The sequence below is a fragment of the Kitasatospora sp. NPDC004531 genome, assembly GCF_053602195.1.
This window is the reverse complement of the sequence record NZ_JBSGDD010000068.1, coordinates 1-42,403: the sequence shown is the minus strand read 5'-3', so window position 1 is coordinate 42,403 and position 42,403 is coordinate 1. Positions and strand designations below refer to the sequence as shown.

At 72.0% G+C, this 42,403-nt stretch carries 38 protein-coding genes and 1 tRNA gene; 33 read left to right on the top strand and 6 right to left on the bottom strand.

The annotated features are described in order from the left end of the window. Positions 1-97: 97 nt before the first annotated feature. Positions 98-169, top strand: a tRNA-Val gene (locus tag ACWEMJ_RS24480). A gap of 59 nt (positions 170-228) precedes the next feature. Here ACWEMJ_RS24480 and ACWEMJ_RS24475 read toward each other — a convergent pair. After that, complete coding sequence (locus ACWEMJ_RS24475) at positions 229-1,002, bottom strand: exonuclease domain-containing protein (protein WP_452139255.1); 774 nt, start codon at positions 1,000-1,002, stop codon at positions 229-231. Between the two features lie 256 nt (positions 1,003-1,258). On the opposite strand from ACWEMJ_RS24475, the gene thrS reads away from it, so the two are divergent. Next, complete coding sequence (gene thrS, locus ACWEMJ_RS24470) at positions 1,259-3,238, top strand: threonine--tRNA ligase (RefSeq protein ID WP_452139254.1); 1,980 nt, start codon at positions 1,259-1,261, stop codon at positions 3,236-3,238. Positions 3,239-3,378: 140 nt separating this feature from the next. Continuing rightward, on the top strand, positions 3,379-3,936 hold the full coding sequence (locus tag ACWEMJ_RS24465) for an HIT family protein (RefSeq protein WP_043908607.1): 558 nt from the start codon (positions 3,379-3,381) through the stop codon (positions 3,934-3,936). A 76-nt stretch (positions 3,937-4,012) separates the two neighbouring features. Here the strand turns inward: ACWEMJ_RS24465 and ACWEMJ_RS24460 are convergent, their stop codons facing one another. Beyond that, on the bottom strand, positions 4,013-5,656 hold the full coding sequence (locus ACWEMJ_RS24460) for a hypothetical protein (RefSeq protein WP_452139253.1): 1,644 nt from the start codon (positions 5,654-5,656) through the stop codon (positions 4,013-4,015). A gap of 193 nt (positions 5,657-5,849) precedes the next feature. Between ACWEMJ_RS24460 and ACWEMJ_RS24455 the strand changes: the two genes are divergently transcribed. After that, the gene (locus ACWEMJ_RS24455) at positions 5,850-6,272 is read left to right on the top strand and encodes a thiol-disulfide oxidoreductase DCC family protein (RefSeq protein WP_452139252.1); all 423 of its coding nucleotides are present in this window, start codon (positions 5,850-5,852) and stop codon (positions 6,270-6,272) included. Positions 6,273-6,277: 5 nt separating this feature from the next. On the opposite strand, the gene ACWEMJ_RS24450 is transcribed toward ACWEMJ_RS24455, so the two are convergent. Then, positions 6,278-8,293, bottom strand: coding sequence for an elongation factor G (locus ACWEMJ_RS24450; protein ID WP_452139251.1), 2,016 nt, complete (start codon positions 8,291-8,293; stop codon positions 6,278-6,280). A gap of 127 nt (positions 8,294-8,420) precedes the next feature. On the opposite strand from ACWEMJ_RS24450, the gene pgsA reads away from it, so the two are divergent. The 17 genes from pgsA to ACWEMJ_RS24365 all read left to right on the top strand — a co-directional run bounded on the left by pgsA (position 8,421) and on the right by ACWEMJ_RS24365 (position 24,902). Continuing rightward, complete coding sequence (gene pgsA / locus ACWEMJ_RS24445; protein ID WP_452139250.1) at positions 8,421-9,077, top strand: phosphatidylinositol phosphate synthase; 657 nt, start codon at positions 8,421-8,423, stop codon at positions 9,075-9,077. Further along, positions 9,074-9,979 (top strand): phosphatidylinositol mannoside acyltransferase, encoded by a 906-nt coding sequence (locus ACWEMJ_RS24440; RefSeq protein ID WP_452139249.1) that lies wholly within the window; start codon positions 9,074-9,076, stop codon positions 9,977-9,979. The genes pgsA and ACWEMJ_RS24440 overlap by 4 nt, the downstream gene beginning before the upstream one ends. Next, positions 9,976-11,148: a glycosyltransferase family 4 protein gene (locus tag ACWEMJ_RS24435; protein WP_452139248.1), complete on the top strand. Its 1,173-nt coding sequence runs from the start codon at positions 9,976-9,978 to the stop codon at positions 11,146-11,148. The genes ACWEMJ_RS24440 and ACWEMJ_RS24435 overlap by 4 nt, the downstream gene beginning before the upstream one ends. Positions 11,149-11,175: 27 nt before the next feature. Beyond that, positions 11,176-11,538 carry a hypothetical protein gene (locus tag ACWEMJ_RS24430; protein ID WP_452139247.1) on the top strand — a complete coding sequence of 121 codons (363 nt, stop codon included), beginning with the start codon at positions 11,176-11,178 and terminating at the stop codon, positions 11,536-11,538. A gap of 20 nt (positions 11,539-11,558) precedes the next feature. Then, positions 11,559-12,104, top strand: coding sequence for a hypothetical protein (locus ACWEMJ_RS24425; RefSeq protein ID WP_452139246.1), 546 nt, complete (start codon positions 11,559-11,561; stop codon positions 12,102-12,104). Positions 12,105-12,261: 157 nt separating this feature from the next. Beyond that, a complete protein-coding gene (pdxS, locus tag ACWEMJ_RS24420; RefSeq protein ID WP_452139245.1) occupies positions 12,262-13,173 on the top strand; it encodes a pyridoxal 5'-phosphate synthase lyase subunit PdxS in 912 nt (303 codons plus the stop codon). A 124-nt stretch (positions 13,174-13,297) separates the two neighbouring features. Beyond that, positions 13,298-13,906 carry a pyridoxal 5'-phosphate synthase glutaminase subunit PdxT gene (pdxT, locus tag ACWEMJ_RS24415; RefSeq protein ID WP_452139244.1) on the top strand — a complete coding sequence of 203 codons (609 nt, stop codon included), beginning with the start codon at positions 13,298-13,300 and terminating at the stop codon, positions 13,904-13,906. Positions 13,907-13,997: 91 nt separating this feature from the next. Continuing rightward, complete coding sequence (locus ACWEMJ_RS24410) at positions 13,998-14,753, top strand: YebC/PmpR family DNA-binding transcriptional regulator (RefSeq protein WP_452139243.1); 756 nt, start codon at positions 13,998-14,000, stop codon at positions 14,751-14,753. Positions 14,754-14,873: 120 nt separating this feature from the next. After that, positions 14,874-15,533: a crossover junction endodeoxyribonuclease RuvC gene (gene ruvC, locus ACWEMJ_RS24405; RefSeq protein WP_452139242.1), complete on the top strand. Its 660-nt coding sequence runs from the start codon at positions 14,874-14,876 to the stop codon at positions 15,531-15,533. Between the two features lie 59 nt (positions 15,534-15,592). Continuing rightward, on the top strand, positions 15,593-16,204 hold the full coding sequence (ruvA, locus tag ACWEMJ_RS24400) for a Holliday junction branch migration protein RuvA (RefSeq protein ID WP_452139241.1): 612 nt from the start codon (positions 15,593-15,595) through the stop codon (positions 16,202-16,204). A 58-nt stretch (positions 16,205-16,262) separates the two neighbouring features. Continuing rightward, positions 16,263-17,336, top strand: a complete 1,074-nt coding sequence (gene ruvB, locus ACWEMJ_RS24395) for a Holliday junction branch migration DNA helicase RuvB (protein WP_452139240.1) — start codon at positions 16,263-16,265, stop codon at positions 17,334-17,336. A gap of 184 nt (positions 17,337-17,520) precedes the next feature. Next, entirely contained in the window at positions 17,521-17,925 is a 405-nt protein-coding gene (gene yajC, locus ACWEMJ_RS24390; RefSeq protein ID WP_452139239.1) for a preprotein translocase subunit YajC, read from the top strand. Between the two features lie 155 nt (positions 17,926-18,080). After that, entirely contained in the window at positions 18,081-19,874 is a 1,794-nt protein-coding gene (gene secD / locus ACWEMJ_RS24385; RefSeq protein WP_452139238.1) for a protein translocase subunit SecD, read from the top strand. A 3-nt stretch (positions 19,875-19,877) separates the two neighbouring features. Beyond that, positions 19,878-20,978, top strand: coding sequence for a protein translocase subunit SecF (gene secF / locus ACWEMJ_RS24380; RefSeq protein ID WP_452139237.1), 1,101 nt, complete (start codon positions 19,878-19,880; stop codon positions 20,976-20,978). Between the two features lie 24 nt (positions 20,979-21,002). Further along, positions 21,003-21,557 carry an adenine phosphoribosyltransferase gene (locus ACWEMJ_RS24375; protein WP_452139236.1) on the top strand — a complete coding sequence of 185 codons (555 nt, stop codon included), beginning with the start codon at positions 21,003-21,005 and terminating at the stop codon, positions 21,555-21,557. 198 nt (positions 21,558-21,755) lie between these two features. Then, positions 21,756-24,047: a RelA/SpoT family protein gene (locus ACWEMJ_RS24370; protein ID WP_452139235.1), complete on the top strand. Its 2,292-nt coding sequence runs from the start codon at positions 21,756-21,758 to the stop codon at positions 24,045-24,047. 75 nt (positions 24,048-24,122) lie between these two features. After that, positions 24,123-24,902 carry a hypothetical protein gene (locus tag ACWEMJ_RS24365; RefSeq protein ID WP_452139234.1) on the top strand — a complete coding sequence of 260 codons (780 nt, stop codon included), beginning with the start codon at positions 24,123-24,125 and terminating at the stop codon, positions 24,900-24,902. A 54-nt stretch (positions 24,903-24,956) separates the two neighbouring features. On the opposite strand, the gene ACWEMJ_RS24360 is transcribed toward ACWEMJ_RS24365, so the two are convergent. Beyond that, positions 24,957-26,186, bottom strand: coding sequence for a DUF349 domain-containing protein (locus ACWEMJ_RS24360; RefSeq protein WP_452139233.1), 1,230 nt, complete (start codon positions 26,184-26,186; stop codon positions 24,957-24,959). A gap of 205 nt (positions 26,187-26,391) precedes the next feature. Then, entirely contained in the window at positions 26,392-27,144 is a 753-nt protein-coding gene (locus ACWEMJ_RS24355; RefSeq protein WP_452139232.1) for a peptidylprolyl isomerase, read from the bottom strand. 225 nt (positions 27,145-27,369) lie between these two features. On the opposite strand from ACWEMJ_RS24355, the gene ACWEMJ_RS24350 reads away from it, so the two are divergent. The 8 genes from ACWEMJ_RS24350 to rpsD all read left to right on the top strand — a co-directional run bounded on the left by ACWEMJ_RS24350 (position 27,370) and on the right by rpsD (position 35,873). Next, on the top strand, positions 27,370-28,086 hold the full coding sequence (locus ACWEMJ_RS24350; protein WP_452139231.1) for an MBL fold metallo-hydrolase: 717 nt from the start codon (positions 27,370-27,372) through the stop codon (positions 28,084-28,086). Positions 28,087-28,097: 11 nt separating this feature from the next. Beyond that, entirely contained in the window at positions 28,098-29,360 is a 1,263-nt protein-coding gene (gene hisS, locus ACWEMJ_RS24345; RefSeq protein ID WP_452139230.1) for a histidine--tRNA ligase, read from the top strand. Continuing rightward, positions 29,357-31,147 (top strand): aspartate--tRNA ligase, encoded by a 1,791-nt coding sequence (aspS, locus tag ACWEMJ_RS24340; RefSeq protein ID WP_452139229.1) that lies wholly within the window; start codon positions 29,357-29,359, stop codon positions 31,145-31,147. The genes hisS and aspS overlap by 4 nt, the downstream gene beginning before the upstream one ends. A 133-nt stretch (positions 31,148-31,280) precedes the next feature. Beyond that, on the top strand, positions 31,281-31,787 hold the full coding sequence (locus ACWEMJ_RS24335) for a GNAT family N-acetyltransferase (protein WP_452139228.1): 507 nt from the start codon (positions 31,281-31,283) through the stop codon (positions 31,785-31,787). A gap of 141 nt (positions 31,788-31,928) precedes the next feature. Continuing rightward, complete coding sequence (ppk2, locus tag ACWEMJ_RS24330) at positions 31,929-32,717, top strand: polyphosphate kinase 2 (protein WP_452139256.1); 789 nt, start codon at positions 31,929-31,931, stop codon at positions 32,715-32,717. A gap of 72 nt (positions 32,718-32,789) precedes the next feature. Continuing rightward, a complete protein-coding gene (locus ACWEMJ_RS24325; protein WP_452139227.1) occupies positions 32,790-33,395 on the top strand; it encodes a hypothetical protein in 606 nt (201 codons plus the stop codon). Positions 33,396-33,602: 207 nt separating this feature from the next. Continuing rightward, positions 33,603-34,952, top strand: a complete 1,350-nt coding sequence (locus tag ACWEMJ_RS24320) for a replication-associated recombination protein A (RefSeq protein WP_452139226.1) — start codon at positions 33,603-33,605, stop codon at positions 34,950-34,952. Between the two features lie 306 nt (positions 34,953-35,258). After that, entirely contained in the window at positions 35,259-35,873 is a 615-nt protein-coding gene (rpsD, locus tag ACWEMJ_RS24315) for a 30S ribosomal protein S4 (RefSeq protein ID WP_035860039.1), read from the top strand. Positions 35,874-35,936: 63 nt separating this feature from the next. Here the strand turns inward: rpsD and ACWEMJ_RS24310 are convergent, their stop codons facing one another. Further along, positions 35,937-37,976, bottom strand: a complete 2,040-nt coding sequence (locus ACWEMJ_RS24310; RefSeq protein ID WP_452139225.1) for an ATP-binding protein — start codon at positions 37,974-37,976, stop codon at positions 35,937-35,939. Between the two features lie 227 nt (positions 37,977-38,203). On the opposite strand from ACWEMJ_RS24310, the gene ACWEMJ_RS24305 reads away from it, so the two are divergent. The 4 genes from ACWEMJ_RS24305 to ruvX are packed head-to-tail and all read left to right on the top strand — an operon-like array spanning position 38,204 to position 42,268. After that, complete coding sequence (locus ACWEMJ_RS24305; RefSeq protein ID WP_452139224.1) at positions 38,204-38,680, top strand: DUF948 domain-containing protein; 477 nt, start codon at positions 38,204-38,206, stop codon at positions 38,678-38,680. Between the two features lie 5 nt (positions 38,681-38,685). Next, positions 38,686-39,117: a DUF6167 family protein gene (locus ACWEMJ_RS24300; protein ID WP_452139223.1), complete on the top strand. Its 432-nt coding sequence runs from the start codon at positions 38,686-38,688 to the stop codon at positions 39,115-39,117. Continuing rightward, positions 39,117-41,783 (top strand): alanine--tRNA ligase, encoded by a 2,667-nt coding sequence (gene alaS / locus ACWEMJ_RS24295; RefSeq protein WP_452139222.1) that lies wholly within the window; start codon positions 39,117-39,119, stop codon positions 41,781-41,783. The genes ACWEMJ_RS24300 and alaS overlap by 1 nt, the downstream gene beginning before the upstream one ends. Continuing rightward, positions 41,780-42,268: a Holliday junction resolvase RuvX gene (ruvX, locus tag ACWEMJ_RS24290; RefSeq protein ID WP_452139221.1), complete on the top strand. Its 489-nt coding sequence runs from the start codon at positions 41,780-41,782 to the stop codon at positions 42,266-42,268. Before alaS ends, ruvX begins: the two co-directional genes overlap by 4 nt. Positions 42,269-42,403 lie beyond the last annotated feature (135 nt).

Genomic DNA, 42,403 nt, shown 5'->3' with positions numbered 1-42,403 from the left:
CCCGTTCCAACACCCAGGCGAGGCGAGCGCGTTCAGCGAACTCGTGACCGCCGCCTGGCGGGCCACCGCCTGCACCGTCGACCCGCAGGTGCTGCCCGGGCGATTAGCTCAGCGGGAGAGCACTTCGTTCACACCGAAGGGGTCACTGGTTCGATCCCAGTATCGCCCACCGAGCACAACAGTGAAGGCCCCGACCACCAGGTCGGGGCCTTCACTGCTGTCGGGCCGTCAGGCCGCCAACTCGCAGGCGTGGCCCGGCTCCAGACGCTCACCACAGCGGCAGCGGGCCGGCCGCAGCGGCCACGCCGTGTCCACCCGCTCCGGTGCGCCCGCCCGTTCGAACCAGCGCTCCAGGCCGCGCGCCTGCGCCGCGTGCCACACCGCCTGCCGCAGGTGCAGCTCCGCCGGCGACAGCCCGCCGAGGCGCCCCGCGTGCCGGGACGCCACCGCCCGCACCAACTCCAGCGCCGCCAACGCGTCCGCCGCCGCGTCGTGCGCGCCCACCAGCGAGACCCCGTAGTGCGCGCACAGGTCGGTCAGGGTGCGTCGGCCCTTGCGGTAGCGGTCCAGCTGCTTGTCCAACACCCGCGGATCCAGCACCAGCAGCTCCGCGCCGCCCAGCACCTCCGTCAGCGAACCCGCCCCGTGCCGGCGCAACTCCCGGTCCAGCAGCGTCAGGTCGTACGGGGCGTTCATCACCACCAGCGGCACCCCCGCCCGGGACTGCTCGGCCAGCGCGAGCGCCACCTCCACCGCCACCGCCCGCGGCGAACGGCCGTGCGCCCGCACCCGTTCGTCCGAGATGCCGTGCACCGCGCGGGCCTGCTCGGGGATCGGCACGCCCGGATTCGCCAGCCAACTGCGCACGGCCGCCGCCCCGCCCGGCGCGGACTGCACCACCAGGGCGGCCGAGACGATCCGGTCGTGCTCGACGTCCACCCCCGTGGTCTCGGTGTCGAAGGACGCCAACGGGCCGTGGAACCAGGAACGGAGCTGCTGCATGACGCCTCCTCGGACGCCGCGCGAACCCTTGCCGGACGGCGCTCCCACCGAGGACCGGTGGAGCGCCGCACCGTGCCGAAGTGATACCGCAGTTGACGCCCGGTCAACCCCCGACCGCGACGATTTGTGGCAGAAAGTGACCGAACGATCACCGCGGCCGCCAAGGGCCGTGGCGACAGGGACCTGGCCCGGCTCGGTACCATGCACAACGCAGCGGTTGTGCTGCACCCCAAAGCCAGAACGTCAGGAGAGACCGGTGACGGACGTCCGGATCATCATCAACCGCGAACCCGATCGGGAAGAGCGCGTGGTGACCACGGGCACTACGGCCGCCGAGCTCTTCGCCGACGACCGCGCCGTGATCGCCGCCCGGGTCGGCGGCCAGCTCAAGGACCTCGCCTACGCCGTCCAGGACGGCGACGAGGTCGAGCCCGTCGAGATCTCCAGCCCCGACGGCCTCGACATCCTGCGGCACTCCACCGCGCACGTGATGGCCCAGGCCGTCCAGCAGGTCTTCCCGGAGGCCAAGCTCGGCATCGGCCCGCCCGTCCGCGACGGCTTCTACTACGACTTCGACGTCGAGAAGCCGTTCCACCCGGACGACCTCAAGACCATCGAGAAGCGCATGCAGGAGATCATCAAGCGCGGGCAGAAGTTCTCCCGCCGCGTGGTCACCGACGAGGCCGCCCGGGAGGAGCTCGCCAAGGAGCCCTACAAGCTGGAGCTGATCGGCCTCAAGGGCTCCGCCGCCACCGCCGGCGAGGGCGCCGACGTCGAGGTCGGCGCCGGCGAACTCACCATCTACGACAACGTCGACCCGAAGACCGGCGACGTCTGCTGGGGCGACCTCTGCCGCGGCCCGCACCTGCCCAGCACCCGGCACATCCCGGCGTTCAAGCTGATGCGCTCCGCCGCCGCGTACTGGCGCGGCAGCGAGAAAAATCCCATGCTGCAGCGCCTCTACGGGACCGCGTGGCCCACCAAGGAAGAGCTGAAGGCCCACCTCGACTTCCTGGAGGAGGCCGCCAAGCGCGACCACCGCAAGCTCGGCACCGAGCTCGACCTGTTCTCCATCCCCGAGCAGATCGGCTCCGGCCTCGCCGTCTTCCACCCCAAGGGCGGCATCATCCGCCGCACCATGGAGGACTACTCGCGCAAGCGGCACGAGGAAGAGGGCTACGAGTTCGTTTACACCCCGCACGCCACCAAGGGGAAGCTGTTCGAGACCAGCGGCCACCTCGACTGGTACGCCGACGGCATGTACCCCCCCATGCAGCTCGACGAGGGCACGGACTACTACCTCAAGCCCATGAACTGCCCGATGCACAACCTGATCTTCGACGCGCGCGGCCGCTCGTACCGTGAACTGCCGCTGCGCCTGTTCGAGTTCGGCACCGTGTACCGGTACGAGAAGTCCGGCGTGGTGCACGGCCTGACCCGCGCCCGCGGCTTCACCCAGGACGACGCGCACATCTACTGCACCCGCGAGCAGATGGCCGACGAGCTGGACCGCACGCTGACCTTCGTGCTGGACCTGCTGCGCGACTACGGTCTGAACGACTTCTACCTGGAGCTCTCCACCAAGGACGAGACCAAGTTTGTCGGCAGCGACGACGCGTGGGAGGAAGCCACCGCGGTTCTGGCGAGTGTGGCCGAGAAGCAGGGCCTGCCGTTGGTGCCGGACCCGGGCGGCGCGGCCTTCTACGGCCCGAAGATCTCGGTGCAGGCGCGGGACGCGATCGGCCGCACCTGGCAGATGAGCACCATCCAGCTGGACTTCAACCTGCCGGAACGTTTCGAACTCGAGTACACCTCGGCGGACGGCTCGCGGCAGCGGCCGGTGATGATCCACCGTGCGCTGTTCGGCTCGATCGAGCGCTTCTTCGCGGTGCTGCTGGAGCACTACGCGGGCGCGATGCCGCCGTGGCTGGCCCCGGTCACCGTCACCGGCATTCCGATCACCGACGAGCACGTGCCGTACCTGCTCGACGTGGCGGCCGAGTTGAAGAAGCACGGGATCCGGGTCGACGTCGACACCTCGGACGACCGGATGCAGAAGAAGATCCGCAACGCCCAGAAGTCGCGTGTGCCGTACATGCTGATCGCGGGCAACGACGACGTCCAGGCCGGCGCGGTGTCGTTCCGGTACCGCAACGGCGAGCAGAAGAACGGCGTGCCGCGTGACGAGGCGATCGCCGAGATCGTTGAAGCGGTGCGGAGCCGGGTTCAGGTCTGACAGCTCTCTGCGAAAGCGGAGGTGAGTCGGTTCCGTTCATGCTGATTGCGGGAAACGGCGAAACCTCTGGGACCCTGAGTGCGGGGCAGTCTCCTTCGGGAGTCTGCCCCGCACTGCTCGTTTCGCCAGGTGCGGCGCTTATGCTGGCGGGCATGACGAGTGAGCCGGAACTGCAGCGGGGCGTGGGGGAGCCGGACGGCTTCCGTCGCCTGTGGACACCTCATCGGATGGCGTACATCCAGGGCGAGAACAAGCCCACCGGGCCGGCTCCGGACGACGGTTGCCCGTTCTGTTCGATCCCGAAGCTGAGCGACGAGGACGGGCTGATCGTGCAGCGCGGCGAGTCGGTGTTCGCGGTGCTGAACCTGTACCCGTACAACGGCGGGCACTTGATGGTGGTGCCGTACCGGCACGTCGCGGACTACACGGAGCTGGACGGGCCGGAGACGGCGGAGCTCGGGGAGTTCACCAAGAAGGCGATGACGGCGCTGCGGGCGGCGTCGGGGGCGCACGGGTTCAACATCGGGATGAACCAGGGTGCGGCCGCGGGGGCCGGGATCGCGGCGCACCTGCACCAGCACGTGGTGCCGCGCTGGGGCGGGGACACCAACTTCATGCCGGTGGTGGGGCACACCAAGGTGCTGCCGCAGCTGCTGGCGGACACCCGGAAGGTGCTGGCCGAGGTCTGGCCGGTTTGATGCGCTGACGGAGCACGCGGCAGGGGCCGTACGGGAGTTGTTCCCGTACGGCCCCTGTCCGTTGTGCGCTGGCCGGTCAGCCGGCGTCGTACTTGTCGGCGCGGAACGGGCGGGCGCCCTGCATCTCGGCGCGGATCGAGTTGGAGCGGCCGGCGATGCGGTCGGTGGCGACGTCGTGCTCGTCGAGGAACTCGACCACGGCGGCGTGGATCAGGCCGACCACGGGGGTGGGGATGTACAGCGCGTCGTCGGACTTGAAGCGGCTGTTCCAGGCGGGGTCGGCCCAGGCCTGGCGCAGGCAGAGGGGTTCGGGGAGGCCGATGGAGCCGCCGAGCCACTTCTGCAGGCTGGGGATCTTGTGGAGCGGGGCGCGGACGGCCTGCCGGACGATCTCGTCGTCGGTGACGATCGGCAGCGGGACGGAGCGGGTCTCCCAGAACCGGAGGGTCTTGGGGACGTCCTTCTCGGGGTTCTTGGGCTTGGCGCCGAAGTAGCCGGCGATCGGGCCGAGCGCGTGCGCCGTCGCGGTGACCTGCAGGCTGTGCGAGAGGACCATCACGCTGACCACCACGGTGGTGATCAACTGGCCCTTGTGGAGCACGAACTGGACGGCGATGCGGTGCCGGGTGTCGGTGCCGACGCTCTGCTTGTTGGCGAGTTCGGCGACGGCGAAGTCGCGCATCCGGTCGCCGTCCATCTCGGCGCCGGAGGGGCGGCCGATCTCGTCGGCGCCCTCGCCGGTGTCGAGCACCACCCAGTGGCTGATCTGCGGCCTGGGCAGGCCGCCGTTGGGGACTTCGGAGCCGCTGAGGGCGCCGAGGCGGTCGGCGATCCGGCGGGCGAGGTCCCAGACGTGGAAGGTGCGGAAGTCGGGGTGGCCCTCGGCGGGGCGGAGGTCCTCGCGCAGCGACCACTCGGCCCAGCGGGCGCCGATGCCGAGGATGCCCTTGGCGCCGGCGTAGTGCTGGACGTTGGTGCTCTGCTCGCGGGTGAGGCGGTCGAGGCCGGCCTTGAGCTCGTTGGCCTTCTTGTCGAGGTCGTCCTTGGGGACGGCCTTGGGGACGACGGCGGCGACGGCGCTGCCGCCGACCAGTTCGGCCCAGCGGGCGCGCTGCTGCATGACGGAGGCGATCACGGTGCGCCGGGCGAGGTACCAGCCGAGCACCGGGCCGATCATCACCACGCGGCAGTAGAGGCCGAGCAGGCCGTGGAACGGCGGGCGGACGGCCAGGAACAGGGTGAGCGCGGCGGCGGCCAGCAGGGCCATGGTGCCGATGAAGCCGTCGCGGGCGGCGGACTTCTTGGTGCCGAGCCAGGCGCGGGCCTGGTACGCGGCGAGCCAGACCAGCGTGCCGGGCAGGAACAGCAGGCCGCAGACCAGGCTGAGCATGGAGAGCCGGCGGTCGCGGGCCTCGCGCAGGTCCTGGGCGGCGAGGCAGTGCTCGACCACCATCCGGACGTCGGTGCCGTGCGAGGGCACGATGGGTTTGCGTCCGCCGCCGAGGGTGCGGTCGATCAGGGCGCGGCTGAACGCCTCGCCGGCGCTGGGCCGGAACAGGGCGAACTTGCCCTTCTTGACGCTCACTCCGGCGAGCGCCTCGAGTTCGTTGTAGTCGCCGGTGCGGTAGGCGGCGGAGGAGAACGCCTGGGTGACCGCGGTCTGATGACCGACGTCCGTCCGTGGTACCTGCGCGCCCGGCGTCATGTCGAGCTGAGTCACCTGAGCAGCTCCTCCTCCCCTGATGGTCTGCCGCAGGGTACCGCGCGGCGGCCCGCTCGTGCGGATCATCGACTGATCCTGGGTCACATCTCGGCCGTGGGTGGCCGGTTCGTGGAGATGCTGCCCCGTCGCGGGGGGTTCGACGCGCACCCCCGGGTTTGTCGGCCGGAACGGGTGGGAGGAGGATCGCGGCATGACGAGTGCGTTCGCGCCGGGTCCGGTGCTGGTCTTCGACGGTGACTGTGCGTTCTGTTCGAGCTGTGTCCGGTGGGCGGAGCGCTACCCGCGGCAGAGCCTGTCCTCGGCGGGGTGGGAGGCGGTGGCGTTCCAGTTCGCGGACCTGGAGGCGCTGGCGGAGTTCACCGGCGGGCAGGTGAGCGAGGAGCGGGCCGCCCGCGAGGTGCTGTGGATCACGCCGGACCGCAAGGTGTACGGCGGGGCGCAGGCGGTGGCGCGGCTGCTGATGCGGTCGGGCGGCGCGTGGGCGTGGGCGGGCGGCCTGCTGGCGCTGGCGCCGGTGCGGCCGCTCGCGGAGGTCGCCTACCGCTGGGTGGCGCGGCACCGGCACCAGATGCCGGGCGGCACCAAGGCGTGCGCGCTGCCGCGCCGTTCGTAGGTCTCTCAGCCCGCCGTGGCGTACTGGGCGGCGAGCTGCGCGGGCATCGGGGAGTGGCGCAGGTAGCTGCGGGTGAACCGGCCGGTTCCGTGCGACAGCGAGCGCAGGTCGAGCGGGTAGCGGGTGAGTTCGAGTTCGGGGACTTCGGCGCGGACCAGGCTCAGGCCCGGTCCGCCGATCTCGGTGCCCAGGACGTGGCCGCGGCGGGCCGACAGGTCGGTGAGGACGGCGCCCTGGTACTCGTCGGGGAGGAGTACCCGGACTTCGTCGACGGGTTCCAGGACCCGGACGTCGGTGTGTTCGGCGGCCTCCTTGAGGGCGAGGGCGGCGGCGGTCTGGAAGGCGGCGTCGGAGGAGTCGACGGAGTGCGCCTTGCCGTCGGTGAGGGTGACCCGGACGTCGGTCATCGGGTGGCCGTGCAGGCCGTGGGCGAGTTGGGCGCGGACGCCCTTCTCGACGGACGGGACGAAGTTGCGCGGGACGGCGCCGCCGACGACGTGGTCGACGAATTCGAAGCCGCCGCCGGGCAGCGGTTCCACGGTGAGGTCGCAGATCGCGTACTGGCCGTGGCCGCCGGACTGCTTGACGTGCCGCCCGTGGCCGCTGGCGGGGGTGGCGAAGGTCTCCCGGAGGGCGACCTCGTAGGGGACGGTCTCGACGTGGACGCCGTGCCGGTCGGCCAGCCGGTCGAGGGTGACGGCGAGGTGGGCCTCGCCGGTGCACCACAGCACGAGCTGGTGGGTGTCGGGGTTCTGTTCGACGCGCAGCGCCGGGTCCTGGGCGGCGAGCCGGCCGAGGGCCTGGGAGAGCTTGTCCTCGTCGGCCTTGGAGCGGGCCCGGACGGCGGTGGGCAGCAGCGCCTCGGGCAGCGGCCAGGGCGGCAGCACGGTGTGGTCGGTGGACAGCGTGTCGCCGGTTCGGGCGGTGTTGAGCTTCGCGACGGTGACGAGGTCGCCGGCGACGGCCTGCGGGACGGGCCGCAGCTGGTGGCCGAAGGGGCTGTGCAGGCCGGTGAGGCGTTCCTCGGTGCCGTCGGGCAGGTGCGCGGTGGTGTCGGGGTGCAGGGTGCCGGTGAACAGCCGCAGCAGGCTGAGCCGGCCGAGGTAGGGGTCCTCGCCGGACTGGACGACCTGGGCGGTGAGGGGCGCGTCGGGGTCGGCGGCGGGGAGGCCGTCGGCGCGGTCGGCGGGGGACGGGAAGGCGGTGGCGACCAGGTCGAGCAGGGCGTCGCAGCCGGTGCCGTCGGGGGCGGTGGCGAGGACGGGGTGCAGGGCGCCGGCGAGGAACTCGCGGCGCAGTCCGGCGGTGAGCGCGGCGGTGTCGAGGTCGGCGCCGTCGAGGTAGCGCTCCATCAGGGTGTCGTCCTCCCCGGCCAGGGCCTCGACCAGGCGGGCGCGTTCGGCGGTGAGGTCGCCGGGGTCGTCCGGTTTGCCGTAGGCGCGGCCGGTGAGCAGGTCGGTGGAGCCGTGCAGGTGTCCGTCGCGCAGGTCGGGGTGGTGCAGCAGGCGGACGGTGTCGGGGGTGCCGAGGGTGTCCTGGAGCATCCGCAGGACGTCGTCGAGGCGGACCCGGGCGGTGTTGAGGTGGGTGAGGGCGAGGGCGCGCGGCAGGCGGGCGTCCTCGCACTGGCGCCACAGGGCCTGGACGGGGCGGGGGACGCTCTCGTCGGCGGCGGAGTGGACGAAGACGGCGGCCTCGGCGGCGCGCAGGGCGGCGTGGAGTTCGCCGGCGAAGTCGGCGTAGCCGGGGGTGTCCAGCAGGTTGACGGTGAGGTCCTGCCAGGGGAGGGGGAGGAGCGCGAACTGGACGGAGCGCTGCTGTTGGTGCTCGATGTCCTCCCAGTCGGCGGCGGTGGTGCCGTCGGGGACGGTTCCGGGCCTGGTCAGGGCGCCGGCGGTGACGGCGAGGGCTTCGGCGAGGGTGGTTTTGCCGGCTCCGCCGGCCCCTACCAGGGCGACGTTGCGGAGCCGGCCCGGTCGGTCGACCGGTGTGCTGGGGGTGTGGGCTGCCCGGTCCGGCATGGCTGGCCTCCTGCCGCTCGATCAGCGTGGATACCATTGTCCAGCCGGGCGGGGCCATCCGCGCGGCCGCCCGGCGGGCAAGCGGCTCGCGGGTGCCAATCCGAGGAGCGGAGCGGACCGGAAGGCCATGCTCAACAAGTACGCGCGTGGCTTCTTCACACGTGTCCTCACCCCGTTCGCGGCGATGCTGCTGCGCTGGGGTGTCAGTCCGGATGCGGTCACGCTGATCGGAACGGCCGGCTCGGTGGCGGGCGCCCTGGTGTTCTTCCCGCGCGGGGAGTTCTTCTGGGGCACGATCACCATCACGCTGTTCATCTTCTCCGACCTGGTGGACGGCAACATGGCCCGCCAGGCCGGTCGGTCCAGCAAGTGGGGGGCGTTCCTGGACTCCACGCTCGACCGGGTCGCCGACGCGGCGATCTTCGGCGGTCTGGCGATGTGGTACGCCGGCAAGGGCGACAACGACATCCTGTGCGCCGTGTCGATGTTCTGTCTGGCGAGCGGCCAGGTGGTGTCGTACACCAAGGCGCGCGGTGAGTCGCTGGGCTTCCCGGTGGACGTGTCGGGGCTGGTGGAGCGGGCCGAGCGGCTGGTCATCAGCCTGGTGGCGGCCGGGTTCGCGGGCCTGCACAAGTTCGGGGTGCCGTACATCGAGTGGCTGCTGCCGATCGCCCTGTGGGTGGTCGCGGCGGGCAGCCTGGTGACGGTGGCGCAGCGGATGCTGACGGTGCGCCGGGAGTCGGCGGAGCTGGAGGCGGCGGGCGCCGCCGAGGGGGGCAAGTGAAGGAGCGGTTGGTCGACGCGGCCTACGCGGCCGGCTGGGCGGGGCTGAAGCACCTGCCGGAGCCGGTGGCCCGGGGCCTGTTCAACACCATCGCCGATGTGGCGTGGCGACGGCAGGGCAAGGGGGTGCGGCAGCTGGAGGCCAACCTGGCGCGGGTTCATCCGGGCGCGGACGCGATACGGCTGCGGGAGCGGTCCCGGGCCGGCATGCGCTCGTACATGCGGTACTGGATGGAGTCGTTCCGGCTGTCGACCTGGAGCCCGGAGCGGATCGCCCGGGGCATGCAGGTCAAGGGCCTGGAGCAGTTGAACGAGGCGATGGCGGCGGGGCGCGGCGCGGTGCTGGCGCTGCCGCACATGGCGAACTGGGACTTGGCGGGGGCGTGGATCGCGTCGGCGGGCGGGTTCCCGTTCACCACGGTCGCGGAGCGGTTGAAGCCGGAGTCGCTGTTCGACCGGTTCGTGGCGTACCGGGAGAGCCTGGGCATGGAGGTGCTGGCGCTGACCGGCTCCGACGTGTCGGTGGTGGGGACGCTGGCGCGGCGGCTGCGGGACGGCAAGCTGGTGTGCCTGGTCGGTGACCGGGACCTGTCGGCGGCCGGGATCCAGGTGGACTTCTTCGGCGAGCCGACCCGGATGCCGGCCGGTCCGGCGATGCTGGCGCAGCGCACCGGCGCGGCGCTGTTCCCGGTGTCGCTCTGGTACGACGGGCCGGTGCTGCGCGCGGAGGTGCACCCGGAGGTGGCGCCGTCCGGCGAGGGCGAGCGGCAGGCGCAGGTCGCGGCGATGACGCAGGCGATGGCCGACGTGTGGGCGGAGGCGATCCGGGAGCACTCGGTGGACTGGCACATGCTGCAGAAGCTGTGGTTGGCGGACCTGACGCCGCGGAGGGCCGAGGCATGAGGATCGGCGTGGTCTGCCCGTACGACTGGGACGTGCCGGGCGGTGTGCAGTTCCACATCCGGGACTTGGCGGAGCATCTGATCCGGCTGGGGCACGAGGTGTCGGTGCTGGCGCCGGCCGAGGACGAGGAGGCGCTGCCGCCGTACGTGGTGTCGGCGGGGCGGGCCGTCGCGGTGCCGTACAACGGGTCGGTGGCGCGGCTGAGTTTCGGCATCCTGTCGGCGGCGCGGGTGCGGCGGTGGCTGCGCGAGGGGCGGTTCGACGTGCTGCACGTGCACGAGCCGAACTCGCCGTCGCTGTCGATGCTGGCGGCGTGGGCGGCGTCCGGGCCGATGGTGGGGACGTTCCACACTTCGAACCCGCGCTCGCGGGCGATGCTCGCGGCGTCGCCGATCCTGCAGCCGGGCCTGGAGAAGATGTCCGGTCGGATCGCGGTCTCCGAGTACGCGCGGCGCACCCTGGTGGAGCACCTGGGCGGCGACGCGGTGGTGATCCCGAACGGTGTGGACGTGCGGTTCTTCGCGGACGCCGAGCCGGATCCGAAGTGGCAGGGCGGCGCGTCGGAGGGCGGGCCGGGCACGATCGGCTTCATCGGCCGGATCAACGAGCCCCGCAAGGGCCTGCCGACGCTGCTGGCGGCGCTGCCGCGGATCCTCGCCGAGCGCCCGGGCGTGCGGCTGCTGGTGGCCGGCAAGGGCGACGAGGAAGAAGCGGTCGCGGGTCTGCCCGCCGAGGTGCGGGCCCAGGTCGAGTTCCTCGGCATGGTCTCGGACCGTGACAAGGCGCGGCTGCTGCGCAGCGTCGACCTGTACGTGGCGCCGAACACCGGCGGCGAGTCGTTCGGCATCATCCTGGTCGAGGCGATGTCGGCGGGTGCGCCGGTGCTGGCCAGCGACCTGGACGCGTTCCGCCAGGTGCTGGACGGCGGCGCGGCCGGCGAGCTGTTCCCGGTGGAGGACGCGGACGCGCTGGCCGCCGCCGCGGTGAAGCTGCTCGGCAGCCCGGAGCGGCTGGCGGCGCTGCGCGAGGCCGCGTCCCGGCACGTGCGGCGGTTCGACTGGGAGACGGTCGGCGCGGAGGTGCTGTCGGTGTACGAGACGGTCACTGATGGTCGACCTCCGGTAGCAGAAGCCGAACCGTCCGGCTGGCGTACGCGTCTTGGTCGCTGAACCACCCTGCTCGCGAGAGGTACCACCATGCCGCTGATCACCGTCGACTACACCGACCGGCTCGCCGACTGCTTCGACCGGCGCGGATTCGGGCTGGCCCTGAACCGGCTGGCGGTGAAGCTGATCGACGCCAAGCCGGAGGCCTGCAAGACGCGTTTCCGGCGCACCGAGGAGGCGGTGGTCGGCGCGGACGCGGAGACCTTCGCGCTGGTGGTGATCGAGTTCGAGATCTTCCCGGGCCGCTCGGCGCAGGCCAAGGCGGCGCTCGCCGAGGCGACGGTGGCGGCGCTGCCCGAGTACCTGGGCGCCGATCCGGGGGCGGTGCAGGTGGCGGTGTCGGTCACCGAGACCGATCCGGAGTCGTACCGCTCGGCGGTGTTCGGCGGCTGAGCCCGGTACCGTAACGCCCCGTGACTACCTGGATCTGGGCCCTCGCGGCCGTCGTACTGTTCGCCGTCTACCTGAGCTGGACGGCGGGCAGGCTCGACCGGTTGCACGCCCGGATCGACGCCGCCCGGGCCTCGCTGGACGCGCAGCTGCTGCGCCGGGCGTCGGTGGCGATGGAGCTGGCGACCTCCTCGCTGCTCGATCCGGCGGCGTCGATCCTGCTGCTGGAGGCCGCGCACGGGGCCCGGCAGGCGCAGGACGAGCAGCGCGAGGTGGCGGAGAGCGAACTCAGCCTCGCGCTGCGCGCCGTGCTGGACGAGCCGGAGCAGGTCGCGGCGCTGCGGGCGGCCCCCGGCGGGGAGGACGCGGTGCGCGACCTGGTGGAGGCGGTGCGCCGGGTGCCGATGGCGCGGCGCTTCCACAACGACGCGGTGCGGGCGGCCCGTGCGGTGCGCGAGCACCGGCTGGTGCGCTACTTCCGGCTTGCGGGCCGGGCGCCGTTCCCCATGGCGTTCGAGATGGACGACGAGCCGCCGACCGCGCTGACCCCGGAAGGCGCGCCCGCGTAGGCTGAGCCCGCTTTTTGCCCACTGTTCCCCGGCCGCTGTGCGCTGGCCTGATTGTCGTATGTCACGAGTAGCTCTGGACCATGTGGCGTATGGGTCCGGACCCCCTCGGGCCTACGATAGGTCGATAGCACCGGTTCATTCCTGAGTGAGGTCTTACGTGTCCATCACCCCCACCACCGCAGACCAGCCGCAGATCGGCACCGCCCGGGTCAAGCGCGGCATGGCCGAGCAGCTCAAGGGCGGTGTGATCATGGACGTGGTCAACGCCGAGCAGGCGAAGATCGCCGAGGACGCCGGCGCGGTCGCCGTCATGGCGCTGGAGCGGGTGCCCGCCGACATCCGCAAGGACGGCGGCGTGGCCCGGATGTCCGACCCGAACATGATCGAGGAGATCATCGACGCGGTCTCCATTCCGGTGATGGCCAAGTCCCGCATCGGCCACTTCGTCGAGGCGCAGGTCCTGCAGTCGCTGGGCGTCGACTACATCGACGAGTCGGAGGTGCTCACCCCGGCCGACGAGATCAACCACTCCGACAAGTGGGCCTTCACCACCCCCTTCGTCTGCGGCGCCACCAACCTGGGCGAGGCCCTGCGCCGCATCGCCGAGGGCGCGGCCATGATCCGCTCCAAGGGCGAGGCCGGCACCGGCAACGTGGTCGAGGCCGTCCGCCACCTGCGCCAGATCAAGAACGAGATCGCCAAGCTGCGCGGCTTCGACAACAACGAGCTGTACGCCGCCGCCAAGGAGCTGCGCGCCCCGTACGAGCTGGTCCGCGAGGTCGCCGAGCTCGGCAAGCTGCCGGTCGTGCTGTTCTCCGCCGGTGGCGTGGCCACCCCGGCCGACGCCGCGCTGATGCGCCAGCTGGGCGCCGAGGGCGTCTTCGTCGGCTCCGGCATCTTCAAGTCCGGCGACCCGGCCAAGCGCGCCGCCGCCATCGTGAAGGCCACCACCTTCTACGACGACCCGAAGATCATCGCGGACGCCTCCCGCAACCTGGGCGAGGCCATGGTCGGCATCAACTGCGACACCCTGCCGGAGTCCGAGCGCTACGCCAACCGCGGCTGGTAAGCACTCGGGGGCCGTCCGGCCCGTTCCTCCCGGCTCCGGCCCGCCGCGCGAGCAATCGGCGCGGCGGGCCGCTCCGTGGGCCCTCCCGGCCCGTGGTTCGACATTCGAAGAGGTAGTGACAACCGTGAGCACCCCCACCATCGGCGTCCTCGCCCTCCAGGGCGACGTCCGCGAGCACCTGGTGGCGCTGGCCGCCGCCGACGCGCTGGCCCGGCCGGTCCGCCGCCCCGAGGAGCTCGCCGAGGTCGACGCCCTGGTGATGCCCGGCGGCGAGTCCACCACCATCTCCAAGCTGGCGGTGCTGTTCGGCCTGATGGACCCGCTGCGCGAGCGCGTCCGGGCCGGCATGCCGGTCTACGGCACCTGCGCCGGGATGATCATGCTGGCGGACAAGATCCTGGACGGCCGCGACGACCAGGAGACCGTCGGCGGCATCGACATGACCGTTCGCCGCAACGCCTTCGGCCGGCAGAACGAGTCCTTCGAGACCGCCATCCCGTTCGCCGGCATGGCCGAACCGGTCACCGGCGTCTTCATCCGCGCCCCCTGGGTCGAGTCGGTCGGCGCGGGCGTCGAGGTGCTGGCCGAGGTGCCCGCCGCCGACGGCCCCGACGCCCGGATCGTGGCGGTCCGCCAGGGCAACCTGCTGGCCACCTCCTTCCACCCGGAGCTGACCGGCGACCACCGCGTCCACGAGTACTTCGTCCGGATGGTCGAGGCGGCCGCCCGCTAGGCACGGCGCAGTGACCGTGTGCCACCTCCCAGTGCGGCACCGGTAAGATCTCCCCTGTTCATTTCCCATTGGCGACGAAAAGGAGCTGGCGATGTCCGGCCACTCTAAGTGGGCTACCACCAAGCACAAGAAGGCCGCGATCGACGCCAAGCGCGGCAAGCTCTTCGCCAAGATGATCAAGAACATCGAGGTGGCGGCGCGCACCGGCGGCGGTGACCCCGCGGGCAACCCGACGCTCTACGACGCCATCCAGAAGGCGAAGAAGAGCTCCGTCCCGATCGACAACATCAACCGGGCCGTCAAGCGCGGCTCCGGTGCGGAGGCCGGCGGCGCCGACTACTCGACGATCATGTACGAGGGCTACGGCCCGAACGGCGTGGCCGTCCTGATCGAGTGCCTCACCGACAACCGCAACCGCGCGGCCTCCGACGTCCGCGTCGCGATGACCCGCAACGGCGGCAGCATGGCCGACCCGGGCTCGGTGTCCTACCTGTTCAACCGCAAGGGCGTCGTGATCGTCCCCAAGGCCGACGGCGTGGACGAGGACAAGATCCTGGACATCGTGCTGGACGCCGGCGCCGAAGAGGTCACCGACCTCGGCGAGGCCTTCGAGGTCATCTCCGAGGCCACCGACATGGTCGCCGTCCGCACCGCCCTGGTCGACGCCGGCATCGACTACGACTCCGCCGACGCCAACTTCGTCCCCAGCATGCAGGTCGAGCTGGACGCCGACGGCGCCCGCAAGATCTTCAAGCTGATCGACGCGCTGGAGGACAGCGACGACGTGCAGAACGTCTTCGCCAACTTCGACGTCTCGGACGAGATCATGGCCGAGTTGGACGCCTGAGCCGTTCCCGCTCCCTCCGCCCGGTGGCTGCTCGCGGCCGCCGGGCGGAGGCGTGTCCGGGGACGGCTGTCCGTGGCCGGGGGTAGCCTTCGCAGGTCGGAGAGAGGTGGGGCAGGGCTCGTGCGAGTGCTGGGTGTGGACCCTGGGCTGACCAGGTGCGGCGTCGGAGTCGTCGACGGGCTGCCCGGGCGGCAGTTGGCGATGCTCGGGGTGGGCGTGGTGCGGACGCCGGCGACGGACGACCTCGGGCCGCGACTGCTCGCCGTGGAACGCGGGCTGGAGGAGTGGCTCGACCGCTACCAGCCCGAACTCGTCGCCGTGGAGCGGGTGTTCGCGCAGCACAACGTCCGCACCGTGATGGGCACCGCGCAGGCCTCGGCCGTCGCCGTGCTCTGCGCGACCCGGCGGGGCATCCCCGTCACGCTGCACACCCCCAGCGAGGTCAAGGCCGCCGTCACCGGCTCCGGCCGGGCGGACAAGGCGCAGGTCACCGCCATGGTCACCCGCATACTCCGGCTCGACGCCCCGCCCAAACCCGCCGACGCGGCGGACGCGCTGGCGCTCGCCATCTGCCACATCTGGCGCGGCGGCACCACCAACCGCCTGACGGCGGCGATCCGGGCGCACGAGAGCGGCCGGTGGGTGCACAGCGGGGCGAGCAACCAGGGGCGCGGAGCGGCGGACGACGGCGAGCAGGATCCGCCCGAGCCGCAGGCGGTTGCACCCCGGGCGGCGTACGGCAGAGTGCCCGGCCGGTCGCGCAGTTCCCCGCGCCCCTGACGGCGCGAACCGTCGCAGGTCCCGAAAGAGCTCAACCCCCGAGAGGAAACGACTTCACCGTGATCGCCTTTGTGCAAGGGCCCGTTGCCATGGTCGGCGCCGGGGTGGCCGTGGTGGAGGTCGGGGGAGTGGGGATGGCGGTGCAGTGCACGCCGTCCACGCTGGGCGCGTTGCGGGTGGGGGAGGTGGCGCGGTTGGCGACGTCCCTCGTGGTGCGGGAGGACTCGTTGACGCTGTTCGGTTTCGTGGACGACGACGAGCGGGCCACGTTCGAGGTGCTGCAGGCGGCGCCGGGCGTCGGGCCGAAGCTCGCGCAGGCGATCCTCGGGGTGCACTCGCCGGAGGCGCTGCGGGTCGCGGTGGCGAGCGGGGACGAGAAGGCGCTGATCGCGGTGCCGGGGATCGGCAAGGCGAAGGCGGCGAAGCTGCTGCTGGAGTACAAGGACAAGCTGGGCGCCCCGCACGGGACGGTGCCGGCCCAGAAGCCGGTGGCGACCGGCCCCGCCCCCTGGCACGAGCAGCTGCATTCGGCGCTGGTGGGCCTGGGCTACGCTCCGCGGGAGGCCGACGAGGCGGTGACCCGGGTGACGCCGGACGCCGAGGCACAGGCCACGCCGGACGTGGGCGCGCTGCTGCGCCTCGCGCTGCGCGGCCTGAACCGGGCCCGCTGAATACCGCCGAAGCAATTCGCCGATCTGTCATCAAATCGACAATGGGAGCCGTTTTCCGATGAATCCGTACGAGTCCGAGCCCGCCGACCGCCTGGTGACGGCGTCCGCCGACGGCGAGGACCAGGCGGTGGAGGCGGCGCTGCGACCGCGGCTGCTGGAGGAGTTCATCGGCCAGGAGCGGGTGCGCGAGCAGCTCTCGCTGGTGCTGCAGGCGGCCCGTCAGCGCGGGGCCGCGCCGGACCACGTGCTGCTGAGCGGCCCGCCCGGGCTGGGCAAGACCACGCTGTCGATGATCATCGCGGCGGAGCTGAACGCGCCGATCCGGATCACCTCCGGCCCGGCGATCCAGCACGCCGGCGACCTGGCGGCGATCCTGTCCTCGCTGACCGAGGGCGAGGTGCTGTTCCTCGACGAGATCCACCGGATGTCCCGGCCCGCCGAGGAGATGCTGTACATGGCGATGGAGGACTTCCGGGTCGACGTGATCGTCGGCAAGGGCCCGGGGGCGACCGCGATCCCGCTGGAGCTGCCGCCGTTCACACTGGTCGGGGCGACCACCCGGGCCGGCCTGCTGCCGCCGCCGCTGCGCGACCGGTTCGGGTTCACCGGCCACATGGAGTTCTACGCGCCGACCGAGCTGCAGCGGGTGGTGCACCGCTCGGCGGGGCTGCTGGACGTGGAGATCGACCCGGCGGGCGCGGCGGAGATCGCGGGGCGCTCGCGCGGCACTCCGCGCATCGCCAACCGGCTGTTGCGCCGGGTGAGGGATTTTGCGCAGGTCCGCCACGACGGCCTGATCACCCGGGAGATCGCCGCCCGGGCGCTGGAGGTGTACGAGGTTGACGCGCGCGGACTGGACCGGCTGGACCGCGCGGTGCTGGAGGCGCTGCTGAAACTCTTCGGCGGCGGACCGGTCGGCCTGTCCACGCTGGCGGTCGCGGTGGGGGAGGAGGCGGAGACCGTCGAGGAGGTCGCCGAGCCTTTCCTGGTAAGGGAAGGGCTGCTCGCGCGCACCCCGCGCGGGCGGATCGCGACGGCGGCGGCGTGGCAGCACCTCGGGCTCGTGCCGCCGCAGTCGGCGCGGGCGCCGCGCGGCGCCCAGCCCGAGCTGTGGGCGGACGGCCAGGCATAACCGCGCTTCCTTATCGGCGGTTTATGTCCATGCCAAGGCTCGCCACTTTCGGCGGCACACTGGCATGCTTGGCGTTGTCCGTTCAGTGCGGGTCGCCTAGACTCCGCCGGACCGCCCCTCTCGCCCGACGGGCCGACGTACACGCACTGGCCGCCCGGTGGGCGGCCGACAAAGGACCCTGGCTGTGAATTACATCATCCTCCTCCTCCCGCTCCTCGCGATCTTCCTGATGTTCCGCTCGCAGAAGAAGCGACAGGAACAGATGCAGAACACGCAGGCCGCTCTGCAGCCGGGGTCGGGCGTGCGCACCATCGGCGGCATGTACGCCCTGGTCAAGGCGGTCAACGACGAGACGGTCGAGCTCGAGGTCGCCCCCGGTGTGGTGGCCCACTACACCAAGGGCGCCATCGCGGCCGTCCTGGAGCCGCTCGAGTACGACGCGATCATCAACGGCCGCCCCGCCGAGGACGAGGCCGTGGAGGACGCCGACGCCGCCGAGGCCGTCGAGGGCACGGACGCCGACGAGAAGCCGCTGAGCCTGTCCAAGGACGAGGCGAAGGCCGGCACCGAGGCTCCCGAGAGCAAGTAGTACGGCCGGGGGGCCTTTCTTCCCCGACCTGCGGCAATCCGCCGCGAGCCCACAGGACCTCTTGGGCCGCCGTGCGTCCGTCTCTCCCGGGCCCCGCCGAGCGCGGGGCCCGGGGTCGGCCGTCCGGGCGGCATGGACAGGGAGAAACGAACAAGGTGGCAACACCCAAGTCGCGGTCGCGCGACGGATACCCGGGGCGGGCGTTGGTGCTCATCCTGGTGGTCACCGTCGGCCTGGTGGCCCTCATGTTCGGGACGGGCAACACCAAGCCGCGTCTCGGTATCGACCTCGCCGGTGGCACCAGCGTCACGCTGACCGCCAAGTCGGACGATCCCTCCGCGATCAACAAGGCGAACCTTGACACCGCGGTCGGCATCATCCAGAAGCGTGTCAACGGCATGGGCGTCTCCGAGGCGGAGGTCCAGACCCAGGGCAACAGCAACATCATCGTCAACATCCCCGACGGTGGTAACACGCAGGAGTCCATCGACAAGGTCGGTGACACCGCGAAGCTGTACTTCCGCCCGGTGCTGGCCACCGCGCCGACCGGCGTGAGCGCCCAGCCGCAGCCGAGCGGCGAGCCGTCGGCCGCGCCCAGCGGCTCGGCCGCCCCGTCCGCCTCGGGCAGCGCCTCCGCGCCGGCCTCGCCGAGCTCCTCGGCCAGCAAGGCCGGCCGCGCCCTGTCCGGCGCCCTGCAGGCCGACCCGACCGCCCCGGCGAGCGGCTCCGCCTCGGCCCCGGCCGCCTCCGGCTCGGCCGCCCCGAGCGCCGGCGCCAGCGCCCCGGCCGCCAACCCGGCCGACGTGGCTGCCGCGCTGACCCAGGGCGCCGTCCCGGCCGAGCTGCAGCAGCAGTTCACCGCGCTGGACTGCTCGGTCAAGGAGCAGCGCCAGAACTACCAGAAGGCCGCCGACCCGAACGCGCCGGCCGTGGCCTGCTCGTACGACGCGGAGCAGGGCCTCTGGTACAAGTTCGCGCTCGGCGGCGTCGCCGTGAACGGCCAGGACGTCTCCAAGGCGCAGGCCGTGTACGACACCCAGAGCGCCAAGGGCTGGATGGTCGACCTGTCGTTCAACGACGCCGGCTCGAAGGCCTTCGCGGACACCACCGGCAAGCTCGCCGCCCAGCCGACCCCGGCGAACCAGTTCGCCATCGTGCTGGACGGCCAGGTGGTCTCGCACCCGTACGTGTCCGAGTCGATCACCGGCGGCAGCGCGGTCATCTCCGGCACCTTCACCCAGGACGACGCCAAGTCGCTGGCCAACGTGCTCAGCTACGGCGCGCTCCCGCTGGACTTCGTGAAGAGCGACGTCACCACCGTCTCCCCGCAGCTCGGCTCCGAGCAGCTGGAGGCCGGCCTGGTCGCCGGTCTGATCGGCATGGTCCTGGTGGTCGTCTACTCGCTGGTCTACTACCGCGGCCTGGGCCTGATCTCGATCGCGGGCCTGGCGGTCTCGGCCATCCTGACCTGGTCGATCATGAGCCTGCTGGGCGCCGGCGTCGGCTTCGCGCTGAACCTGCCCGCCGTCTGCGGCGCGATCGTCGCGATCGGCATCACCGCCGACTCGTTCATCGTGTACTTCGAGCGCATCCGGGACGAGGTCCGCGAGGGCGCCCAGCTGCGTCCCGCCGTGCAGCGGGCCTGGCCGCGGGCCCGGCGCACCATCCTGGTGTCGGACTTCGTGTCGTTCCTGTGTGCCGCGGTGCTCTACCTGGTGTCGGTCGGCAAGGTGCAGGGCTTCGCCTTCACCCTGGGTCTGACCACCCTGCTCGACGTCGTGGTGATCTTCCTGTTCACCAAGCCGCTGATCACGCTGCTGGCCCGCACCAAGTTCTTCGCCAGCGGTCACCCGTGGTCCGGCCTGGACCCGAAGCGGCTCGGCGCCCGTCCGCCGATCCGCGGCTCGCGCCGCCGTTCCGCTCCCTCCCAGCAGACCCAGGAGGTCTGACCCATGTCGCTCCGCAACATCGGTCACCGCCTCTACCAGGGCGAGGTCTCGTTCGACTTCGTCGGCAAGCGGAAGATCTGGTACTCGATCTCCGCGGTGATCGTCCTGGTGGCCGCGATCGGCCTGGCGATGGGCCTGCACCTGGGCATCGAGTTCAAGGGCGGCTCGGTCTACACCGTGCACAAGCCCGGACTGACGGTGTCCCAGGCGAAGGAGGCCGCCAACAAGATCACCGGCTCCAACACCGCGCTGGTGCAGACCACGGACAAGGGCGACGTCCGGGTCCAGATCAGCGCCGAGGAGTCGGTGTCGGCGACGACCTTCACCAAGGAGTTCTCGCAGGCCGTCGGCGTCCAGGAGAAGGACGTCAACGCCCAGGTGATCGGCCCCTCCTGGGGTGCCGACATCTCCAAGAAGGCGCTGACCGGCCTGGTCATCTTCATGGTGCTGGTGACGGTCTACCTGGCGATCGCCTTCGAGTGGCGGATGGCGCTGGCCGCGCTGGTCGCGCTGATCCACGACCTGCTGATCACCATCGGCGTCTACGCGCTGGTGGGCTTCGAGGTCACCCCGGGCACCGTGATCGGCTTCCTGACCATCCTCGGCTACTCGCTCTACGACACGGTCGTCGTCTTCGACACCGTGAAGGAGAACACCCGGGGCCTGTCCAAGCAGTCCCGCCGCACCTACAGCGAGGCCGCCAACCACGGCCTCAACCAGACCCTGGTGCGTTCCATCAACACCACCGTCGTGGCGCTGCTGCCGGTCTCCGCGCTGCTGTTCATCGGCGGCGGCATCCTGGGCGCCGGCACCCTGAACGACATCTCGCTGGCCCTGTTCATCGGCCTCGCCGCCGGTGCCTACTCCTCGATCTGCGTCGCCACCCCGCTGCTCGCGCAGCTCAAGGAGCAGACCCCGGAGATGAAGGCGCTGGCCAAGCGGGTCGCGCAGCGCCGGGTGTCCGAGGCCAAGGAGGCCGCGGAGGCCGCGGCGCGGGGCGAGGACGTGGTGATCGACGAGGAGGTTCCGGCAGGTATGGTCGGACAGCGCAACCAGCCGGCCGGCCGCACCCGGGGCAAGGGACGGCCCTCCGGCAAGCGCTGAACCCCGCCTAGTCAAGGAACCCCCGTGACCTCCACCACCGACCCCGCCCTGACCGAGCTGCTCAACAGCCGGATCCGGGACGTGCAGGACTACCCCAAGCCGGGCGTCCTGTTCAAGGACATCGCCCCCCTGCTGGCCGACGCCGAGGCGTTCGGCGCGCTGACCAGGGCGCTGGCCGAGCGGGCGAAGGAACTCGGCGCCACCAAGGTGGTCGGCCTGGAGGCGCGGGGGTTCGTCCTGGCCGCGCCCGCCGCGGTCGCCGCCGGACTCGGGTTCGTCCCGATCCGCAAGAAGGGCAAGCTGCCCGGCGACGTGTTCTCCCGCTCGTACGACCTGGAGTACGGGTCGGCGACGCTGGAGGTGCAGTGCGACGCGTTCGAGCCCGGCGAGCGGGTGCTGGTGGTGGACGACGTGCTGGCCACCGGCGGCACCATCGCCGCCTCGCTGGACCTGGTCCAGGAGGCCGGCGCCGAGCTGGTGGGCGTCGTGGTGCTGATGGAGCTCGGCTTCCTGACGGGGCGTGAGAAGCTCGCCCCGCACCTGCACGGCGCCCCGCTGGAGACCCTGGTCGTGGTCTGAACGACCGATCGCCGCGAGAGCCGCCCGGGAACAGATTCCGTTCCCGGGCGGCTTTCGTTACCAGGGGTCGGCCGAACGCGGAAGCCTGTGGCGCCGCCGGTACGATGAAGGTTGATCCGTTCGCACGTAGGAGTGCTCTTGCCCGACGAGGTTGTGCCCACGGCTGCGACTGCCAGTTCCCGCCCTTCGCCCGGCGGGATGCGGGCTCGCCTCGCTCGGCTGGGCGGACAGCGCAGTTCGATGGTCAACCCGGTGCTGGAGCCGCTGTTCCGGACGATCCGGGCCAACGACCCCAAGGCCGACCCGATGCTGCTCAAGGACATCGAGCGGGCGTACGCGGTGGCCGAGAAGTGGCACCGGGGGCAGAAGCGCAAGAGCGGCGACCCGTACATCACGCACCCGCTGGCGGTGGCGACCATCCTGGCCGAGCTGGGGATGGACGCGCCGACCCTGATGGCGGGCCTGCTGCACGACACGGTGGAGGACACCGACTACGGCCTGGAGACGCTGCGGCACGACTTCGGCGACTCGGTGGCGCTGCTGGTCGACGGCGTCACCAAGCTGGACCGGGTCAAGTTCGGCGAGGCGGCGCAGGCGGAGACCGTCCGCAAGATGGTCGTCGCGATGGCCAAGGACCCGCGGGTCCTGGTGATCAAGCTCGCCGACCGCCTGCACAACATGCGCACCATGCGCTACCTGAAGCGGGAGAAGCAGGAGAAGAAGGCCCGCGAGACGCTGGAGATCTACGCCCCGCTGGCGCACCGGCTGGGCATGAACACCATCAAGTGGGAGCTGGAGGACCTGGCGTTCGCCATCCTCTACCCCAAGATGTACGACGAGATCGTCCGGCTGGTGGCCGAGCGCGCCCCGAAGCGCGACGAGTACCTGGCGACCGTCATCGACCAGGTGCAGGGCGACCTGCGCGGGGCGCGGATCACCGCGCAGGTGACGGGCCGGCCGAAGCACTACTACTCGGTCTACCAGAAGATGATCGTCCGGGGCCGGGACTTCGCCGAGATCTACGACCTGGTGGGCATCCGGGTCCTGGTCGACACCGTCCGCGACTGCTACGCGGCGCTGGGCACCATCCACGCGCGGTGGAACCCGGTGCCGGGGCGGTTCAAGGACTACATCGCGATGCCCAAGTTCAACATGTACCAGTCGCTGCACACCACGGTGATCGGTCCGGGCGGTAAGCCCGTCGAGCTGCAGATCCGCACCTTCGACATGCACCGCCGCGCCGAGTACGGCATCGCCGCGCACTGGAAGTACAAGCAGCGGGCGGTGGCCGGCGCGTCCAAGGTGCGCACCGACACCCCGACGCACAAGCGGCAGCACGACAAGGCCGACGCGGTCAACGAGATGGCCTGGCTGCGGCAGTTGCTGGACTGGCAGAAGGAGACCGAGGACCCCAGCGAGTTCCTGGAGTCGCTGCGCTTCGACCTGTCCAGCAACGAGGTGTTCGTCTTCACCCCGAAGGGCGACGTGATAGCGCTGCCCGCGAAGGCCACCCCGGTGGACTTCGCGTTCGCGGTGCACACCGAGGTCGGCTACCGGTGCATCGGCGCCCGGGTGAACGGCCGGCTGGTGCCGCTGGAGTCGACGCTGGAGAACGGCGACACCGTCGAGGTGTTCACCTCCAAGGCGGAGAACGCCGGACCCTCGCGGGACTGGCTGAGCTTCGTCAAGTCGCCGCGGGCCCGCAACAAGATCCGCGCCTGGTTCTCCAAGGAGCGCCGCGAGGAGGCGATCGAGCAGGGCAAGGAGGCCATCGCCCGGACGATGCGCAAGCAGGGCCTGCCGATCCAGCGGATCCTCACCGGGGACTCGCTGGTCACCCTCGCCCACGAGATGCGCTACCCGGACATCTCCTCGCTGTACGCGGCGATCGGCGAGGGCCACGTCGCGGCGGCGGCGATCGTGCAGAAGCTGGTCCAGGCGATGGGCGGCGAGGACGGCGCGGTCGAGGACCTCGCCGAGACCGCCACCCCGTCCCACCAGCCGCGTTCGATGCGCCGCCGGGCCAAGGGCGACCCGGGCGTGATCGTCAAGGGCGTGGACGACGTGTGGGTGAAGCTGGCGCGCTGCTGCACGCCGGTGCCGGGCGACCCGATCGTCGGCTTCATCACCCGCGGCAACGGCGTCTCGGTGCACCGCGCGGACTGCGTCAACGTCGAGTCGTTGCAGCAGCAGCCCGAGCGGATCATCGAGGTGGAGTGGGCCGCCACCCAGTCCTCGGTGTTCCTGGTGGCCATCCAGGTGGAGGCGCTGGACCGCTCCCGGCTGCTGTCCGACGTCACCCGGGTGCTCTCCGACCAGCACGTCAACATCCTGTCGGCGGCGGTGCAGACCTCCCGCGACCGGGTCGCGATGAGCCGGTTCACCTTCGAGATGGGCGACCCCAAGCACCTCGGCCACGTGCTGAAGGCGGTGCGCGGCGTCGAGGGCGTGTACGACGTCTACCGGGTCACCTCCGCCCGCCACAAGTAGCGCTCCGGGTGCAGGCCGCCCCCGCCCCGCCGACACTGGCCGGGTGGGGGCGGCCCGCTGATACCCGGAGGCACCGTGCACACCACTCGGACGATGACGGCGATGGCGGGCGCGGCAGCGGCCCTGGTGGCCCTGACGGCCGGCTGCGGCGGCTCCGGCCGCTCCACCGGCCCGGCCGCCGGCAGCCCCGCGGCGGCCACCGCGGCGGCCACCGGCGCCGACAACGGCACGGCGGGCCTGTCCGCCCAGGAGATCCTGCAGCGCACCGCCCAGGCCCTCAAGGACGCCCGCGCGGTGCGGGCCGTCGGCACGGTGGCCGGCGGCGGGCAGCCGATCACCATGGACCTGCGCCTGGACCTCGCCGGGAACTGCACCGGCACGCTCAGCCAGAGCGACGTCGGCGGCTTCCAGGTGGTCAAGGCCGGCCACCAGCTGTGGGTCAAGCCCGACCAGGCGTTCTGGCAGAGCCACGGCGGCCCCGCGCTGGCCGACCAGGTCGGCGACCGCTACCTGCGGACCACCAGCGACGACCCGGACTTCGGCGAGATCACCGGCCTGTGCGACCTCGGCGCGCTCGCCGACCAGCTCGCCGCCGCCGACGACCTGACCAAGGGCGCCGCCACCACCGTCCGGGGCCGCCCCGCCGTCACCCTCACCCGCAGCACCGACACCGGCACCGCCACCCTGTACGTGGCCACCGACGGCCCACCGGTGCCGCTGCGGCTCGAACAGCCCGCCGGCGCCGTCGACTTCAGCGACTTCGGCACCCCCGTGCCGTCCGCCACCCCCGGCCCCGACCAGAGCATGGACATCGAGGACCTCCAGCAGCCCTCGGCCGGGCCGACCTCGGTATGACCGCACGACGAAGGGCCCGGCCGCCGAGCGGCCGGGCCCTTCGGTGACGAAGCGTCAGGAGGTGAACTCCTGCAGCGACTTCTGCGCCTGGTCGAGCAGTGCCTGACGGCCCGCCAGCTCGGCCTCCAGCTTGGCGGCCTTCGACGCGTTGCCGGTCGCGCGGGCCTTGTCCAGGTCGGCGCGCAGCTTGTCGACGGCGGACTGCAGCAGCGCGGTCATGCCGGTGGCGCGGGCCCGGGCCTCCGGGTTGGAGCGCTGCCACTCGGCCTCCTCGGCCTCGCGGACCGCGCGCTCCACGGTGGCCAGCCGGCCGTCGAGCTTCGGCCGGGCGTCGCGCGGGACGTGGCCGATGGCCTCCCAGCGCTCGGCGACGTCGCGCAGCGCGGCCTTGGCGGCCTTCAGGTCGGTGATCGGCAGGATCGCCTCGGCCTCGACCAGCAGCGCCTCCTTGGCCTTCTGGTTCTCGCCCTGCTCGGCGTCACGCTCGGAGAACGCGGCGGACCGGGCCTGGAAGAAGACGTCCTGGGCGCCGCGGAAGCGGGCCCACAGCTCCTCCTCCGCCTCGCGCTGGGCGCGGCCGGCGGCCTTCCAGCGGGTCATCAGCTCGCGGTAGGCGGCCGCGGTCGGACCCCAGTCGGTGGAGTCGGCGAGCTGCTCGGCCTCGGCGACCAGCTTCTCCTTGACCGCGCGGGCCTGGTCGCGCTCCGAGTCCAGGGCCGCGAAGTGCGCCTTGCGGTGCTTGGAGAACACCGAGCGGGCGTGCGAGAAGCGGTGCCACAGCTCGTCGTCGCTCTTGCGGTCCAGGCGCGGCAGCGCCTTCCAGCTGTCGACCAGGGCGCGCAGCCGGTCGCCGGCCTCCCGCCACTGGTTGGACTCGGCGAGCTGCTCCGCCTCGGCGACCAGCGCCTCCTTCGCGGCGCGGGTCTCCTCCTGGGCCTTCGCCCGGGCCGCCTTGCGCTCGCTCTGCCGGGTCTCGATCTCCCCGGCCAGCGTCTCCAGGCGCTTGGCGAGCGACTCCAGGTCGCCGACCGCGTGCGCCTCGACGACCTGCGCGCGCAGGTGCTCCAGCGCGGTCTGCGCCTCCTTGGCGGCCAGGTCGGTCTTGCGCACCCGGTGCTCCAGGAGCGCGGTCTCCGCCTCCAGGCCCTGGAACTTGCGCTCGAAGTAGGCGAGGGCCTCCTCGGGGGAGCCGGCCTGCCAGGAGCCGACCTGGCGTTCGCCGTCGGCCGTCCTCACGTAGACGTTCCCCTGCTCGTCGACACGGCCCCACGGATCGCTGCTCACAGCGCCTCCTCCACATGACGCCGTGCCCACGGGCCTTGGCGTCGTCCACAGTTGATGTGCGGCGGACCGATGGAGTCCGCCGTCCCGAGCCGTCGTTGTCGCGCCGAGGGTGACGGCCGACGGTCTGGGCACCCTATACAACAGCAACATAGGCGACCAGCGCCGGTGCTGTCCGCATCCGGCACTGGTCGATTTTCGCGGCGGATCAGCCCTTGGCGGCGGTGATGGCCGTGACGTTGACGGGGGTGGCGGGGGCGCCGTCCGACCCGCCGCCCGTGACGCCGGCGCCGGCGACCTTCTGCAGCACGTCCAGGCCGCCGGTGATCTTGCCGAACGGGGTGTAGTTGGGCGGCAGCGGAGTGTCCTTGTAGACCAGGAAGAACTGGCTGCCGTTGGTGTTCGGGCCGGCGTTCGCCATCGCCACGGTGCCCGCCGGGTAGGTCGCGCCTTCGAGGTTCTCGTCGGGGAACTCGTAGCCCGGGCCGCCCGCGCCGGTGCCCGTCGGGTCGCCGCACTGGAGCACGAAGATGCCCTCGGTGGTGAGGCGGTGGCACTTCGTGTTGTCCCAGAAGTGGTCACCGGCCAGGAACACGAAGGAGTTGACGGTGTGCGGAGCCTTCGCCGCGTCCAGCGTGAAGGTCACCTTGCCCGCCGAGGTGTCCATCGTCGCCGTGTACGGCGCCTTGGTGTCGATCGACATCGGCGGCTCGGCCGCGTACTTGCCGCTCTTGGACGGGGACGGCGTCGGCGCGGCGGAGGCCTTCTTGTCGTCCTTCTTGTCCGAGCTGAACACGCCGCCCGCGACCGCGCCGACGCCCGCCAGCACGACCAGGGCCGCCACCGAGGCCACCACGACGTTGCGCTTCTTGCGCTTGGCCGTCGCCTCGGCGCGCGCCTGCATCTGGCGCTCGTACTTGTCGCGGGCGAGCTGCCGCCGCCGCTGTTCGCTGCTGACCACCGGCCGTGTCTCCTACTGAGCTGTGGAATGAAGGGAGTTGTGATTGACGTGTGCGCATCCTCGCACCCGTCGGCGGCCAAGTGTAGGGACCCCGCGCGTCAGCAGAGGATCAACGCCACATGAGAAAGGCCTGAACGCGCCCGGGAACCGGTTCGCCCGCGGCACCGTACCGCCGGTAGGCTGCTGGGGAAACACCACCGCCACCGCATGAAACGAAGGACTCGCGTGTTCGTCGCCGGATTCCCCGCCGGGGCCTGGGGCACCAACTGCTACCTGGTCGCACCCGCCGCGGGCGAGGAGTGCGTGATCGTCGACCCCGGACACGAAGCGGCAAGCGGCGTCGAGGAGTTGATCCGCGAGCACCGGCTCAAGCCGGTCGCGGTCCTGCTCACCCACGGGCACATCGACCACATCGCCTCGGTGGTCCCGGTCTGCGGCGCCAGGGGCGTCCCCGCCTGGATCCACCCCGAGGACCGGTTCATGATGGCCGACCCCGAGAAGGGCCTCGGCCGCTCCCTCGGGCAGCAGCTGATGGGCTCGATCACCGTCGGGGAACCGGACGACGTCCGCGAGTTGACCGACGGCGGCGTGCTCGAACTGGCCGGCCTGCGGCTCACCGTCGACCACGCCCCCGGCCATACCAAGGGGTCGGTGACGTTCAGGACGCCCGCAGCGGACGACATTCCTCCGGTGCTGTTCTCGGGCGACCTGCTGTTCGCCGGCTCCATCGGGCGTACCGACCTCCCGGGCGGAGACAGCGACGCGATCATGCGCTCACTGGCCCGGGTGTGCCTGCCCCTCGACGACGCGACCGTGGTGCTCTCCGGCCACGGCTCCCAGACCACCATCGGCCGAGAGCGCGCCACCAACCCCTACCTCCAGCAGGCAGCGCGGGGCGGCGACCCCGCCGAGAGCACAGCTTTCCCGCGACGAGGAATGTGACGGAAGAGAAGTTGAGCACCTTCACCGCCCCCAAGGGCACCTACGACCTGCTGCCGCCCAGTTCGGCGACCTTCCTGGCGATCCGCGAGGCGATCGCGGCGCCCGCCCGACGGGCCGGCTACGGCTACATCGAGACCCCGGTCTTCGAGGACGTGAAGCTCTTCTCCCGCGGCGTCGGCGAGTCCACCGACATCGTCACCAAGGAGATGTACAACCTGACCACCCGCGGCGGCGACGAGCTCGCGCTGCGCCCCGAGGGCACCGCCTCCGTGCTGCGCGCCGCCCTCCAGGCCAACCTGCACAAGCAGGGCAACCTGCCGGTCAAGCTCTGGTACTCCGGCAACTACTACCGCTACGAGCGGGCGCAGAAGGGCCGCTACCGCCAGTTCTCGCAGGTCGGCGCGGAGGCCATCGGCGCCGAGGACCCGGCGCTGGACGCCGAGTTGATCATCCTCGCCGACGACGCGTTCCGCTCGCTCGGCCTGTCGAACTACTCGCTGCTGCTCAACAGCCTCGGCGACAAGCAGTGCCGCCCGGTCTACCGCGCCGCGCTGATCGAGTTCCTCTCCGGCCTCGACCTGGACGAGGACACCCGCCGCCGCGCCGAGATCAACCCGCTGCGCGTGCTGGACGACAAGCGCGAGTCGGTGCAGGCCCAGCTCACCGACGCCCCCATGCTGCGGGACTTCCTCTGCGAGGACTGCAAGGCGTACGACGTGAAGGTGCGCGAACTCCTCACGCTGGCCGGGGTCGCGTTCGTCGACGACCCGAAGCTGGTGCGCGGCCTGGACTACTACACCCGCACCACCTTCGAGTTCGTGCACAACGGCCTCGGTGCCCAGTCCGCGATCGGCGGCGGCGGCCGCTACGACGGCCTGTCCGAGATGATCGGCGGACCGGCGCTGCCCTCGGTCGGCTGGGCGCTCGGCGTGGACCGCACCTTCCTGGCGCTGGAGGCGGAGGGCGTCGCCCTCGAACTGCCCGCCGCCACCGACGTGTACGCCGTCGCGCTGAGCGAGGAGGCGAAGAACGTCCTGTTCGCCGCCACGGTCGAGCTGCGCCGGGCCGGTGTCGCCACCGACCTCGCCTTCGGCGTCAAGGGCATCAAGAACGCCATGAAGTCGGCGGACCGATCCGGCGCCCGGTTCGCCGTGATCGCCGGCGACCGGGACCTCGCCGACGGCGTGGTCCAGCTCAAGGACATGACCACCGGCGAGCAGACCCCCGTCGCCCTCGACACGCTCGTCACCACCCTGAAGGAGAAGCAGCTGTGATCCGCACGCACGACGCGGGCACGCTCCGACCGGAGCACGCCGGCACCACCGTCACCCTGGCCGGCTGGGTGGCCCGCCGCCGTGACCACGGCGGCGTGGCCTTCATCGACCTGCGGGACGCCTCCGGCACCGTGCAGGTCGTGGTCCGCGACCTGGAGTCGGTGCACGGGCTGCGCTCCGAGTACTGCGTGAAGGTGATCGGCGAGGTCCGGGTCCGCCCCGAGGGCAACGAGAACCCGGACATCCCGACCGGCGCCGTCGAGGTCGTCGTCGAGTCGATCGAGGTGCTGTCCGAGGCCGCGCCGCTGCCGTTCCAGGTCGCCGAGTACGAGCCCGGTTCGGTCAACGAGGAGGTGCGGCTGCGCTACCGCTACCTCGACCTGCGCCGCGAGGGCCCGGCCCGCGCGCTGCGGCTGCGTTCGAAGGTCAACCACATCATCCGCACGGTGATGGAGGAGAACGACTACCTCGACATCGAGACGCCGTACCTGACCCGCTCCACCCCCGAGGGCGCCCGCGACTTCCTGGTCCCGGTCCGCCTCCAGCCCGGCCACTGGTACGCGCTGCCGCAGTCCCCGCAGCTGTTCAAGCAGCTGCTGATGGTCGCCGGCATGGAGCGCTACTACCAGATCGCCCGCTGCTTCCGCGACGAGGACTTCCGCGCCGACCGGCAGCCGGAGTTCACCCAGCTCGACATCGAGGCGTCGTTCGTCGACCAGGAGGACATCCTGGCCCTCGGCGAGAAGATCATCGCCGCGATCTGGCGCGAGGTGCACGGCTACGAGATCCCCAACCCGCTGCCGCGGATGACGTACGCCGACGCCATGTCGCGCTACGGCTCCGACAAGCCGGACGTCCGCTTCGGGCAGGAACTCACCGACCTGACCGAGTACTTCAAGGGCACCGAGTTCCGGGTCTTCCAGGCCCCGTACGTCGGCGCGGTCGTCATGCCCGGCGGCGCCTCGCAGCCCCGCAAGCAGCTCGACGCCTGGCAGGACTGGGCGAAGGCCCGCGGCGCCCGCGGCCTCGCGTACGTCCTGGTGGACGCCGAGACCGGCGAGCTGCGCGGCCCGGTCGCCAAGAACCTGTCCGAGGAGCACCTGGCCGGCCTGGCCGCCGCCGCCGGCGCCAAGCCCGGCGACGCCGTGTTCTTCGCCGCCGGCAAGAAGACCGCCTCGCAGGAGCTGCTCGGCGCGGCCCGCCTGGAGATCGGCCGCCGCTGCAACCTGATCGACGAGTCCCAGTGGGCCTTCCTCTGGGTCGTGGACTTCCCGATGTTCGAGCCGATCGAGGACGACAAGGGCGAGTTCCAGGGCTGGCACGCGGTGCACCACCCGTTCACCGCGCCCACCGCCGAGTCGCTCGCCACCTTCGACACCGACCCGGGCAGCGCGCTCTCCAACGCGTACGACCTGGTGCTCAACGGCTCGGAGCTGGGCGGCGGTTCGATCCGTATCCACCAGCGCGAGGTGCAGAAGCGGGCGTTCGACGCGATCGGCCTGTCCGAGGAGGAGGCCGCCTCGCAGTTCGGCTTCCTGCTGGACGCCTTCAACTTCGGCCCGCCGCCGCACGGCGGCATCGCGCTCGGCCTGGACCGCGTGGTCACCCTGCTGGGCGGCTACGACACCATCCGGGACGTCATCGCCTTCCCGAAGACCTCCACCGGCGGCGACCCGCTGACCGGCGCCCCCACCCCGATCACCCCGGCCCAGCGCCGGGAGGCCGGCGTGGACGCCAAGCCGAAGGCCAAGGAGACCGCGAAGGCGGAGGCCGAGCCCACCGCCTGACAACCCGTCAAAAACTGACGGTAGATCACGATTCGTTCCGGCCCCGGTCGGTGCGCGCTTACCAGGAGTAGGCTCGCACCGCCCGGGGCCGGATCGCTGCACGACGGGGTGCAGGGCGCAAGAAGGGTCAAGGATGACCGTACGAACCAGAGTCGAACTCCCCACCGACACCGCCGAGACCCGGCGCGTCCACATGGCGGCCTTCCCAGGCCCCGAAGAGGCGGACCTGGTGGACGCGCTGCGCCGCGACCCCGCGTTCCTGCCGGAACTCTCCCTGGTCGCCGTCGACAGCCGCGAGGTGGTCATCGGCCACGCGCTGCTCACCCGGCTGCGGATCGGCAACGGCAAGGGCCTCGCCCTCGCCCCCGTCGCGGTCGCCCCCGAGTGGCAGCGCAAGGGCGTCGGCAGCGCCGTGGTGCGTGCCGCGCTGACCGCCGCCGTCGAGGCCGGCGAGCGGGTCGTGGTCGTCCTCGGCGACCCCGGCTACTACGGCCGGTTCGGCTTCGGGCCCGCCTCCGGGCACCGCATCACCGGCCCCTACGACGTTCCCGACGGCTACTTCCAGGCACTCCCGCTGCCCGGCGCGGACAGCGTGCCGCACGGGGTGTGCCGCTACCCCGCGCCGTTCGCCGAGCTCTGACCCGCGAGGCCGCCGGTCGACCTGCGGGGGCTGCCGGCGGCCCGTAGCCTGAGTGATCATCATCTGTACGGTGATCGGAAGGTGTGCGAAGTGGCGGACCCCAAGCGCGGCAAGAAGGCCGGCGCCAAGAGCGTCCAGCGGATTCCCAAGCGGATCTACGAACCCGAACTGCTCCGGCTCCAGCAGGAACTGGTCAAGATGCAGGAGTGGGTGCGCGTCGAGGGCGTCCGGATGGTCGTGATCTTCGAGGGCCGGGACGCAGCCGGCAAGGGCGGCGCGATCAAGCGCGTCACCGAGTACCTGAACCCACGCATCGCGCGGATCGCCGCCCTGCCCGCCCCGACCGAACGCCAGCGCGGCCAGTGGTACTTCCAGCGCTACGTCGAACACCTGCCGGCGGCCGGGGAGATCGTGCTGTTCGACCGGTCCTGGTACAACCGGGCCGGCGTCGAGAAGGTGATGGGCTTCTGCACGGACGAGGAGTACTGGCAGTTCCTGCACCAGTGCCCGACGTTCGAGCGGATGCTCATCGAGGCGGGCATCCTGCTGCGCAAGTACTGGTTCTCGGTCAGCGACGTCGAGCAGGAACGGCGCTTCCGGGACCGGCTCGACGACCCGATGCGGCAGTGGAAGCTCTCGCCGATGGACGTCGAGTCGATCACCCGCTGGGAGGACTACTCGCGGGCGAAGGACGAGATGTTCATCCACACCGACCTGCCGGAATCGCCGTGGAACGTGGTGGACAGCGACGACAAGCGGCGGGCGCGCCTGAACATGATCGCCCACCTGCTGTCCACGGTTCCCTACCACGAGGTGGTCCGCCCGGCGATCACCCTGCCGCCGCGGCCCGAGCCCCGGGGGTACCAGCGGCCGCCGCGGGACCTCCAGAAGTACGTGTTCGACCACGCGGCGACGCTGCTCGCGCGGTGACCGCCCCCGGTTGACCGGGCAGGTTCGGCGGGCGTGCGATGGAGGGGATCCCGCAACGGCTGGAGGCACTCCATGTACGTCCGCACCGTCTACGCGACCGGCGACCCGGCGCTGCTGGAGGACAGCCTCGACGCGCTGCGCGGCGAAGCCGTCCAACTCCTCTCCGCCCGGCCCGGCTACCGCGGCTACGGGCTGTTCGCCAACCGCCGGCTCGGCACCCTCACCATGGGCTCCTGGTGGGACACCCCCGAACACGAAGCCGCGAGCGACACCGCGCTGGCCGACCGGCGCGACACCCTGCTCGTCCCGTTCGCCGCGACCGTCGCCGTCAACCGCTGGGACGTCGCGGCGGCGGAGCCCGGGGCGGCCGTCGAGAACGGCGGCTTCCGGCTCACCCGCTTCGCGTACGACCCGGCGGGGGTGGACGGGGTGGTGAAGGGGTTCGAGGAGCGCGGGCTGCCGGCGATCAGGGGGATCGACGGGTATGTGGGGGCCGCCATGCTCATCGACCGCGAGCGGTCGGTGGGCGTGGTGGGCGCGATCTTCGCGGACCAGCAGGCGTTCGACGCCTCGCGGGGGCCGCAGGCGGCGGTGCGGGCGGGGGTGAGCAAGGCTTCGGGGACGGTGGTGTACGGGCTGGAGGAGTTCGACGTCGTGCTGATGCACCGGCCGCAGTAGGGGGGAGACGGCGGGTGGGCGCGAAAGCAGGGGCGCGGGGAACTGCGCGACAAGCGCGAGTCACGTCCGCAAGGTCGCGATCAAGTGCAGGTCATTGCCCTGGGTCGCGACCTTGCGGTGGGGTGCCTTCCGCAGCGCGCAGTTCCCCGCGCCCCTGGGGTTGCTCTCCCAGGTTTCGCACTCCTGCCGCGTATAGGCTTGCGTGCTGTGGACGAGCCGGACCTTTTCACGCATGCAGCCGAGGAACGTCAGAGCAGTGAGCCGGGGCGCGCCCCACTGGCGGTGAGGATGCGGCCGCGGACGTTGGACGAGGTGGCCGGGCAGCAGCAGTTGTTGAAGGACGGGTCTCCGTTGCGGCGGCTGGTCGCGGGGGCGAAGGGGCCGGCGGCGACGAGTTCGGTGATCCTGTGGGGGCCGCCGGGGACGGGGAAGACCACGCTGGCGCACGTGATCAGCCAGGCGGTGGAGGGGCGGTTCGTCGAACTCTCGGCGATCAGCCACGGCGTCAAGGAAGTCCGGGCGGTGATCGACGGGGCCCGGCGGGCGGTCGGGATGTCCGGGCGGGAGACGGTGCTGTTCCTGGACGAGATCCACCGGTTCTCCAAGGCACAGCAGGACTCGCTGCTGCCGGCGGTGGAGAACCGCTGGGTGACGCTGATCGCCGCGACCACCGAGAACCCGTACTTCTCGATCATCTCGCCGTTGCTGTCGCGTTCCCTGCTGCTGACCCTGGAGTCGCTGACCGACGAGGACATCCGCACCCTGCTGCGCCGGGCGACGGTGGACGAGCGGGGGCTGGGCGGCAGTGTGGAGCTGGCGGAGGAGGCCGAGGACCACCTGGTGCGGATGGCCGGGGGCGACGCGCGGCGGGCGCTGACCATGCTGGAGGCGGCGGCGGGGGCGGCGCTGGAGCAGGGCGGGAGCGTGCTGACGCTGGCGGCGACCGAGACGGCGGTGAACCAGGCGGCGGTGCGGTACGACCGGGACGGCGATCAGCACTACGACGTGGCGAGTGCGCTGATCAAGTCGATCCGGGGCAGTGACGTGGACGCCACGCTGCACTACCTGGCGCGGATGATCGAGGCGGGGGAGGACCCGAGGTTCATCGCCCGGCGGCTGATGATCTCGGCCAGTGAGGACGTCGGCCTGGCCGACCCGACCGCGCTGTCGACGGCGGTGGCGGCCGCGCAGGCGGTCGCGCTGATCGGGTTCCCGGAGGCGCGGATCATCCTGTCGCAGGCGGCGATCGCGCTGGCGCTGGCGCCGAAGTCGAACGCCGCGTACCTGGCGATCGACGCCGCGCTGGCGGACGTCCGGCAGGGGCTGGCGGGCGCGGTGCCGGCGCACCTGCGGGACGCGCACTACGGCGGGGCGAAGAAGCTGGGGCACGGGAAGGGCTACCAGTACCCGCACGACCTGCCGGAGGGCATCGCCGCGCAGCAGTACGCGCCGGACGCGGTGCACGGCAAGGAGTACTACCGGCCGACCCGGCGCGGGGGAGAGGCCCGGTACGCGGAGATCGCGGAGTGGACCAGGGCCCGGCTCAAGGGCGAGTGAACTGCCTGTAGACTGTCCGCAGTGTGTCCCGGGCCAGGGGTTCCGCGAGGAGCGACCGGCCGCACCAGCGGGGCAACCAACGGAGGCCTCCCGCAAGGGAGTTCTCCAGGAGCGACGCGCACCGGCTTTCGGTGTCGCGGGCAGCCCACCACCTCTGCGGGTCGGTGGGCCTCTCGTGTGCAAGCACATAGTGCCCGGTCGCGGAGAGCGGCTGACCATCCGGCGACGGACGGTTTTTCTCCGGGCCGCGAGAAGCGTCCTCCGTCAACACCTGGTGACAGCCGTATCTGAACAGGAAAAGGAAACATGGCGAACCAGAAGCGCCCCAAGGTCAAGATCGCCCGTGCTCTCGGCGTTCCGCTGACCCCGAAGTCCGTCAAGTACTTCGAGGCCCGCCCGTACCCGCCCGGCCAGCACGGCCGTGGCCGCAAGCAGAACTCTGACTACAAGGTCCGTCTGACCGAGAAGCAGCGTCTGCGCGCGCAGTACGACCTCAGCGAGAAGCAGATGGCGCGTGCCTTCGAGGCCGCCAAGAAGGTCGAGGGCAAGACCGGTGAGGCGCTCGTCGCCCTGCTGGAGGTCCGCCTCGACGCCCTGGTCCTGCGTTCGGGCATCGCCCGCACCATCTACCAGGCCCGCCAGATGGTCGTGCACGGTCACATCGAGGTCAACGGCTCGAAGGTCAACAAGCCGTCGTTCCAGATGAAGCCGGGCTACGTCGTCACGGTGAAGGAAAAGTCCAAGGAGAAGGTCCCCTTCCAGGTGGCTCGCGAGGGCGGCAACGCCGGCGAGGGCCAGACCCCGAAGTACCTGGAGGTCAACCTGAAGGCCCTGGCCTTCCGTCTGGACCGCGCGCCGCAGCGCCGCGAGGTTCCGGTCGTCTGCGACGAGCAGCTGGTCGTCGAGTACTACTCGCGCTGACCCGCGAGCGGAACGCCCCCTCGGTCCTCGGACCGCGGGGGCGTTTCCCGTTTCCGGGTGCTGTCAGGGGCCGTGCAGGGCGCGGTGGACGGCGGCGTCCGGGGCGAGGCGGGCGCCGAGGCGGAAGGCCTCGTCGTACTGGTGGTCGGTGAGGGCCGCGCGGGTGCGGCGGGTGCAGGTGCGGTGGGGGCTGTCGAGGGTGGCGGAGTACGGGGCGCCGAGGGCGATCCGGAGGCGGTGTGCGGCGCCCTGCAGGACGCGGGCCTCGTACGGGTCGGGGGCGGGGGCCTCGGTGGCGAGCAGGGCCAGCAGGTCGACGGCGAGGGCGGTGGCGAGCGGGTCGCGCAGGGGGTGGGCGAGCCGGATCGTGTCGCGGGCGAGGTCGCGGGCGGCCCGGGGGCGGCCGGCCCGGTGGCGGGCCCGGGCGAGCGCGTACAGGCAGTAGGCGTGCGCCCACTGTTCGCCGTGCTGCTCGCAGTGTTCGCGGGCGCGTTCGGCCCAGGCGGCGCCGTTCGGGGCGTCGCCGAGGCACAGGTGGGCCAGCGCGAGGTCGGTCATCGCGAGCAGGACGTGGGTGTCGAGCTCGCCGAGGGCGGTGTAGTGGCGCAGGGCCTGTGCGAGGAGCTCGGCGGCGCGGGCCGGGTCGTCGTCGAGCAGCGCGGCGCAGCCCTGCCGGTGGACGGCGTGGGCGAGGGAGCGGCGGTCGCCGGTGTGCAGGGCCTGGCGGTGGCATTCGGCGAGGGCGCTGTGGGCGCGGGCCGGGTCGCCCTGGAGGGCGGCGAGGTGGCCGGTGGTCCAGAGGGCCTTGGCGCGGGCCTCGGTGGGTTCGGGGGCGCGGGCGAGGGCGCGGTCCAGCCAGTGGCGGCCCTCGCCGAGGCGGCCGGTGCCGGCCCAGAAGTACCAGAGGGCGCCGGCCAGGACGAGGGCGGGCTGTTCCTCGCCGGGTTCGGTGAGCGAGAACTCCAGGGCGGCGCGCAGGTCGGGGTGGGCGAGACGGGTGCGTTCGGCGGCCTCGGCCTGCTCGGGGCCGAACCACTCGACCTCGCCCCAGGTGGCGACGGACAGGTACCAGTCGCGGTGGCGCCGGCGCAGCCGCCGGTGGTCGTGGCCGGCCCGCAGCCAGTGGCCGCCGTAGTCGCGCAGGGCGCCGAGCATCCGGAACCGGGCGCCTTCGCCGTCGAGGCGCTCCAGCACGGACTTGTCGACCAGCGCGTCGAGGAGTTCGAGGACGTCGTCGAGGTCCAGGCCCTCGCCGCCGCAGACGTATTCGGCGGCGTCCAGGTCGAAGCCGCCGGCGAAGACCGACAGGCGCGACCAGAGTAAACGTTCCTGCATGGTGCAGAGTTCGTGGCTCCAGCCGATCGCGGTGCGCATCGTCCGGTGCCGGGCCACCGCGGTGCGGCCGCCGCCGGTGAGCAGCCGGAAGGGGTCGTCCAGCCGGGCCAGCAGCTGCTCGACGGACAGCGCGCGCAGCCGGCCGGCGGCGAGTTCCAGGGCGAGCGGGAGGCCGTCCAGGCGGCGGCAGAGCAGCGCCACCTCGGCGCGGTTGGCGCGGGCCAGCCGGAAGCCGGGGCGGACGGCGGCGGCGCGGTCGGCGAACAGCAGCATCGCCTCCGAGTCCGCCCCGGCTTCCGGTTCGACCGGCAGCGGGGCGAGCGGCAGCAGGTGCTCGCCGACCGCCCGCAGCGACTGCCGGGAGGTGGCCAGCACCCGCAGGCCGGGGGCGGCGCGCAGCAGGGCGTCGACGAGCTCGGCGCAGGCGTCCACCAGGTGCTCGCAGCCGTCCAGCACCAGCAGCAGGCGGCGTTCGGCGAGCGGCGGCCGGTCGGCGGGGCCCAGCGCGGCCAGCACGGCGGGGCCGAGCAGCAGCGGATCGCGCACCGGCGCGAGGTCGGCGAGGTGCGCGCCGTCCGGGAAGTCGGCGGCGAGCCGGGCGGCGGCGCGCAGGGCCAGCCGGGACTTGCCGACGCCGCCCGGCCCGGTCACGGTGACCAGCCGGGCGCGGCCCAACAGGTCGGCCAAGGCGTCGAGTTCGGCGGCCCGCCCGACGAAGTGGGTGATTTCGGCGGGCAGTCGGCCCGGCCCGTTCGACGCTGCGGCCATGCTCTCCACGCGACGCCCCCGTTCAAGCGCTGGGCCCGTGCTCCGCGAGCCGAACTCCTCAACGAGGTGACCGGGCGGTAGGTTACGCGCCGTGTTCGCACAACCGACCGGCCGCCGGGGCGCGGTGACGGGCGACATATCCGGTCGGGGAGCGACCGGCAGTCACGGTAGGGTTCACTACCGAGGTTTTCGATACCGGAAACTCACAGGCGAGGGAGCGCGCGAAGGTGTCCGTGGGAGAGCTGGCCGGGCTGCTGGTCGCCGTCTTCTGGGCGGTCCTGGTCACCCTGCTCGCCGTGGTCCTGGTCCGGCTGTCGAAGGTGCTCCGGGAGGCCACCGTCCTGGTCGCCGCCGTCACCGAGCAGGCCGTGCCGCTGCTGCAGGACGCGAACGCCGCGGTCCGCAGCGCGCACGAGCAGCTGGAGCGGGTCGACGAGATCACCGCCAACGTCCAGGACGCCGCGGCCGACGCCAAGGCGCTGTCCTCCACGGTGGCCGCCACCGTCGGCGGGCCGCTGGTGAAGCTGGCCGCGTTCAGCTACGGCGTGCGCCGGGCCGTGAACCGGCAGCAGACCGGGCTCGCGGTGCCGCAGCAGAGCGGCGAGCGCGAGGAGCTGGCCCGGCTGATCCGGGCCGAGGTACGGGCCGCGACCGCGCCGCGCGGCGGGCTGCTGTCGCGCGTGCGCCGGGCCGTGAAGGGCTGACGGCGATGGTGCGCAGAATCTTCTGGATGGCGGTCGGCGCGGGCGCCACCGTCTGGGCCATGAACAAGGCCAACGAGGCGGTGCACCGCCTCACGCCCGACTCGCTGTCCGGCACCGCCGCCCGCGGCGCGCTCCAACTCGGCGACGCCGCCCGGCAGTTCGCCCGCGACGTGAAGGCCGGCATGGCCGAGCGCGAGCAGCAGCTGCGCGCCGACCTCGGCCTGGACGGCACCGCGGTCGTCGAACCGCCCCGCCGCCGCACGCTCAGCGGCGCGGCCGGATCGAGCGGCGGCCGAGCTATCTCGGCGGCCCCGGGCTCCCCGGCCGCCGCCCTGCCCACGTCTCGCGGCACGCGCCGCACCACCCCCCCAATCGTTGCCAAGCCCCGTCAGCGCGAGCTGCCGGGCCGCACGACCGATCGGAAGGACCCCCACTGATGGAGTCGGCAGAGATCCGCCGCCGCTGGCTGCGCTTCTTCGAGGAGCGCGGCCACACCGTCGTACCGTCGGCCTCGCTGGTCGCCGACGACCCCACCCTGCTGCTGGTCAACGCCGGCATGGTGCCCTTCAAGCCGTACTTCCTCGGCGAGGTCAAGCCGCAGTTCTCGCGCGCCACCAGCGTGCAGAAGTGCGTCCGCACCCTGGACATCGAGGAGGTCGGGAAGACCACCCGGCACGGCTCGTTCTTCCAGATGTGCGGCAACTTCTCGTTCGGCGACTACTTCAAGGAAGGCGCCATCAAGTTCGCCTGGGAGTTGCTCACCAGCTCCGTCGCGGACGGCGGCTACGGCCTGGAGCCCGAGAAGCTCTGGATCACCGTCTACCAGGACGACGACGAGGCCGAGAAGATCTGGCGGGACGTCATCGGCGTGCCGTCCGAGCGGATCCAGCGCCTGGGCATGAAGGACAACTTCTGGTCGATGGGCGTCCCCGGCCCGTGCGGCCCGTGCTCGGAGATCAACTACGACCGCGGCCCCGAGTACGGCGAGGAGGGCGGCCCGGCGGTCAACGGCGAGCGCTACCTGGAGATCTGGAACCTGGTCTTCATGCAGTACGAGCGCGGCCACGGCGACGGCAAGGACGGCTTCGAGATCCTCGGCGACCTGCCGAGCAAGAACATCGACACCGGCCTCGGCCTGGAGCGCCTCGCCGCCGTCCTGCAGGGCGTCGACAACCTCTTCGAGATCGACACCAGCCGGATGATCCTCGACCGCGCCGCCGAGCTCACCGGCCACCGCTACGGCGCCGACCACAAGTCGGACGTCTCGCTGCGCGTGGTCACCGACCACTTCCGCACCGCGCTGATGCTGGTCGGCGACGGCGTCACCCCCGGCAACGAGGGCCGCGGCTACGTGCTGCGCCGCATCCTGCGCCGCGCGATCCGCAACATGCGCCTGCTGGGCGCCACCGAGCCGGTCGCCAAGGACCTGATCGACATCTCGATCAAGGCGATGGCCCCGCAGTACCCGGAGCTGGAGACCGACCGCAAGCGCATCGAGACGGTCGTGGTCGCCGAGGAGAACGCCTTCCTGCAGACCCTGCGCTCCGGCACCAACCTGCTGGACGCCGCGGTCACCGAGACCAAGTCCGGCGGCGGCGTGGTGCTCTCCGGCGAGCAGGCGTTCAAGCTGCACGACACCTACGGCTTCCCGATCGACCTCACCCTGGAGATGGCCGAGGAGCAGGGCCTGCAGGTCGACGAGGCCGGCTTCCGCCGCCTGATGCAGGAGCAGCGCGACCGCGCCAAGGCCGACGCCAAGGCCAAGAAGATGGGCCACGCCGACGTCGCCGCGTACCGCGAGGTCGCCGACAGCGCCGGCGCGTCCGTCTTCACCGGCTACACCCTCACCGAGGGCGAGGCCACCGTGGTCGGCCTGCTGGTGGACGGCGTCCCGTCGCCGGCCGCGAGCGAGGGCGACGAGGTCGAGCTGATCCTCGACCGCACCCCGTTCTACGCCGAGGGCGGCGGCCAGCTCGCCGACCACGGCCGGATCCGCCTCGACTCCGGCGCCGTCGTGGAGATCCGCGACGTGCAGCAGCCGGTGCCGGGCGTCATCGTGCACTCCGGCGGGGTGCTGTTCGGCGAGGTGGTGCTCGGCGCGTCCGCGTACGCCACCATCGACACCGACCGCCGCCGGGCCATCGCCCGCGCCCACTCGGCGACCCACCTGACCCACCAGGCGCTGCGCGACGCGCTCGGCCCGACGGCCGCCCAGGCCGGCTCCGAGAACGCCCCCGGCCGCTTCCGCTTCGACTTCGGCTCGCCCGCCGCCGTCCCCGGCAGCGTGCTGGTCGACGTCGAGCAGAAGATCAACGACGTGCTGACCCGCGAACTCGACGTCACCGCCGAGGTGATGACGATGGACGAGGCCCGCAAGCAGGGCGCCATCGCGATGTTCGGCGAGAAGTACGGCGACTCGGTGCGCGTGGTCACCATCGGCGACTTCTCCAAGGAGCTGTGCGGCGGCACGCACGTCGGCAACACCGCCCAGCTGGGCCTGGTGAAGCTGCTCGGCGAGTCCTCGATCGGCTCCGGCGTGCGCCGCGTGGAGGCGCTGGTCGGCGTCGACGCGTACAAGTTCCTGGCCCGCGAGCACACCGTGGTCTCCCAGCTCACCGAACTGGTCAAGGGCCGCCCGGAGGAGCTCCCGGAGAAGATCTCCGGCATGCTCGCCAAGCTCAAGGACGCCGAGAAGGAGATCGAGAAGTTCCGCGCCGAGAAGGTGCTGGCGGCCGCCGCGGGCCTCGCCGAGGGCGCGGAGGACATCAAGGGCGTCGCCCTGGTCGCCGCCCGGGTCGGTGACGGCACCGGCGCGGACGAGCTGCGCAAGCTGGTGCTGGACATCCGGGCCCGGCTCGGCAACCGCCCGTCCGTGGTCGCCGCGTTCACCGTCGCGAACGACCGCCCGCTGACCGTCATCGCCACCAGCGAGGACGCCCGCGCCCGCGGCATCAAGGCCGGCGAGCTGGTCCGCGCCGCGGCGAAGACCCTCGGCGGCGGCGGTGGCGGCAAGGACGACGTGGCGCAGGGCGGCGGCAGCAACCCGGCCGCCGTCGGCGACGCGATCGCGGCCGTCCGCGCACTGGTGGCCGAGCGCGCGTGAGCGAGGAGCACATCGAGGAGAAGGTCTTCCGGCGCGGCCGGCGGATCGCCGTCGACGTGGGCGACGCCCGGATCGGGGTCGCGGTCTGCGACCCCGACGGGCTGATCGCCACGCCGGTGGAGACCGTCCCCGCCGGGGGCCGGTCGCAGGCCCGGCTCAAGGCGATCGTCGAGGAGTACGACGCCATCGAGGTCGTGGTCGGCCTGCCGCGCTCGCTGAACGGCAAGGAAGGCCCGGCCGCCGCCAAGGTCCGCGACTACGCGGGCCGGCTGGCCACGCTGCTCCACCCGGTCGGCGTGCGGCTGGTCGACGAGCGGATGACCACCGTCACCGCCGCCGCCGGGCTGCGCGCCTCCGGCCGGTCCTCGAAGAAGGGCCGCTCGGTGATCGACCAGGCCGCGGCCGTCGTCATCCTGCAGGCCGCGCTGGAGACCGAACGGGTGAGTGGCCGGGCGCCCGGCGAGAGTGTCGAGCCGGTGGCCTGACCGGCCCGGCCTAGGCTGCCGATCGGGGCCCGTGCGGACGCGCGTCCGCGACCCGCCCCGAAGTATATCACGCCCCGCGGGGCCCCCCACTCACACCCCCGACCCCCGCCCCGCCGGGACGCCCGGCCGCACCGC

Bases quoted from the DNA above. Each gene is read 5' to 3' on its own strand.
- ACWEMJ_RS24310 (WP_452139225.1), bottom strand. From the start codon at position 37,976: ATGGCCGCAGCGTCGAACGGGCCGGGCCGACTGCCCGCCGAAATCACC.
- ACWEMJ_RS24450 (WP_452139251.1), bottom strand. From the start codon at position 8,293: ATGCCGGACCGGGCAGCCCACACCCCCAGCACACCGGTCGACCGACCG.
- ACWEMJ_RS24300 (WP_452139223.1), top strand. From the start codon at position 38,686: ATGGTGCGCAGAATCTTCTGGATGGCGGTCGGCGCGGGCGCCACCGTC.
- ACWEMJ_RS24465 (WP_043908607.1), top strand. From the start codon at position 3,379: ATGCTGGCGGGCATGACGAGTGAGCCGGAACTGCAGCGGGGCGTGGGG.
- pgsA (WP_452139250.1), top strand. From the start codon at position 8,421: ATGCTCAACAAGTACGCGCGTGGCTTCTTCACACGTGTCCTCACCCCG.
- ACWEMJ_RS24410 (WP_452139243.1), top strand. From the start codon at position 13,998: ATGTCCGGCCACTCTAAGTGGGCTACCACCAAGCACAAGAAGGCCGCG.
- ACWEMJ_RS24455 (WP_452139252.1), top strand. From the start codon at position 5,850: ATGACGAGTGCGTTCGCGCCGGGTCCGGTGCTGGTCTTCGACGGTGAC.
- ACWEMJ_RS24335 (WP_452139228.1), top strand. From the start codon at position 31,281: ATGACCGTACGAACCAGAGTCGAACTCCCCACCGACACCGCCGAGACC.
- rpsD (WP_035860039.1), top strand. From the start codon at position 35,259: ATGGCGAACCAGAAGCGCCCCAAGGTCAAGATCGCCCGTGCTCTCGGC.
- secF (WP_452139237.1), top strand. From the start codon at position 19,878: ATGTCGCTCCGCAACATCGGTCACCGCCTCTACCAGGGCGAGGTCTCG.
- ACWEMJ_RS24370 (WP_452139235.1), top strand. From the start codon at position 21,756: ATGCGGGCTCGCCTCGCTCGGCTGGGCGGACAGCGCAGTTCGATGGTC.
- ruvB (WP_452139240.1), top strand. From the start codon at position 16,263: ATGAATCCGTACGAGTCCGAGCCCGCCGACCGCCTGGTGACGGCGTCC.
- ACWEMJ_RS24430 (WP_452139247.1), top strand. From the start codon at position 11,176: ATGCCGCTGATCACCGTCGACTACACCGACCGGCTCGCCGACTGCTTC.
- ACWEMJ_RS24435 (WP_452139248.1), top strand. From the start codon at position 9,976: ATGAGGATCGGCGTGGTCTGCCCGTACGACTGGGACGTGCCGGGCGGT.
- ACWEMJ_RS24475 (WP_452139255.1), bottom strand. From the start codon at position 1,002: ATGCAGCAGCTCCGTTCCTGGTTCCACGGCCCGTTGGCGTCCTTCGAC.
- ACWEMJ_RS24325 (WP_452139227.1), top strand. From the start codon at position 32,790: ATGTACGTCCGCACCGTCTACGCGACCGGCGACCCGGCGCTGCTGGAG.
- alaS (WP_452139222.1), top strand. From the start codon at position 39,117: ATGGAGTCGGCAGAGATCCGCCGCCGCTGGCTGCGCTTCTTCGAGGAG.